We start from the raw sequence: 57,345 nt of genomic DNA, 5'->3' as shown, positions 1-57,345 counted from the left end.
CCGCCGGGCCGGGCTCCGGCACGGGTTCCAGGCCCCCGGCCCGCAGCAGGTAGCGGGCGTCGGGCAGGCCGGCCAGTCGGCCGGGGTCGTGGTCGACGAAGACCACCGTGCCCCCGGCGGCGGTGGTTTCGGCGACGGCGCGGTCCAGCTCCGCGCGGGCGGACGCGTCCAGGCCGGTCCAGGCTTCGTCGAGGACGAGCAGGCCGGGCCCGGCGAGCAGGGCCTGGGCGACGGCCACCTTCTGGCTGGTCCCCTTGGACAGTTCGGCCAGCGGGGTGCGGGCGAAGCGGGCGGCGCCGAACCGCTCCAGCCCGTCGGCCGCCCGCCGGGCCGCCTCGGCGCCGGTCAGCCCGTGCACCCGGCCGAGGTGGGTCAGGTAGGCCCCGGCCGTCAGCGGCAGCACGGCGGGGAAGCGCTCGGGCACGTACGCGACCCGGGACGCCCGGCCGGTGATCCGCCCCTCGGTCGGGGTGTCGATGCCCGCGAGGAGCCGCATCAGGGTGGACTTGCCGCCGCCGTTGCCGCCCTCGATCCGGACCAGGACGCCGGGCGGCAGCTCCATCGCGACCCCGCGCAGCACCCAGGGCCGCCGCGTGCGGTAGCGGCGGCCCACTCCGGTGAGCCTCAGTGCGCCGCCGCCGACTCGGTGAGCTCGCTGGGCCGGACGATGACGAAGCCCTCGCCGCGCAGCATCAGCTGGATCGCCTCGCCGGAGCCGCCGCGGATCATCGAGCCGACGGACTGGGAGCGGTGCAGCCCGGTCTCCAGCTGGGCGCTCCAGCCGACGACCGCGTCCGTGTCCACGTACACCGGGGACTGCGCGGTGACCGGGATGACGATCGGGTTGCCGTCGCAGACGACGGCGAGCTTGCCGGTGCCGGTGAAGAGGCTGTTGAAGAGGCCGCCGCCGGTCATCCCGGCGCCCTTGACCATCTTGATCTCGTACGACAGCGTCGCGTCGAAGCACAGCACGTTGCGCCCGTTGATGGTGAGGGCGTCGCCGGGTTCGAAGTCGATGATGAAGCAGTTGCCGGCCTGGTGCGCGAACCAGGCCTCGCCCTGCCCGCGTACGGACATCAGCGCGAGGCCCTCGCCCGTGACGGCGCGCTTGAGCATGCCGCCGATGCCCTGGCCCTTGCGCTCGAACTGGAGGTTGCCGCGGAAGGCGACCATCGAGCCCTGCCGGGCCAGCATCTCGCCGTTGACGGCGTACTTGACGGACTTGGCGTTCTGCAGGGACATCCCGGGCGCGGCGGCGGGCTGGGCCAGGTTCTCGCTCGCGAAAAGGTCACTCTTCATGGACATGATCCTCGCCCGGGCCGGCCACCCGGGACATCCTCCTCAAGACGGAGCCTGGCATCCTTGGCGGGATGAGCAGCGAGCACACGAACCAGACCTCAGAGGTACCCGCGGTGGGGGCCGACAGCCCCTTCCGGAAGGAGCACGCACTGCGCGACGAGGCCCCGCAGTTCGTCCTGCCGCTGGTCGTACGCATCGAGAAGGACGGGCCGCCGGCCCGGACGGACGCGCTGGAGACGGCGGCCCGGGCGGTGCTGGTCCTCCTCACGGACGAGCGCGCGCACGGCGAGGGCGAGTGGGCGCGGGCGGTCCGCGACTGGCAGGACGCCCGGATCCGCAAGGTGGTCCGCCGGGCGCGCGGCGCGGAGTGGCGCAAGGCCGCCTCCCTGCCGGGCGTCACGGTCCAGGGCGCCGCGTCCGAGGTACGGGTCTTCCCGCCGGTGCCCCTGGACGGCTGGCCCAAGGAGCTGGCCAAGCTCCAGGTCTCGGGCACGGACCTGGACGACCCGGAGCCGGCGCCCGCCCCGGAGCCGGGGGTGCCGGTGCTGTGGCTGAACCCGGAGCTGGACATGTCGGCGGGCAAGGCGATGGCCCAGGCCGGGCACGCGGCGCAGCTGGCCTGGTGGGAGCTGACGGCGGCGGAACGCGCCCTGTGGCAGGCCTCGGGCTTCCACCTGGCCGTCCGCACCGCCCCGCGCGAACGCTGGGCGGAACTGAGCACGAGCGGCCTCCCGGTGGTCCGCGACGCGGGCTTCACGGAGATCGCCCCCGGCAGCTGCACGGTCGTCTCGGACCACCCGGCCCTGCGGGCCCGGCTGTGAACTGGCGGGAGCTGGTCCTGGGGCTGCTGCCGGAGGCGGAGCTCGCCGGGGCGGCGGGCGAGGCGGACCTCGCCGAGGTGGAGCGGGTCCTCGGGCAGGCCCTGCCCGCCGAGCTCCGCGCGCTGCTGCGGGTCTGCGACGGGGTCGTCGGACGGCACGGCACCGACGTGGTGTGGAGCGCCCGGCGGATCGCCCGGGAGAACGCGCAGCTGCGCGGTACGCCCGCCTTCGCCTCGCTGTACATGCCGTTCGAGCCGCTGATGTTCTTCGGGGACAACGGCGGAGGGGACCTCTTCGGCGTCGTGCGGGTGCCGGAGCGGTCCGACGTCTTCGTCTGGGACCACGAGTCCGACGGGCGTTCCTGGGCGGCCGGCGGGGTGGAGGACTACCTGCGACGGGCCCTGCCGGCGCGGGGGGACTGGTACCGGTACTGAGGGGGCCGGCCGGTGGTGGTGGCCGGGAACCTCAAATGTTGCTCTGAACGTCCCCTCACGGTGGTTGGCCCGTTCGCGTCGGGGCCATGACATCGGCACGGAGTCCTTGAGAGGGGGCGAGGGGGACATGAAGCCCATGGCACGCCTGGGGGTGGGCATCGGCTGGAGGCCGGAGATCGCCGAGGCGGTCGAACGGCTGGAGGGGCTGGACTGGGTCGAGGTGGTGGCCGAGAACGTGTGTCCGGGCCACCTGCCCGAGTCCCTGCTGCGGCTGCGCGAGCGGGGCGTGCGGGTCGTGCCGCACGGGGTCTCGCTGGGGATCGGCGGCGCCGACCGGCCCGACGCCGGGAAGCTGGCCGCGCTCGGGGAGCGGGCCGTGGCGCTGGGGGCGCCGCTGGTCACCGAGCACATCGCCTTCGTGCGCACCTCCTCGCCCGCGCTGGAGGCCGGCCACCTGCTGCCCGTGCCGCGGACCCGCGACGCGCTGGACGTGCTGTGCGAAAACGTGCGGATCGCCCAGGACGCGCTGCCGGTTCCGCTGGCGCTGGAGAACATCGCCGCGCTGGTGTCCTGGCCCGGGGAGGAGCTGACGGAGGGGCAGTTCCTGACCGAGCTGGTCGAACGCACGGGCGTACGGCTGCTCGTCGACGTGGCGAACCTGCACACCAACCGGGTCAACCGGGGTGAGGACCCGGCCGCCGTGCTGGACTCGATCCCGCTGGAGGCGCTGGCGTACGTGCACGTGGCGGGTGGTGTGGAGCGCGACGGCGTCTGGCACGACACGCACGCGCACCCGGTGCCGCCGGTGGTGCTCGACGTGCTGACGGGGCTGCGGGAACGGGTGGACCCGCCGGGCGTGCTGCTGGAGCGGGACGACGACTTCCCCGAGGAGGAGGAACTCGCCGGGGAGCTGGAGCGGATCCGCGCGGTGGTGGCGGGCGCGGCCGGTCCGGTGCGTCCGGGTGCGCCGGTCACCGTCGCCGTACGGGCACAGGCGCCGGGTCCGGTCGCCGAGGCCGTGCGGACCCGGGTGGGGCTCGGTCAGGCCGCGCTGCTGTCGGCGCTGGTCGCCGGGACGCCCGTGCCCGAGGGGTTCGACCGGCAGCGGGTGCGGATCCAGTCGCGGGCGCTGGCCGCCAAGCGGGCGTCGGTGGTGGAGAGGCTCGCGCCCGAGCTGCCCGGGATCCTGGGCGGTCCGGAGGCCTACCGCACGGCGTTCCTGGCGTACGCGCGGCGGCGCCCGATGACGGGCGGGTACCGGCGTGACGCGCTGGACTTCGCGGAGCACCTGCTGATCCGGGACCTGCCCGAGGACCCGGCCGCGCGGCGCCGGCTCACCGCCTGGTGGCGGGAGCGGGCCGGGGCGCGGCCGCCCCGGCGGATCGTGCGCTGGGCCCGTGCGCTGGCGGGGCGGGGTGGCCGGTGAACGAGCTGGCGGTGGCGGTGTGGGCCGCCGTGCTCCTGTCGAGCCTCGGGCTGCTGCTCGGGCCGCGCCGGGTGCGGGTGTCCGGGACTCCCGAGGTGCACGACCTGTCCGAGGCGGCGTTCCTGGCGGGCGGGCCGGGGGCGGTGGTCGACGCGGCGCTGGTCGCGCTGCTCGGGGACGGCCGGCTGGTGGCGGGCGGCCCGGGCATCGTCCACGAGGGGCGTGGGGTGCCGGGCGCGGACCCGGCCGAGCGGGCCGTGGTGTCGGCGCTGCGGGCGGCGCCGTCCGGGTGGCTGTACCAGGTGCGGTACGCCGCCATGGTGGACCCGGCCGTGCAGGAGGTGGGCGACGCCCTCGCCGCGCGCGGGATGATCGCCGCTCCCGGGGCGGGGCGGGGGCGGCGGCGCTGGGGGCTGGTGCAGACCGTGGTGTGCGCGGCGCTGATCCCGGTGTCGCTGCCGGTGACGTTCGTGGCGATGGCGCTGAGTCAGGAGGCCCAGCTGCCGTTCGTGCTCAAGGTGCTGCCGGTGCTGGTGGCCGGGATCGTGGCGGGCGCGTTCGGCGCGCGGCGGGCGCGGCGGCGGGTGACCCCGGCGGGCCGGGCCGCGCTGCGGCGGGCCCGGGCGCGGCACGCCGCCGAGACGGCCCCGGCGGTACGGACCGCCCTGTACGGGCTGAAGGGGCTGCGGGATCCGGGGCTGCGGGCGCAGCTGGTGCCCGCGGCGCGCGGTACCCGGCTGGCCGCGGCCCAGGCGCGGGCCCGGGCGCGGGGGCGGTCGTCCGGCGGGGGCTCCTCGCACTCCTCGCACGCGTGCGGTTCCTCGTCCGACTCCGTCGACCTGGTCCCCGTGGTGTGGTGCGCCTCCGGTGACGGCGGGTCCTCGGGGTCCGGCGGCTGCGGGGGCGGTTCCGGCTGCGGGAGTTCCGGTTCGAGCTGCGGCGGGTCCTCCGGCTGTTCGAGCGGGAGCAGTTGTTCGAGCGGGTCGAGCTGCTCCAGCGGGTCCAGTTGCAGCAGCGGGTCCAGTTGCTCCAGCGGGTCCAGTTGCAGCAGCAGTAGTTCGAGCTGCTCCAGCAGCACCTGACGCCGGGTCCCGGGGGGGGAGCCGTACCACCCACTGAAATGTGTCATTCAAGATCTTGATGTTTGTACATCCCCATGCCAGATTCGGCGCAGCACCACCTGGGTCGACGGCGGAGCTCATCCCGGCTGCGCCGCAACTGCTGCGGGGAGAGGCCACCACCATGCCGGAACGACAAGCGCCCGGGGACCGCCTCGCGGTCGAGAGACGGACCATCGAGGCGGTCCCGGACACCGAACGGCACGGTACGCCGCGCAGCCAGTTCACCCTCTGGTTCGGCGCCAACATGCAGATCACCGCCATCGTCGACGGCGCGCTGTCGGTGGTCTTCGGCGCCGACGCGCTCTGGGCGATACCCGCGCTGCTCCTCGGCAACCTGCTCGGCGGCATCGTCATGGCGCTGCACTCCGCGCAGGGGCCGCGACTGGGCGTACCGCAGATGATCTCCAGCCGGGCCCAGTTCGGGGTGTACGGGGCGGTCCTGCCACTGCTGCTGGTGATCCTGATGTACCTCGGCTTCGCCGCGACCGGCAGCGTGCTGGCCGGGCAGGCGATGTCCGCGATGCTGCACATCGGGACGGAGGCCGGGATCCTGCTCTTCGGAGCGCTGACCGCCCTCGTGGCGGTGACCGGCTACCGCCTCATCCACATCGCGGGCCGCATCGCCACCGTCGTCGGGGCGCTCGGCCTCGGCTACCTGATGGTGCGCCTGTTCACCCAGTACGACGTCGGGGCGCACGTCGGTACCAAGGGGTTCGAGGCGGCGACCTTCCTGCTCTCCGTGGGACTCGGGGCCGGCTGGCAGCTCACCTTCGGCCCCTACGTCGCCGACTACTCCCGCTACCTGCCCCGCGACACCAGCACCCGGGCGACGTTCTGGTCCACCTTCGCCGGCTCCGTCATCGGATCCCAGTGGGCCATGACGCTGGGCGCGCTCACCGCGGCCGTCGCGGGCAAGGCCTTCCTGCCCGACCAGGTGGGCTTCCTCGGCGGGCTGGCGGGCCCGGCGTTCCTCGCGTTCCTCGTCTACCTGGTCATCGTGGTCGGCAAGCTGACCGTCAACTGCCTGAACGCCTACGGCGGCTTCATGTCGATCCTGACGACCGTCACCGCCTTCGACCGCCGCTCACGCGTCTCGCCGCCGGTGCGCGCCGCCTACATCCTCGGCTTCATCGCCGTGTCCATGGTCATCGCGCTCGCCGCCAGCGACGACTTCCTGACCAACTTCAAGAACTTCGTCCTGCTGCTCCTGACCGTGTTCACGCCGTGGAGCGCGATCAACCTGGTCGACTACTACCTGGTCTCCCGCGAACGCGTGGACATCCCGGCCCTCTACGACCCGGCCGGCCGCTACGGCCGCTGGAACGCCGCAGCGCTGGCCTGCTACCTCCTCGGCATCGCCGTGCAGGTCCCGTTCCTCGCCACCAAGCTGTACACCGGGGCGATCACCGAGCGGCTCGGCGGCGCCGACATCTCGTGGATCGTGGGGCTGGTGGTCACCTCGGCCCTGTACTGGCTCTGGGCGCGGCGCACCGCCAACCCGCCCGCCGAGACCGTCCACCCCGCGCCTTAGCTCAACCGGGCGTACCCCGGTCCGGTGTCCGGCGGTGCGCCTGTACAGCGGCGGGTTCCTGACATCTCATCAGACAGGACGATGAGACGAAGGGGTCGCCATGCGGACGACGCTCGCGCGGTACGGAGTCGCCCCGGCGGCCCTGTGCCTCACCCTGTGCGCCCCGGCCGTCCCGGCCCGGGCGAGCGGCCCGGAACCCGCGGCGCAGCGGCTCGCCGCCGAGGACGCCGGGGCCGAGCTGGTGGCCCGGCGGGCCGCCGCCGCTGCCGCCCTGCGGCCGGTCACCGGCGCGGCCGGGGCCCCGGCCCAGGGCGCCCGGCCGGCGGCCGGGTCCCGCCCCACGCAGAACAGCCGCCCCGTGACCCGCCCCGTGCCCCGGCCGCCGGGGGCCGGGGGCGGCGGGCCGCTGGAGTTCGGGCCGTGCCCCGCCGACGAGGAACTGCCCGAGCCCGTCCGCTGCGCCGTCCTGCGGGTCCCGCTCGACTACGCCCGCCCCGACGGCCCGCAGATCTCCCTCACCGTCACCCGGCTCCCCGCCTCCGGCCGCGGCGGCGCCGTCCGCCAGGGCGCGCTCGTGTTCAACCCCGGCGGGCCCGGGGCCTCCGGGACGTACTTCCCGCTCCTGGCCGGACGGCCCGCCTGGAGCCGGATCGCCGCCGCCTACGACCTGGTCGGCTACGCCCCCCGCGGCGTCGGCCGGTCCGGCCCGCTGACCTGCCAGGACCCCGCCGAGCTGCCGCAGGGGCCGACGCAGGTCCCGGCCGAGCCCTCCCCCGCGTACCGGCGGGAGCGGCTGGCGGCCGCCCGGGCCTACGCGGAGGGCTGCGCCCGGCACGCCGGACCCGCCCTGGCGCAGTACACCACCCTGAACAACGCGCGCGACCTCGACGTGCTGCGGGCCGCCCTCGGGGAACGGCGGCTGAGCTTCTTCGGGGCCTCCTACGGCACCTACCTCGGCGCGGTGTACGCCACCCGGCACCCGGACCGGGTCCGGCGCATGGTGTTCGACTCGGCGGTCGACCCCGACCCGCGCCGCGTCTGGTACCTCGACAACCTCGGCCAGGCCCCGGGGTTCGAACGCCGCTGGGCCGACTTCCGCGCCTGGACCGCCCGCCACCACGACGTGTACGGGCTGGGCACCACCGCCCGGGCGGTGCGGGAGAGCTACGAGAAGGTCCGCGCGGCGGTGGCCCGCACCCCGGCGGGCGGACTCGTCGGTACGGGCGAACTCCAGGCGGCCTACCTGCGGGCGGCGTACTACGACGACGTGTGGCCGGAGCGCGCCGCGGCCCTCTCCGCGTACCTGCGCGGGAACCCGGCCCCGCTCGTCCGCCAGGCGGCCCGCGACCCGGAGCAGGCGGCGCGGGCGGCCAACGCGACGGCCGTCTACACGGCGGTGCTGTGCAACGACGCCCCCTGGCCGGCCGACTGGGAGACCTGGGAGCGGGACAACACCGAACTGGCCCGCCGGGCCCCCTTCGAGACCTGGGCCAACGCCTTCCTCAACCTGCCCTGCGCCGCCTGGCCGGTGCGCGAGCGGCAGCGGCCGGTCGCGGTCGGGGCCCCGCCGACGGCCCTGCGGCTGCCCGGCACGCTGATCGTGGCGGCGGAGCGGGACGGCGCGACACCGTACGCGGGCGCGCGGGAACTCCAGCGGCGCCTCGGCGCCGGGGCCGCGCTGGTGACGGAGCGGGCGGCGGGCTCCCACGGCGTGGCCGGCGGACGCAACGCGTGCGTGGACCGGCATGTGGAGCGGTATCTGCTGACGGGGACCACCCCGGGGTGGCGCGTGAGCTGTGCGCCGCATCCGGAGCCCGCACCGGTGACACTGGACGAGGGGGCGGGCAGCGCTCCCAGGGCGCTGCTGCCGCCGCTCGTCTGAACTTCCGGGCGGGATCTCCGGCTGCGTCGTTTCGGGGGCAGGGCCTCCCGATCCACCGGAGGGCGCTCATGTCGCGAGAGCGCGGTCGTCCTCCGGTCCTTCCCCCCAGGGGAGGTATCAGGCGAGCCCGGCCACCAGATCGGCGACGGACTTGCGGCGCCCGGTGTAGAAGGGCACCTCTTCACGCACGTGCATCCGGGCCTCGGAGGCACGCAGGTGACGCATGAGGTCGACGATGCGGTAGAGCTCGTCGGCCTCGAAGGCCAGCAGCCATTCGTAGTCGCCCAGGGAGAAGGAGGCGACGGTGTTGGCGCGGACGTCCGGGTAGCCGCGGGCCATCTTGCCGTGGTCGGCGAGCATGCGGCGGCGGTCCTCGTCGGGCAGCAGGTACCAGTCGTACGAGCGCACGAACGGGTAGACGCTGACGTAGTCGCGGGCGACCTCGTCGGCCAGGAAGGCCGGGATGTGCGACTTGTTGAACTCGGCGGGGCGGTGCAGGGCCATGTTCGACCACACCGGCTCCAGCGCGCGGCCCAGCTTGGTGCGGCGGAACAGGTTGTAGGCGGTCTGCAGCTCGTCCGAGGTCTCGGCGTGCCACCAGATCATGATGTCCGCGTCGGCGCGCAGGCCGGAGACGTCGTAGGTGCCGCGGACGGTGATGTCCTTGGCTGCGAGCTGGTCGAACAGCTCCTGGACCTCGTCGGCGTAGCCGCTGCGGTCCTCCGGCAGAACGTCCTTCAGCTTGAAGACGGACCACAGGGTGTAGCGGATGACCTCGTTGAGGTCCTTCGCCTTCTTCCCCGCGTTGGGAATCTTCTCTGGTGCAGTCATGTGTCCATTGTCCCGTGTGCTGATCAGTGCTCGGTGCCAGGGGTGGCCATGGAGGCGGTGACCGCCTCCGCGGCCTTCCCGGCGCTCGCGATGCAGGCCGGGATCCCTACCCCGTCGTAGAGGGCGCCGCAGACCGCGAGGCCGGGCAGGGCCGCCACGGCGGCCCGGATCCGCTCGGCGCGGGCGAGGTGACCGACCGGGTACTGGGGCAGGCCGCCGTCCCAGCGGGTGACGGTGGAGGCCACCGGCCGGGCGGCCAGGCCGACGGCCTCGCCGAGGTCGGCGAGGGAGACGTCGACGAGCTCGGAGTCCTCCCGCCCCAGGTCGCCCTCGTCGCCGTGGCGGCCGACGGAGGTGCGCAGCAGGAAGAGTTCCGGGTCGGCGCCGGCCCAGGCCCACTTGTTGCTGGAGAAGGTGGACGCCTTGATCGTGCAGCCGTCCACGGGCGGTACGAGGAAGCCGCTGGCGGTGCCGTCGGCGACGGCCGGGGGCAGGTCGCGGCGGCGGAAGGCCATCGTGACCAGGGCCATGGAGGCGTACTCCACCTGGCGCAGCTCCGCGGCGGCCGCGGGGACGAGGGCGTCGAGCAGCCGTGCTGCCGGGGCCGCCGGGACGGCGAGGACGACGCCGTCGGCGTCGATGGCCTCGCCGTCGGTGGTGATCCGCCAGCCCTGGGGCGTACGGGCGATGCCGCGCGCCGGGGTGCCGGTCAGGATGCGGGCTCCGGCGGCCCGGCAGGCTTCGGCGACGGCGAGCGGGAGGCGGCCGATGCCGCCGGAGATCCCGGCGAAGAAGGCCCCCGACGCGGCCGCGCCGGTGACGGTGGTCCGCTCGGCGGCCGCGCGGGCGGCGGCGCCCTCCTGGAGGGCGCGGACGGCGCCGGTCAGGGTGGGGTGGGTGCGGGCGGCGTCGAAGAGGGCCGGGACGGCGGCGCGCAGCGAGATGCGGTAGGCGTCGCCGGCGTAGACCCCGCCGAGCAGCGGTTCGACGAGCCGGTCCACGACCTCGCGGCCCATCCGCGCGGCCACGTACTCCCCGACGGCGACGTCCTCGCCGACCTCGGTGGGCGGCAGCTCGGTGTCGGCGGCGATCCGGGCGAGGCCCTCGGCGGAGAGCACGCCGGAGGCGGCGAGGGCGGCCGGGTCGCCCGGGACGCCCATGACGTGGCCGCGGGGCATGTCGCGCAGGGCGCCGCGGGTCCAGAGCCGGGCGGTGGCGGTGGCCGGGGGCTGGAGGTCGTCGCCGAGGCCGACGGCGCGGGCCAGCTCCAGGGCCTCGGGGCGGCGGGCGAGGACGGACTCGGCGCCCAGGTCGACGGGGGCTCCTTCGAGCTCGCCGGCGTACAGCTTGCCGCCGAGGCGCCCGCCGGCCTCCAGGAGGGTGACGCGCAGGCCGTCGGCGAGGAGCCGGTGGGCGGCCGCGAGGCCCGCGATGCCGCCGCCGATGACGACGACATGGCGGGACGGCCCCGGCCGTCCCGCCCCGTTCGTACGCGTGTCCGCTTCGTGCATGGACCCATCGTCTCAGACCCTCCGCCGAGGCCCGAACGTGACCGCATCGGAACCGGGTCGGGATCCGCGGGGCGAAACCCGGGGCGGCCGTGCGCACGTCGAAGCGGTGACATCTGCCGAACCCCCGGGGGTACTTGACGATGCACACGCTCAGCAGACAGCACCGCGCGGCGGCCGCCCTGGCCGGCCTGTCCCTGGCCGGGGGCCTCGTGCTCACCGGCTGCAGCGCCGGCGGGGGGACGGCCCCGTCCGGCGACCGCGCGGCCGCGGCGGCCCCCGGGGAAGGCGCGCAGGGCAAGCCGGGGGCCGGTTCGGCCGCCGCCCCGGCCGCGCCGGACGCCAAGGGCCAGGCGCAGGCCCCGGTCCGGCCGAACGTCATCCGTACGGGGAAGCTGGGCATCGAGACGGCCGAACCCCAGAAGGTCATCGCGGCGGCCCGGACGGCGGCCGAGGGCGCGGGCGGTTACGTGGGCGCCGAGACCACCGACCGCGGCGGCGACGGGCGGATCACCTCCTCGCTGACCCTGCGGGTGCCCGGGGACCGGTTCGACGCGGTGATCGCCTCCCTGGAGGGGAGCGGGAAGCTGCTGAACCGGAAGGTGGAGGCCCAGGACGTCACCGAGAAGGTCGCCGACGTCGACAGCCGGGTGAAGTCGCAGCAGGCCAGCGTGGCGCGGGTGCGGGAGATGATGGAGAAGGCCTCCGCACTCAGTGACGTGGTCATGCTGGAGAGCGAGCTGAGCCGGCGCCAGTCCGACCTGGAGTCCCTGCTGGCCCAGCAGAACGCGCTGAAGGACCAGACCTCGATGGGCACGATCACGGTGTCGGTCTCGGAGCCCGCTCCGGCCCCGGTAGAGAAGGAGAAGAAGGAGCACGAGCCCGGCATGGGCGACGCCCTGGCCGGCGGCTGGAAGGTGTTCGCGCGCCTCGTCGGCTACCTCGGGCTCGCGCTCGCCGCGGTGCTGCCCTTCGCCCTCGCCGCGGCGCTGGTGGCCTTCGGGTTCCGGCTATACCGCAGGCTGCGTCCGGCGAAGCCGAAGACGGGCCTGCGGCGCACCCTGGTGCCCCGGCAGGCCGCCGCCCCGGCCCAGGACCCGGCGGGCGGTGCGCACGAGGACGGGGTCTGACGGGCCGTCCGCCCGTAGCGTGTCCCCGTAACGGAGGCGACGGCGCACGGCGCGGAGGGCGGGCAGGGCGATGGCGGCGGAACGACTGGTGGTGGTCGGCGGGGACGCGGCGGGGATGTCCGCCGCGTCCCAGGCACGGCGGCTCAGGGGGCCCGGGGAGCTGGAGATCACCGCCTTCGAGCGGGGGCACTTCACCTCGTACTCGGCGTGCGGGATCCCGTACTGGGTGGGCGGCCAGGTCGCCGGTCGGGACGAGCTGATCGCCCGCACCCCCGAGGAGCACCGCGCCCGGGGCATCGACCTGCGCACCCGCACGGAGGTCCTGGAGCTGGACCTGCCGGGCCGGCGGGTGCGTGCCCGGGACCTGGACAGCGGGGAGGAGTCCTGGACGGGGTGGGACAAGCTGGTCCTGGCGACCGGCGCCCGCCCCGTCCGGCCGAAGCTGCCGGGGATCGGCGCGCACGGGGTGTACGGCGTCCAGTCGCTGGACGACGGCCAGCGGCTGATGGACGGCCTGGAACGCACGGAGGGCCGCCGGGCGGTGGTGGTCGGCGCGGGCTACATCGGCGTGGAGATGGCCGAGGCGCTGGTCAACCGGGGCTACGAGGTGACGGTCCTGCACCGGGGCGCGCAGCCGATGGCGACCCTGGACCCGGACATGGGCGGCCTGGTCCACTCGGCGATGAACGCCATGGGCATCGTGACGGTCTCCGGTGCCGAGGTGGTGGAGGTCCTCGAGGACGAGGAGGGCCGCGCCCGGGCGGTGGCCACGGCCTCGGGCGAGGAGTACCCGGCGGACGTGGTGGTGCTCGGCATCGGCGTGGAGCCCCGTACGGCCCTGGCGCGGGCGGCGGGGCTGCCGCTCGGGGAGTCGGGGGGCCTGCTGACGGACCTGTCGATGCGGGTCCGGGGCCACGAGGACGTGTGGGCGGGCGGTGACTGCGTGGAGGTCCTGGACCTGGTGGCGGGCCGCGGGCGGCACATCCCGCTGGGCACCCACGCCAACAAGCACGGCCAGGTCATCGGCACGAACGCGGGCGGCGGCTACGCGACGTTCCCCGGTGTGGTCGGCACGGCGGTGAGCAAGGTCTGCGACCTGGAGATCGCCCGGACGGGCCTGCGCGAGAAGGACGCCCTGGCGGCGGGACTGCGCTTCGTGACGGCCACGATCCGCTCGACGAACACGGCGGGGTACTACCCCGGCGCGGCGGAGATGACGGTGAAGATGCTGGCGGAGCGGCGCACCGGGCGGCTGCTGGGCGTCCAGATCGTCGGCGGCGCCGGTTCCGCGAAGCGGGTGGACGTCGCGGCGGTGGCCCTGACGGCGGGCATGACGGTCGAACAGGTCGTCTCGCTGGACCTGGGCTACGCGCCGCCGTTCTCTCCCGTGTGGGACCCGGTCCTGGTGGCGGCCCGCAAGGCCGTCTCCGCGGTGCGGTCCGCCGGGGTGTAGCCCTGCGGGGCCGGTCCCCTACCCACCCTTCGCCCGTTCCCTGGGGCTCCGCCCCAGACCCGTTGCGCTCAGGTCTGGGGCGGAGCCCCCAGGAAACGGCGAGAGGGCGGGGCGGGGAGCTGCGCCGCAGGCACCCGCCCCCGGGCTAGCGCCGCGTCTTCGTGTGGACGTAGTCCACCAGGCGGGTGAGCGCTTCGGGGTCCGTCGTCGGGAGGACGCCGTGGCCGAGGTTGAAGACGTGGCCCTCCAGGCCCGCCGCGGCGGCGAGGACCTCGTCCGTCTTGGCCTCGACCGCCTCCGTGGTGGAGAACAGGACCGCGGGGTCCAGGTTGCCCTGGAGCGCCTTGCCGGGGCCGACGCGGCGGGCGGCCTCGTCCAGGGAGACGCGGTAGTCGACGCCCACGACGTCCGCGCCGGCCTCGCCCATCAGGCCGAGCAGCTCGCCCGTGCCCACGCCGAAGTGGATGCGCGGGACCCCGTACGAGGCGACGGACTCGAGGACCTTCGCCGACGCCGGCATGACCGAGCGGCGGTAGTCCGCCGGGGGCAGGGCGCCGACCCAGGAGTCGAACAGCTGGACCGCGGAGGCGCCGGCCTCGATCTGGACCTTCAGGAAGGCGGAGGTGATGTCCGCGAGACGGTCGACGAGGGCCGCCCAGAGCTCCGGGTCCCCGTACATCAGGGCCTTGGTGTGCTCGTGGTTCTTGGACGGGCCGCCCTCGACGAGGTAGCTCGCGAGGGTGAAAGGCGCGCCGGCGAAGCCGATCAACGGCGTGCCGCCGAGTTCACCCGTGAGCATGCCGATCGCCTCGGTGACGTACGGGACGTCCTCCGGGGTGAGGTCGCGCAGCTGTGCGAGGTCCTCGCGGCGGCGGATGGGCTGGGCGACGACCGGGCCGATGCCCGGCTTGATGTCGAGGTCGACGCCGATGGCCTTGAGCGGCACGACGATGTCGGAGAAGAAGATCGCCGCGTCCACGCCGTGCCGGCGCACCGGCTGCAGGGTGATCTCGGTGACCAGGTCGGGGCGCATGCAGGACTCGAGCATGCCGGTGCCCTCGCGGACCTTGCGGTACTCGGGCAGTGAGCGGCCGGCCTGCCTCATGAACCACACCGGGGTGTGCGGTACCGGCTCGCGCCGGCAGGCCTTCAGGAAGGCGGAATCGTACGTCTGACTCGGCTGGCCCTGGGGGCGGTCGTTGGCGCTCACGACCCGAATCTTCGCACGTATGAAGAAGTGCCCGGCCCGGCGCGGGTGTCCCTGCGCCGTACGGGCGCCCGTTCCGCCTAGTCTTCCCGGCATGGCTGCGGCTCAGGGACGATTTTCAGATGGCGCTGACGGCGTGGACGGCGCGAAGGAGAGTTCGGTCCCGCTCCCGTTCCGACGGGCGGTCGACGGCTTGCGCAAGGCGCGGCTGCGGTCCGGGATCGAGATCGACCCCGTGAAACCGCCGCAGCGGCTGGCCCCGTACGCGTACGCGCTGGAGGCGGCCGTCGTGGACGGGGAGGAGGACCTGGCCGACGGCCGGCTGATCCTGCTCCACGACCCGTCCGGGCACGACGCCTGGCAGGGCGCCTTCCGGCTGGTGACGCTGGTGCGGGCGGAGCTGGAGCCGGAGATGGCGGCGGATCCGCTGCTGCCGGAGGTGTGCTGGTCCTGGCTGACCGGGGCGCTGGAGGCGCGCGGGCTGGCGTACGGGGAGCCGAGCGGGACCGTGACCATGGCGAGCTCGCACTACTTCGGCGGGCTCGGCGAGCGGCGGCCGGCGACGCAGATCGAGATCAGGGCCTCGTGGACCCCCAGGGAGGGGGTCGGCGGGGTGCCGGACACCTCGGCGCACCTGGCGGCCTGGTGCGAGCTGCTGTGCCAGATCGCGGGGCTGCCCCCGCTGGGGCCGGCCGAGGGGGCCCCGGGCGTGGTGTCCCTGCCACAGCGGCGCGGTCCGCACCACCCGTAGCGGGCGGCCCCCGGAGGCCGTCCGGAGGGGGTCGGGGGCGGCCGGACGGGGGTCCGGCCGGGGCGGGGGTGATCGTTCGGATGCGTGACGGAGCGTCAAAGCCGTGCGGTCATGGCGGGCTTCTGATCATCCCTTGATCGATCGTGCGTCCGAATTGCCCGAATTGTTACTCACCAAATCGTGATCATTCCCTAAAGCCGGGCGGGTGACGTGCCGAAGGAGTCAGTGACCATCCGCACGGTGCGCACCGGCTTCCTTCCCCGAGCCGGCCCGTCCCGCCACTCCCCCAGGAGGCCTAGGTGTCCGTTCTTCTCGAGCAGCCCGCAAGCCTGGTCGCCTACCGCCCGAACAAGCCGACGGCCATGGTCGTCGTGGCCGACCCGCGCGTCCGCTCCACGGTGACCCGCCATCTGTGGGCCCTCGGAGTCCGTGACGTGATCGAGGCGTCGTCCATCGCGGAGGCCCGCCCCCGCGTCGGCAGCCCGCGCGACATCTGCGTGGCCGACGTCCACCTGCCCGACGGCTCCGGTCTCACCCTGCTCTCCGAGACCCGCGCCGCCGGCTGGCCGAACGGCCTGGCCCTGTCCGCCGCCGATGACATCGGAGCCGTGCGCAACGCCCTCGCGGGCGGTGTGAAGGGCTACGTGGTCACCGGTACCCGCACCAACATCGGACTCCCCACCCGGCCCGGCGCCGCCCCCATCGGTGCCGCCGCCGCCCGTATGCACCGCCGCCCCCCGGGTGCCCCGAGCCACCCGGGCGGCTACCGGGAGCTGTCCGGCCGCGAGGTCGAGGTCCTGCGCCTCGTCGCGGAGGGGCAGTCCAACAAGGCCATCGGCGTCTCGATGGGCCTGTCCGCCCTGACCGTCAAGTCCCACCTCGCCCGGATCGCCCGCAAGCTCGGCACCGGCGACCGGGCCGGGATGGTCGCCGTCGCACTGCGGACGGGGATCATCCACTGACCGCCCCCTGAGCCCCCGGGCCGCCGCCGGGAAGCCCCGGCAGGGCCCGTACCTCCCCCTTCGCGCCCGTCGACGGAACGTTCCGGCGACGGGCGCGTCACATACACGGATACCCTTGACCGGTGACCGACGCCCAAGAGACCGCAGCACACCTGCGCACCACCACCGGGGGCGGCCCCCCGGACGAAGAGGTTTCGTCCGATGGGCTGCCGATTCCCTTGCTGGAGCCCCGCGAGGGCATCCCGCCCGTCGTGGCCGACGCCGAGGCGCTCGCCGGGGTCGTGGCGGCCTTCGCGGCGGGCACCGGCCCCGTCGCCGTCGACGCCGAGCGCGCCTCCGGGTACCGCTACGGCCAGCGCGCCTACCTGGTGCAGCTGCGCCGCGAGGGCGCGGGCTCCGCGCTGATCGACCCGGTCGGCTGCCCGGACCTCTCCGCCCTGGGCGAGGCCCTGTCCGGCACGGAGTGGATCCTGCACGCCGCCACGCAGGACCTGCCCTGCCTGCGGGAAATAGGCATGGCCCCCACCACCCTGTTCGACACCGAGCTCGCGGGCCGGCTGGCCGGCTTCCCCCGGGTCGGGCTGGGGGCGATGGTCGAGAGCGTGCTCGGCTACCAGCTGGAGAAGGGGCACTCCGCCGTCGACTGGTCCACCCGCCCGCTGCCCGAGCCCTGGCTGCGCTACGCCGCGCTGGACGTGGAGCTGCTGGTGGACCTGCGGGACGCCCTGGAGAAGGAGCTCGACCGGCAGGGCAAGCTGGAGTGGGCCCGCCAGGAGTTCGACGCCATCGCCTCCGCCCCGCCCGCCCCGCCGCGCAAGGACCCGTGGCGCCGTACCTCCGGCATGCACAAGGTGCGCCGGCGCCGGCAGATGGCGGTCGTGCGCGAGCTGTGGGAGGCCCGCGACCGGATCGCGCAGCGCCGTGACGTCTCCCCCGGCAAGGTGCTGGGCGACGCGGCGATCGTGGAGGCGGCCCTGGCCGTCCCCGCGAACGTGCACGCGCTGTCGGCCCTGCCCGGGTACGGGCAGCGGATGGGCCGGCGGCAGCTGGACCAGTGGATGGCCGCCGTGGACCGGGCGAAGGCCCTGCCCGAGAGCGAGCTGCCGCAGCCCGGAGCGGCCCCCTCGGGCCCGCCGCCGCCGCGCGCCTGGGCGGACAAGGACCCGGCCGCCGCGGCCCGGCTCTCCGCGGCCCGTGCGGCCGTCTCGGAGCTGGCCGAGGGGCTGAACCTGCCCCAGGAGAACCTGATCACCCCGGACACCGTGCGCCGCCTGTGCTGGGAGCCGCCGCGGAACGCCGACGCGGACTCGGTCGCCGAGGCCCTGTCCGGCTACGGCGCCCGCCCGTGGCAGGTCGAACAGGTCACCCCGGCCCTGGTGACGGCCCTGCGGTCGGCCGCCTCCTGACCCGCCCCCCGAGAGCCCCCGGCCACCCGGCCGGGGGCTCTCGGCGTCCAGCGGCGCCGGGCCCTACACGGGCAGGGGCGAGTGGTTGTCGGCGTCGTCCACGTAGTAGCTGCCGGACGTCAGCCCGAACACGGCGGTGTTCTTGAGCCACTGCTTCGCCATGAGGTGCAGCATCTTCCGCCGGGGCTCCCACACCATCTGGTGGCTGGCGCAGGACAGCTGGAACATCAGCTTCTTCTCGCCCGCGATGGCCTTGTAGAGCTCGACGACCGACAGGCCGGCGGTGGTCACGGTCTTGTCGAGCTCCCCGTAGACGATGAGCACGGGGACGGTGCCGCCGAGCACGCCGTGCAGGGGAGCGGTCTGCTTGTTCCAGCCCCACCAGAAGGTCTGGCGCTGGCGGCTGACCCCTTCCGGCTGACCGCCCGGCAGCAGCTTCCCCCAGGTGCGGCCCTTGTCGTCGCTGTCCATGATCTCCTTCCAGACGAGGTCGACGATGCCCGGCGCCTGCTGGGCGGGGCAGCCGGGGTCGGTCTCGAGGTCCCATGCCTGCTGCACCCCGGATTTGAGGCCGAGGTTCATCGGGTACGGCGGGGTGGACAGGGGCAGCGGAAACGGCGCGCCGAACTCCGTGTTCGGTGCGCTGGGCTGGCCGTCGGGCTTGAAGACCGGCGCCTGGAACATCAGGCTCCGCACGTTGGCCGGGTACTGGATGGCGTACGGTCCCAGCGCGTAGGCCGCGGCGGAGTTGCCGATCAGGTCCACCTTGCTCACGCCGTGGAGCTTCTTGATGTACTCGACGACCGTGTGCACCTCGTCCCAGTCGCTCTGCGAATTGCCCAGTTGGTGCGGGTAGGACGGGGAGCAGTTGCTCGTCAGCGGCAGGTTGGGGGCCAGTACCCGGATGTGGTGGGCCGGGTTGGCATTGCACGGGTCGCCCATCTCCGGGCGGGGTGAGCGGCCCATGCCCTGGAGGTCCATGACGAACACGTCGCAGTGGTCGCCGGCCAGCTCCCGGGCCCAGCTGTAGTCGCCGGTACCGACGTCGAAGGTCGCCAGGGCGGGCACGGTCCTGCCGTGCAGCATCAGGACGGCCCGCCGTTTGGCGGGCGGGGTATTGGGCTGCGTCCCGTCGTATTCGCGCACGAAGAGGTCCACCACCTGCCCCGCGTTGGCGGGGACGGTCGACTTGTGCGGGACGGCGTGGTCGGTGGGCGTGATGATCATGTGGACCTTCCGTTCCTCCTGGGATCCGGAAGCCCGCGCCCCCGGCGGGGCCAGCCTCCGCCCGGGCCCGGCCGGCGGCCCGGCGCCGGGCCGCCGGAGACCGGTATCCGACCCGATCGAGTCCGCCGGCCGCTGCGATCGGCCGGGCGCGCGGCAGAGCGCGGGAGGGGCGCACGGGTCGTGTGCCGGTGTGACCTTCGCCGCTGTTCGGGGAGGGGGTGTGCACATGAGTTACCCGCAAGTAGCATGGGCCGGGTGAGCGGGCGCTCAGTCCAGAAGGAGCGCTCCGCCGCGCAGCAGTGCACACCCGCACCTGGAGGAGAGCCAACGTGCCTCGTACCGTCAGGGACGTCGTCTTCGTCGACGGCGTCCGCACCCCGTTCGGCAAGGCGGGCCCGAAGGGCATCTACCACGAGACCCGCGCCGACGACCTCGTCGTGAAGGCGATCCGGGAGCTGCTGCGCCGCAACCCGGACCTGGACCCCAAGAAGATCGACGAGGTCGCCATCGCCGCGACCACGCAGATCGGCGACCAGGGCCTGACGCTGGGCCGCACGGCCGGCATCCTCGCGGGTCTGCCGCAGTCGGTCCCGGGCTACTCCATCGACCGCATGTGCGCCGGCGCGCTGACCGCCGTGACCGCCGTCGCGGGCGGTGTGGCCTTCGGTGCCTACGACGTCGCCCTCGCCGGCGGTGTCGAGCACATGGGCCGCCACCCCATGGGCGAGGGCGTCGACCCGAACCCGCGCTTCGTCTCCGAGAAGCTGGTCGACGAGTCCGCCCTGTTCATGGGCATGACCGCCGAGAACCTGCACGACCGGTACCCGACGATCACCAAGCTCCGCGCCGACGAGTACGCCGTGCGCTCGCAGGAGAAGGCCGCCAAGGCGTACGCCGACGGCAAGATCCAGCAGGACCTGGTCCCGATCTCGGTGCGCAACACCAACGAGGCGGTCGGTGAGACGGGCTGGGGCCTGGTCACCTCCGACGAGCCGATGCGCCCGGGCACCACGCTGGAGAACCTGGCCGGCCTGAAGACCCCGTTCCGTACGCACGGCCGGGTCACCGCGGGCAACGCCGCCGGTCTCAACGACGGTGCCACCGCCGCGATCATCGCGTCCGAGGACTTCGCCCGCGAGAACAACCTCCCGGTCAAGATGCGCCTCGTCTCGTACTCCTTCGCGGGTGTCGAGCCGGAGGTCATGGGCTACGGCCCGATCCCGGCGACCGAGAAGGCCCTGGCCCAGGCCGGCCTGACGATCGACGACATCGGTCTCTTCGAGATCAACGAGGCCTTCGCGGTCCAGGTCCTGGCGTTCCTGGAGCACTACGGCATCGCCGACGACGACGCCCGCGTGAACCAGTACGGCGGCGCCATCGCCTTCGGTCACCCGCTGGCCTCCTCCGGCGTCCGCCTGATGACGCAGCTGGCCCGCCAGTTCGAGGAGCAGCCGCACGTCCGCTACGGCCTGACCACCATGTGCGTCGGCTTCGGCATGGGCGCCACGGTCATCTGGGAGAACCCGCACTTCAACGCCGAGGGAGACTCCAAGTGAGCACCACCGCTGAGCTCCTGAAGGGCGCGGCCGAGCTGTTCCCGGACGAGGTCGTCACGTCCGCGCACGTCCGCCACCTGGACCTGCCGTTCGGCGCCGGGCGCTTCGCGCTCATCACGCTGGACAACGGCTTCGACCACACCAAGCCGACCACCTTCGGCCCGCAGTCGCTGGCCAACCTGAACGCGGCGATCGACCAGGTCGAGCAGGAGGCCCTCGCGGGCTCCGTCGTCGGCGTGGGCATCACCGGCAAGCCGTTCATCTTCGCCGTCGGCGCCGACCTCAAGGGCGTCGAGCTGCTGAAGAAGCACGACGAGGCGCTCGCCATCGGCAAGGGCGGCCACGACGTGTTCAAGCGCCTCGCCGCGCTGGCCGTCCCCACCTTCGCCTACTACAACGGCGCGGCGATGGGCGGCGGCGTCGAGGTCGGCCTGCACTGCTCGTACCGCACCGTCTCGAAGGCCATCCCGGCCTTCTCGCTGCCCGAGGTCTTCCTCGGCCTGGTTCCGGGCTGGGGCGGCTGCGCCATCCTCCCGAACCTGATCGGTGCGGAGCGCGCGGTCTCGGTCATCATCGAGAACTCGCTGAACCAGAACCGCCAGCTCAAGGGCAAGCAGGTCTTCGAGCTCGGCATCGCCGACGCGATCTTCGAGGGCGCCGACTTCCTGGAGCAGTCCCTGATCTGGACGGCGAACGTCCTGAAGGGCGAGACCGAGGTCGTCCGCGCGGAGATCGACCGCGGCGAGGCCTGGGACGCGGCCGTCGCCAAGGGCCGTGCCATCGCGGACTCCAAGGTGCACGGCGCCGCTCCGGCCGCCTACCGCGCGCTGGACATCATCGCCGCGGCCAAGGACGGCGACCTCCAGGCCGGCTTCGACGCCGAGGACAAGGCCCTGGCCGACCTCATCATGGGCGGCGAGCTGCGCTCGGGCATCTACGCCTTCAACCTGGTCCAGAAGCGCGGCAAGCGCCCGGCCGGCGCCCCGGACAAGTCCCTGGCCCGTCCGGTCACCAAGGTCGGCGTGGTCGGCGCGGGCCTGATGGCCTCGCAGCTGGCGCTGCTGTTCCTGCGCCGCCTGGAGGTGCCGGTGGTCCTCACCGACATCGACCAGGAGCGCGTGGACAAGGGCGTGGGCTACGTCCACGCCGAGATCCAGAAGCTGCTCGGCAAGGGCCGCATCAACCAGGACAAGGCCAACCGCCTGACCGCCCTGGTGACCGGTGTCCTGGACAAGGCCGAGGGCTTCGCGGACGCGGACTTCATCATCGAGGCCGTGTTCGAGGAGATGTCCGTCAAGCAGAAGGTGTTCGCGGAGGTCGAGGCGGTCGCCCCGGCGCACGCGATCCTCGCCACCAACACCTCCTCGCTGTCGGTCTCGGAGATGGCCTCGAAGCTGCAGCACCCGGAGCGCGTGGTCGGCTTCCACTTCTTCAACCCGGTCGCGATCCTCCCGCTGCTGGAGATCGTCCGCGGTGAGCAGACGGACGACGCCTCGCTGGCCACGGCCTTCGGTGTCGCCAAGAAGCTGAAGAAGACGGCCGTGCTGACGAAGGACGCCCCGGCGTTCGTCGTGAACCGCATCCTGACCCGCTTCATGGGCGAGATCCAGAACGTCATCGACGAGGGCACCCCGGTGGCCACGGCGGAGAAGGCCATCGAGCCGCTCGGCCTGCCGATGTCCCCGCTGGTGCTGCTGGAGCTCGTCGGCCCGGCGATCGGCCTGCACGTCTCCGAGACGCTGAACCGTTCCTTCCCGGAGCGCTTCACCGTCTCCCCGAACCTCAAGCGGGTCGTCGAGGCCGGCAAGCGCGGGTTCTACGTCTACTCCGCCGAGAACGGCTTCAAGCCGGAGCTGGACCCCGAGGTCGCCGCCCTCCTGGTGCAGGGCGACTCCGTCCTGACGGAGGAGCAGGTCCGCGACCGCGTCCTGGACGCGGTGGCGCAGGAGATCGGCCTGATGCTGGAGGAGGGTGTCGTGGCCGAGGCCCAGGACATCGACCTCTGCCTCATCACCGGTGCGGGCTGGCCCTTCCACCTGGGCGGCATCACCCCGTACCTGGACCGTGAGGGCGTCTCGGAGCGGGTGAACGGCAAGAAGTTCCTCGCCCCCGGCGTCGCCAGCGTCCCGGCGTAACGCACGCGCAGCAAGGCGAAGGGCCCCGTCCGCACCTGGTGCGGACGGGGCCCTTCCCGTCGTCCCCGGTTCAGCGGCGGCCGAGCCGGCCGCTCTTGACCAGGCGCTGGGCGGCCGGCGAGGCCGGGTTGAGGGTCAGGGCCCGCCGGGCGGCGTCGCGGCGCAGGTCGTCGCCGTGCTTGCCGAGCTTGGCCGCGGTCTCGGCGATCCGCAGCCAGACCAGGGCGCGGCCGCTGTCCGCCGAGATCTGCGCGGCCCGCTCGATGCGCCGCCTGGCCTGGTCGGTCTCCTTGCGGCGGATGTGGGCCTGGGCCATGCCGATGAGCAGGTCCAGGTTCTCCTGCTCGGTGAGCAGCCGGGCGCCGACCTCCAGGATGCCGTCGTCGTCCTTGGCCTCGACCAGCGAGGCGAACCCGCCGAGGGTGATGTCGGTGACGGGCAGCTCGTCCGGCCCGGTGCGCTCCCCGGCGCCGCGCAGGGTCCAGCCCAGGCCGCGCCGCCACTTCCAGGTGCGCGGGCCGGGCAGTTCCAGGCGGCTGCGGGTGCGCTCGTTGAAGTGCATGGACAGCTCGGGGCGGCCCTCCCACCCGTCGACGGCCGCCGCGACGTACTCCTCGGCGACCGGGCGCAGGAAGGCGTACCGCTTGGGCTGCATGCAGTAGCCGACGGCCTGGACGTAGGGGGTGACCTCGGTGCGGACGTGCTCGGCGTCCAGGATCCGGTCGGCGGGGGCGGCGGTCGGCGCGTCCAGGTCGGGGACCAGGGCGTGGGTGAGGGTGGCGGGGATGCGGTTGCTGTTGGCGTAGGGCCGCATGCGCCGGATGACTTCGAGGGCGCCGATCTGGGCGACGGGGATCCCGTACAGGGCGCGGGCGGTGAACAGGCCGGTGGAGAAGCAGCCGATCACCCGGCTGGGCCGCAGGTACGCGAAGACGGTCTCGGCGAGGACGGGGACGTCCAGGACGAGGAAGGGGACGCCGGCCTCCCGGGCTGCCCCGGCGAGGGTGTCGGCGAGGCTGGAGGGGGCGCTGGGGTGCGGTTTGAAGACGACGGCGGTGTGGCCGAGCCGTACCGCGTGCTCGAACATGCGCCGGTGCAGCTCCTCTTCCTCCTCCTCGGTGAGGATGCCGAGGGGGGAGAGGTACTGGCCGAGCAGGAGCGCGGTCCCGGGGCCGCTCCGGGACAGCTGTGGCGGGATCACCCGGTCGAGGAGGGGGCGGCACTCCTCGGTGAGCTCCGCCATCAGCGCGAGGACGGCCTCGGTGCGGACGGGCTCGGAGGGGATCCCGTACTCGGTGAGGAGCATGGGGAGCAGGGTGGGGACCAGGTCGAGGTAGAGGACCTTCCCGATCCGGCCGTGGATGGGGCGGGGCAGGTCGTTGCGGGTGGGTCCGTAGCTCATGACCCCGTCGGCGTACACGGCGAGGGTGGCGTCGGAGAAGATCTTGCACAGCGTCTGGGCGGGCTTGACCTGGATGGACTCGACGACGAGGTCCAGGGGGCCGGGCCGGATGCCCATCTTCTCCCCCATGACGGTGCGCCAGAGGGGGGCGTCCTCGTCGCGGGGGCCCCACAGCGACGGGTGGAAGGGGTAGATGAGGTCGTTCCAGTAGACGACGCGGTGGAAGCGCGCGAGGACGGCGGCGGAGCCCGGCATGCGGTGCAGCGGGGTGGCGACCTCGGGGATGTCGACGTTGTTGCAGACGAGCAGGATGCGCTCGCGGTCGTCGCGGCCGAACTGGCCGGCGTCGACGGCGGCGGCCACCGTCATGGCGCCGTAGAGGGTGGAGGCGGCGAATATCCGGGTCATCGGGCGGCGGCGCCCTGGTGCTGGGACATCAGTGCCCTGAGCTTGTTCACGCGTGCGGAGTCCATTCCTGCCAGGGTCCCCTCCAGGATGTCCTGGGGAAGGTCGAAGAGGGTCCGCGCGCTGCGTTCCAGGAGCAGGGCGCGGGTGGGTTCGTCGTAGTCCTGGGCGCGGTCCATGTGAATGACGACGAGCGCACACAGAGTTCGCATGGCCTTGAACGAAAGTTCATATCCGCGCGGATGACCGGCGAGCTCGTCGAAAACGAGCCGGAAGGCGGGAAGGAAGTCGAGCTGGCGTTCGTCCGGGATCCTGGTGAGTGAAGTGGACACATCGCGGCGGTAGAAGACGCCGTGGAGGTCGACCACTCCGAAGGAGCGCATCCGCAGGTGCAGCTGGTAGAACCAGTGCCGGTCCTCGGCGGTCCGCAGCCTCTCCTCGAAGAACAGCGCTCCCGCCGCCCGCAGCCGCTCACGGTCGTAGATCCCGGCCCAGACCGACGGGTAGTCGATGAAGGTGGAGGCGTCCACCGGGCCCATGTAGTCCAGCGGATCGAGGGGAAGGGCCCGCGGGGCGAGCGGGGGCATGACGATCTTGCGCTTCTTCCCGTAGACCCGGACATGGCCGGTGCGCAGGAAATCGACGCCCGACTGACTCATCCAGCCGACCAGTTGCGCGAGATATCCGGGGGCGTACCAGTCGTCCCCGTCGAGGAAGGTGAAAAAACGTCCACGGGCCGCGGCGAGGCCGATGTTCCGGGTCGCCGATATTCCCATGTTCCGCTCGTTGCGGATGAGTACGGCTCCGGGAATCCCGGGTACCATCTCCCGCAGGATCCCTGATGTCCCGTCAACGGACGCGTCGTCCACCACGATGAACTCGAAGTCCTCCCGGGCATTCAGGGCCAGGGACTTCAGCGTGGTCCGGCAGAAGTCGCGGACGTCACACATCGCGACGATTACCGAAAGCGTCACCATCGTCGGCACTCACCTTCTCCCCATTCACCGACACCGGGCCATCATGTCAGAGCCCGCGGGAGAGCCCGAACGGCGCTCGGTGTGTGACGTACAACTCCCCCGGCGGTCGAGGCCTATTCGTGACACATAAGGCTCAGGTGAGGATGTAAGGTCTAACGGGCCGCGCGGCCAGCCCGCCCGAGCCCGCGTCCAGCTGCGGGCCCGCCGACAGCAGTTGGGCTCCGCCGACCGACCGGGAATCCACCAGTGCGCATCCACGTGCTCGCAGACTCCGACACCCGCTGGAAATGGGGTGCGGGGCTGGCGGTGGGCCTGGCGCCGGGCAGCGAGGTCCACGCGCACATGCTGCGGGGCCGGAGCACGCCGACCGCGCGCCAGCTGGCGGAGGTCGGCATCACCCCCTCCTCGATCACCGAGGCCACGCTCGCCGAGTTCGCGGCGGCCCCCGTCCTCGACACGGCGGACGTGATCATCCTGGGCACCGTCGGCGGCGCGACCCACGCGGCCCTGCACGCGCTGGCCCGCCGCTTCGCCGGGGCCCCGCGGCGGCCGATCCTGATGACCGGCTACGTCGGCGTGGTCTACGAGAAGATGGCCGACGGCCTCCTCCTGCGGGCCGGCGCCGATATCGTCCTCGCCAACAGCCCTTTCGACCGGCGCCGTTTCACCGAGGTGTACGAACCCCTCGGAATTCCGGCGTCCAGCATCGTCCAGACGGCCCTCCCCTTTCTCGACCAGCGCCCTTACGACCCGGCCCGGACTTTCGCCGAACACCCTTATACGGTGTGCTTCGCCGTCCAGCCCTCGGTACCCGCCGACCGCAATGGACGGCTGTACATGCTGCGCCGTGCGATATCCCACGCCCGGCTGCGCCCCGGGCGCGACGTGCTCGTGAAACTCCGCAGCAGACCGGGTGAGGCGACCACGCACGTGGAGGCGTTCCACTACCAGGTCCTCGCGGAACAGCTGGACGAACCGCTGCCGCCCAATCTGCATTTCGTGTACGGCAACATGTCACAGACCCTCGACCGTACCGATCTCCTGGTGACCGTCAGTTCCACGGCCGCCCTCGAATCGATGCACCGGGGAATGCCGACGGCCATCCTGAGCGATCTCGGGGTACGGGAGATCCACGGGAACCACTATTTCACCGGCTCCGGCTGCGTCACCGACTGGACCGCGATAGACGAGGGCGCGGCCCCCCTCGCACACGAATCGTGGACGGTCGACCAGGGAATCCGCTCCTTCGATCCCTTCGGTGAACTCCGCAACCGGATCCTCGAATTGCGCGGGAGCCGGCTCCCCGAGATCACCCCGTACTACACGGCCGCGAGCGCGCCCGAATACGTCGGTACGCTGCTGCGCCGCCGGGGCCTGAATCCCGACGGCTCCCCCGGCCCGGGCGCCACCGCGGCCCGCTCCCGCGGCCCGATGAAGCGCACCTCGCGGCGCGTGCTCAAGGTCGCCTACCAGTTCGGGGTCCAGCGCGTGGCCCCGAAGATCCAGCAGTGGGGCGGCGTATGACCGCCCCCTCCCCCCTCCAGGAGAGCAGCCCCGTGAACGTCACCGCCGTCATACCCGCCCGGGGCGGCTCCAAGGGCATCCCCGGCAAGAACGTGGCCGAGGTCGGCGGGGTGCCGCTGGTGGCCCGCGCCGTGCGGGCCTGCCTGGGCGCCGCCCACGTGACCCGGGTCGCCGTGTCCACCGACGACGCGGCGATCGCCGATGCCGCCCGGGAGGCCGGCGCCGAGGTGGTGGAGCGGCCGGCCGAGCTCGGGTCGGACCGGGCGTCCAGCGAGTCGGCGCTGCTGCACGCGCTGGACGCGCTGGAGGAACGTCACTGCGAGGCCGTGGACGTGCTGGTCTTCGTCCAGTGCACCAGCCCGTTCATCACCTCCGAGGAGGTGGACGAGGCCGTCCTGGCCATCGTCCGCGACGGCGCCGACTCCGCCTTCACCGCCGTGCCCTTCCACGGCTTCCTGTGGACCGCCGACCCCGGCCACGGGCCCGGCCACCGGGCGCGGGGCGTCAACCACGACAGCGCGGTGCGGCTGCGCCGCCAGGACCGTACGCCGGAGTACCTGGAGTCGGGCGCCGTGTACGCGATGCGCGCCGACGGTTTCCGCCGCAGCGGCCACCGCTTCTTCGGCCGGACCCAGCTCGTCCCCACGGCCCCCGAGCGGGCCATCGAGCTCGACGAACCCGGCGACCTCGACCGGGCCCGGGCCCTGGCCCCGCTCCTGGACCCCCCGCAGACTTCGGCGACCCCGTCGCCGCAACCCGAGCAGTACCCCGGAAAGGAACTCTGAACAGTGGTGCACAGCAACCGGATCCGCCTGATCGGAAACAGGGAGGTCGGCGCCGGCCGGCCCACCTACGTGATCGGCGAGATCGGGATCAACCACAACGGTGAGCTGGCCAACGCCCTCGCGCTCGTCGACGCGGCGGCCGACGCGGGCTGTGACGCGGTGAAGTTCCAGAAGCGCACCCCCGAGATATGCACCCCGCGCGACCAGTGGGACATCGAACGGGACACCCCCTGGGGCCGGATGACGTACATCGACTACCGCCACCGCGTGGAGTTCGGCGAGGACGAGTACCGGGCCATCGACGAGCACTGCGCCAAGCGCGGCATCGACTGGTTCGCCTCCCCCTGGGACACCGAGGCCGTCACCTTCCTGGAGAAGTTCGGCGTGCCCGCGCACAAGGTGGCCTCCGCCTCCCTCACCGACGACGAGCTGCTCCTGGCCCTGCGCGCCACCGGCAAGACGGTGATCCTGTCCACCGGCATGTCCACCCCGCAGCAGATCCGGCACGCGGTGGAGGTCCTCGGCAGCGAGAACATCGTCCTGCTGCACGCCACCTCCACCTACCCGGCCAAGGCCGAGGAGCTCAACCTGCGGGTGATCAACAGCCTGGAGGCCGCCTACCCCAACGTGCCGATCGGCTACTCGGGCCACGAGACGGGCCTGCAGACCACCGTGGCCGCCGTCGCCATGGGCGCCTGCGCCGTCGAGCGGCACATCACCCTCGACCGCGCCATGTGGGGCTCCGACCAGGCCGCCTCCGTCGAGCCCGGCGGCCTGGCCCGCCTCGTGCGCGACATCCGCACCATCGAGACCGCCCTCGGCGACGGCGTGAAGAAGGTCTACGACTCCGAACTCGCCCCCATGAAGAAGCTCCGCCGCGTCCAGGGCTCCCCCGCCTCCGAGGGCGTGACGGCCTCGGCATGAGCGAGACCCTCGCCCTGGTGGAGAGCCCGGCTCAACTACTGAATGTCCTGGAGTGGGCCCACGCCCACCCGGGCGAGGCAGCCTCCCTCACCATCGCCGTGCTCCAGCCGGTGGACCCGCGCTCGCGCGCGCAGGTCCGCCGGCTGTGCCGGTACGCCTCCCAGGCCAAGGTGGTCTGGCGGCGCTACGAGGTCCGCGCGGGCTACCTGGGGCGGGCCGGCGAACTGGTCCGGCTGGGCCGGGCGGTGGCGGCGGCCCGGCGGCTGGTGATCGGGGACCTGTTCTCCCGCACCATCCAGCTGCTGCTGCCGCGCTCGCGCGCCCGCGAGGTGGTCGTCGTCGACGACGGCACCGCCACCACCGAGCTGGTAGCACTGCTGACGAGCGGACAGCAGCTGACCCGCTGGCACCAGGGGGACGCCAAGTCCGCCAAGGGCGGCCCGGTGAACCGGTGGCTGGCCCGGGAGGAGCTGGAGCGGGCCGTGTTCTTCACCTGCATGCCGGTGGCCGTCCCGCCGGGCGCCGAGCTGCGGCCCAACGAGTACGCCTGGAGCCGGGCCACTTTCGGCCCGGCCCGGCCCCGGCCCGGGGCGGACCTGGCGGGCAGCTCCCTGGTGGAGACCGGGGTGGTCGACGAGGACCGGTACATCGAGGCGGTCGGCTGGATCGCCCGTACCCGGGCGGCAGGCCGCTACCTGGCGCACCGCCGGGAGAGCGCGCAGAAGCTGGACCGGATCTCCGCCCTGACGGGCATGGAGATCGTCCACCCCGAGCTGCCGCTGGAGCTGACCGCGCTGACCGAGCCCATCGGGCTGTCCCTGCTGACCTTCGCGTCCACCATCGCCTACACCCTGCCGATCGTGCTGCGCGGTGCGCCGGTACGGGTCGAGCTGTGCGAGATCGACGACGCCTGGATCACCCCGGACACGGCGGCCCGTTCGGTGGAATTCCTGCGGCGCATCTCCAGCCTGGCCATCGCCCGGCACGGGCTGGCCAGCATCCCGCCGCAGGGCCGGCGGCGCACGGGCGAGCGGTCAGAAGCGCTGCCAGCGGCCCAGTGAGAGGCCCGAGCTGTCCTTCTGCCGGTTGACCAGCAGTTCACCGCGGGCGCTGATCGAGGCGATGACGACCAGACCGCGGGCGTCGACGGCGAGGGCCGGGGAGTCGGGGCACTCCTCGCCGATCCCGGTCCACCAGAGCCCGGCCGCCTCGTTCTCCGTCGGGTACGCGGCCAGTGCGGTACGGCCGTCGAGGGCGCGGTGGGCCAGCACCGTGCAGTCGTAGCCGTCGACCAGGGCGCGCGCGGCGGCCACCGCCCCGTGCCCGGGACCGCCGCCCAGGGACATCACCCCGGCGCCCTCGCGGTGGGCGAACACCCCGCTGCCGTCGGCCGCGTGCCAGAACCGGGTGACCCGGCCGGGGGCCGTCTCCAGGGTGGTGAGCGATCCGTCGCGGGCGAGGTAGGGGACCACCTCGGCCATCTTCAGGGGGCCGCCGGGCGCGGCCTGCGCCCAGAAGGTGAGCCCCTTCTCGCCGGGGGCGGCGAAGGCGGTGAGCCCGTCGGCGGTGGAGGAGGCGCAGCCCGCCTCGAAGGTCATGCTGCCCTTGAGGTCCTCCCACCTCCCCCAGTCGCCCTTCTTGTCCTGGCGCTTCATGTGGATGCCCCGCCCGTTGTTGCGGACGAAGACGTGGGCCGCGCCCTGGCCGTCCACCGCCACGGCCGGCGGTCCGCCGCGCAGGGACATCTCGACGTTGTGGTAGAGGGTGCCGAGGGATTCCCAGGGGCCGATCGGGCGGCCGCTCTGGTACTGCACGGCGTGGTGGTAGGTGAGGGTCTCGGTGTCGCCGTTCGGGGCGCGGCGCCGGCCGGTGAAGTGCGCGTACCCGTCGGGGCCCTGACCCACCGACAGGTCGGTCAGGCCGTCGGCGGGGAAGAAGTCGGGGCCGTTCCAGCCGGGGCCCGCGGGGGTCTGCTCGGTCCAGCGCAGCAGGCCGCCGGCGGTGCGGGCGTAGGCGCTCAGCCGGCCGTCCTTGCCCGCGAGGACCCAGCGTCCGCCCAGGGGGCCCAGGGCCGCGGGGCCGCCCTCACGGGCGGAGGGCGGTGCCGGGCGGTGCCGGGGGGATTTGTTCGGACTGCGTCTGGATCGCGTCGCCATGGGACCGCAAGCAACCCTTCCCCTTCACGATTCGAACAGAATCAGGATACCCCGGGGGTCCTCCGGCGGGCCCCTGCGTCTATGTTGCGGGCATGACCTCAGACGCCACCGCCACCTCCACCACCACGCCCGAACCGGAGCCCGAGCCCGGGGCGGCGTCGGAGCCCCAGCGGGCCAGGTCGCGCGCGAGCCGGATCCGCCGGGGGCTGGCCTGGACGGCGGCCGTCCTCGTCCTCGGCTCGGCCGGGGCCGGCTGGTGGGTCTACAGCCACCTCGAGGGGAACATCGACAGCGTCGACCTGGACCGGGCGATCGGTACGGACAACCGCCCGCCGAAGGTGGTGGAGAAGGCCCAGAACGTCCTGGTGCTGGGATCCGACTCGCGCGCCGGGGCCAACGCCGAGCTCGACCACGGCAACGTCAGCGGGGCCCGCTCCGACACGGCGATGCTGGTCCACATACCCGAGGGCCGGTCCCGGGCCACCGCGGTGAGCATCCCGCGCGACACCCTGATCACCCGGCCCGAGTGCAAGGACCAGGACGGCGGGACCGTCCCCGGCGCGAACCGGGTCATGTTCAACTCCGTCTACTCGGTGGCCGGTCCGGCCTGTGTGGTCAAGACGGTCGAGCAGCTGTCGGGGATCCGCGTGGACCACTTCGTGGAGGTGGACTTCGCCGGTTTCAAGGGCCTCGTGGACGCCCTCGGCGGGGTCACCGTCACCCTCGACCAGCCGATGACGGGTGCGAAGGGCGGCCTGAAGCTCGACGCGGGCACGCACCGGCTGAACGGCACGGACTCGCTGAAGTTCGTCCGCACCCGCTACGGCTACGGGGACGGCAGCGACCTCGGACGCATAGGCCTCCAGCAGCAGTTCATGCTCGCCCTGCTCGCCGAGGTCAAGAAGCAGGACGCCCTCGGCAACCCCGCCCGGCTCTACAAGCTCGCGGACGCCGGCACCAAGTCCCTGACCACCGACTCCGACCTGGCCTCGCTCACCGCGCTCGCCGACTTCGCACAGAGCATGAAGGGCGTGGACCCGTCCACGATGGAGACCATCATGCTGCCGGTGGCGTACGACAAGGTGGACCCGAACCGGGTGGTCGTCGCGCAGGAGCAGGCCTCCCAGCTGTGGGAGGCCCTGCGCAACGACCGGAAGGTGCCCGCCTCGGCGAAGGACTCCCCCGCCAAGGGCGGCGGCGGCAAGGGCGCCAAGCCGTCCAAGTCCCCGGCGCCCGAGCCGTCCCCGTCGGCCTAGTCAGTACTCGGCGTCCCGCCCCCTCCTGCCCAGACGGCTGTGGCTGCGGCCGTACAGGAAGTAGACGACGAAGCCGATCACCATCCAGATCCCGAACCGGGCCCAGGTCTCGGCCGGCAGGTTCAGCATCAGCCAGAGCGAGGCCGCAATGGACAGGATCGGGATCACCGGCACCCACGGGGTGCGGAAGGACCGGTGCAGGTCGGGGCGGGTCCGGCGGAGGATGATCACGCCGAGCGCCACGATCACGAAGGCGAACAGGGTGCCGATGTTGACCAGTTCGGCGAGCTTCTCCAGGCTGGTGAAGCCCGCGACGATCGCGATGATCCCGCCGAGGAGCATGGTGGCCCGGTAGGGGGTGCGGTACTTGGGGTGGGTGACGGAGAAGGTGCGCGGCAGCAGTCCGTCACGGCTCATCGCGAAGAACACCCGGGTCTGGCCCAGCAGCAGGATCATGCTCACCGTGATCAGGCCCACGGCCGCCCCGAGGCTGATCGCGCCGGAGAAGAAGGGCTGGTTCACGGACTTGAAGGCTTCGGCGAGCGGGGCGGTCGGCGACATCTGCGCGTAGTACTGCATGCCGGTGACCACGATGGTCACGGCGACGTAGAGCAGCGTGCAGATGAGCAGCGAGCCGAGGATGCCGCGGGGCATGTCCCGCTGGGGGTTCTTGGTCTCCTCGGCCGCGGTGGCCACGACGTCGAAGCCGATGAAGGCGAAGAAGACCAGGGACGCGGCGGTGAAGATGCCCATGACGCCGAAGTTGGTGGGCTGGAAGCCGAACATCAGCTGGACCAGCGGCGCCGTCCAGCCGCTCCCTCCGGGCTGTGGCTGCGCGGGAGGGATGAACGGCGAGTAGTTGTCCGCCTTGATGAAGAAGGCGCCCGCGATGATGACCAGCAGGACCACGGTCACCTTGATGGCGACGACGACCGCGGTGATCCGGGCCGACAGCTTCGTCCCGACGACGAGGATCGCCGTCAGCGCCAGGACCAGCAGGAAGGCCAGCAGGTCGAAGTGGCCTCCCGCGTCGGGCCCGGACAGTGCGACGGGCATGTCCCAGCCGAGGTTCGTGTGCATGAGGTGGCGTACGTACCCGGACCAGCCGACGGCCACGACGGCGGTGCCGAGGGCGAATTCGAGGACCAGGTCCCAGCCGATGATCCAGGCGGGCAGTTCCCCGATGGAGGCGTACGCGAAGGTGTAGGCCGAGCCGGCCACCGGGACGGTGGACGCGAACTCGGCGTAGCAGAGGGCCGCGAGGGCACAGACGACGCCCGATACCACGAAGGAGAGGGCGGTGGCGGGGCCGGCGTTGTTACGGGCGGCGATGCCCGTGAGGACGAAGATGCCGGTACCGATGATGACGCCGACACCGAAGACGGTCAGGTCCCAGGCGGAGAGCGATTTGCGGAGCGCGTGCTCCGGCTCCTCCGTGTCACGGATGGACTGTTCCACCGTCTTGGTACGGAACGGGCTGTTGAGGTCCGAGCTCACCGACGCACCTCCCAAGAAGTACGCGAACGGGCCGGGAGGCCCACCCTTCAAGGGTGATCTCCCGGCCCGTGTGGTGCAACCGCGCGATCCGGCCGACGTGCGGCTAGTCGACGGTGGCGGCGGTCTCGCTCTCGAAACGGCCGTCCAGCTTGGCCACCAGGCCGGTGACCTGGCGGGCGATGTCCGGGGCGGTCAGGCCGATCTCGGCCATGATCTCCTTGCGCAGCGCGTGGTCGAGGAAGCGCTGCGGGATGCCGAAGTCGCGCAGCGGCACGTCCACGCCCGCGTCCCGCAGGGCCTGCGAGACGGCGGCGCCGACACCGCCGGTGCGGCCGTTGTCCTCGACGGTGACGACGACCCGGTGCCGGTCGGCGAGCGGGGCCATGGCCTCGTCCACCGGCTTGACCCAGCGGGGGTCGACGACGGTCGAGGAGATGCCCTGCTTGTCGAGCAGGTCGGCGATCTCCAGGCACATCGGGGCGAGCGCGCCGACGGAGACGATCAGTACGTCCGTGGGGGCACCTCCCAGGCCCGAAGGGCCGAGGGGGAGGGTGACCTCGGGGGCGGGCAGGCGCAGCACGTCCATGCCGCCGACCTTCCCGACCGCCGGGACGGCCGGGCCGACGACGCCCTTGGAGTAGCGCACGACGGTCGGGGCGTCCTTGACCTCGACGGCCTCGCGGAGCTGGGCGCGCAGCTGCTCGGCGTCGCGGGGGGCGGACAGGCGCAGGCCGGGGACGACCTGGAGGATGGACATGTCCCACATGCCGTTGTGGGAGGCGCCGTCGTCGCCGGTGACGCCCGCGCGGTCCAGGACGAAGGTGACCCCGCACTTGTGCAGGGCGACGTCCATGAGGACCTGGTCGAAGGCGCGGTTGAGGAAGGTCGCGTAGACCGCGAAGACCGGGTGGACGCCGCCGGTGGCCAGGCCGGCGGCCGAGGTGGCGCCGTGCTGCTCGGCGATACCGACGTCGTAGACCCGGTCCGGGAAGGCCTCGGCGAACTTGTTGAGGCCCACCGGGTGGAGCATGGCCGCGGTGATGCCGACGATGTCCGGGCGCTCGTGGCCGAGCTTGACCATCTCGTCGGCGAAGACGGAGGTCCAGCTGGCGGCGGCGGTCGCGACCGGCAGGCCGGTGTCCGGGTGGATCACGCCGACCGCGTGGAAGCGGTCCGCCTCGTGCTCCAGGGCAGGGGTGTAGCCGCGGCCCTTCTGGGTGAGGCAGTGCACGATGACCGGGCCGCTGAAGCGCTTGGCGCGCGTCAGGGCGGACTCCAGGGCCTCGATGTCGTGGCCGTCGATGGGGCCGATGTACTTCAGGCCCAGGTCCTCGAACATGCCCTGCGGGGCGATGAAGTCCTTGAGGCCCTTCTTGGCGCCGTGCAGGGTCTCGAAGAGGGGCTTCCCGACGACGGGGGTGCGCTCCAGGATCTCCTTGCCGCGGGCCAGGAAGCGCTCGTAGCCGTCCGTGGTGCGCAGGGTGGCGAGGTGGTTCGCGAGACCGCCGATGGTGGGGCCGTACGAGCGCTCGTTGTCGTTGACGACGATGACCAGCGGGCGGTCCTTGGCGGCGGCGATGTTGTTCAGCGCCTCCCAGGCCATGCCGCCGGTGAGGGCGCCGTCGCCGATGACCGCGGCGACGTGGTGGTCCTCGCGGCCGAGGACCTCGTTGGCCTTGGCGAGGCCGTCGGCCCAGCCGAGGACGGTCGAGGCGTGCGAGTTCTCGATCACGTCGTGGTCGGACTCGGCGCGCGAGGGGTAGCCGGAGAGGCCGCCCTTGGAGCGCAGGCCGGCGAAGTCCTGGCGGCCGGTGAGCAGCTTGTGGACGTAGGCCTGGTGCCCCGTGTCGAAGAGGACCTTGTCCTTCGGCGATTCGAAGACCCGGTGCAGGGCGATCGTCAGTTCGACCACGCCGAGGTTGGGGCCGAGGTGCCCGCCGGTCTTGGAGACGGCATCGACCAGGAAGGACCTGATCTCGGCGGCGAGCTGGATCAGCTCCTCCTGGCTGAGCCGGTCCAGATCGCGCGGTCCCTTGATGCGGGTCAGCAGCACCCGTGCCTCCTTGCAGTTGCTGGCTGGTCTGTCGAGTCTAATGTTCCGCTCGCGGGCGGAATCATCGGGCGGTACCGGGAGGGGTACGCCCTTTGTCATACCTGTACACCCCGCGGGGGAATCACACCTCCCAAACGGACGTATGACCGCACAACCGTACGTACATATGTACGCACAGGTGCCCGGTGCCACACGGAGTGGCACCGGGCACTGTGACGGGTCTTACCGTCCGGGTGACGCCCCGGACGCGCGCTCAGGCGCGTCCGGCGGTCTTCTGGGTCTTGCGGGTGACCGAGTCGATGACCACGGTGGCGAGCAGTACCGCACCGGTGATCATGTACTGGATCGGAGTCGCGATCCCCTCCAGGGCCAGACCGTACTGGATGGAGGTGATGACCATGACGCCGAGGAGGGCGTTCCAGGTGCGGCCGCGGCCGCCGAAGAGGCTGGTGCCGCCGATGACGGCCGCCGCGATGACGTTCATCAGCAGGTCGCCGGCGCCGGCGCTCTGGTTGGCCGCCGCGATCTTGGAGGCCCAGAAGAGGCCGCCGATGGCGGCGAAGGTGCCGGCGATGGCGAAGACGGCGATGCGGATGCCGTTGACGTTGATGCCGGCCCGGCGGGAGGCCTCGACGCTGCCGCCGAGGGCGAAGACGTTGCGGCCGAAGGTGGTGCGGCGCAGCACGAAGTCCGTGCCGACCAGGGCCAGGACGAAGAGGACGACCGCGAGCGGCAGGCCCTTGTACTGGTTGAACACGACGGCGGGGCCGAAGGTGAACACGGCCAGGAGGCCCGTGCGCAGCAGGACCTCGCTCAGCGGCCGCGAGGGGACCCCGGCGGCCTCCCGGCGGCGGTTGTCGGTGTAGGAGGCGAGGAAGTACGCCACCACGGCGACCGCCGCGAGGCCGTAGCCGGCGGCCACGTCGGAGAAGTAGTACGTGGTGAGCTTGCCGACCACGCCGTCGGGGTCGAGGTTGATGGTGCCGTTGCTGCCGAGGATCTGCAGCATGGCGCCGGACCAGAACAGCAGGCCGGAGAGGGTGACCGCGAAGGCGGGGGCGCCGATCTTGGCGAAGAAGAAGCCGTGGAGGGCGCCGATCAGGGCGCCGCCGGCGACGGCGGCCAGGATCGCGAGCCATTCGTTGACGCCGTGGGTGACGGCGAGGACGGCGACGATCGCGCCCGAGACGCCGCTGACGGAGCCGACCGAGAGGTCGATCTCGCCGAGCAGCAGCACGAAGATGATGCCGACGGCCATCATGCCGGTGGCGACCATCGTGATGGCGATGTTGGAGAGGTTCTCCGGGGAGAGGAAGTTCGAGTTCAGGCCCTGGAAGATGCCCCAGATGATGATCAGGCCGAGGACGACCGGGATCGAGCCCAGGTCGCCGGCCTTCATCTTGCGGCCGAACTCGCTCAGGTAGCCGGACAGGCCCCGCTCGCGCACGAGGAGGCGGGGGTCCACCACGGGTATCGCGTCCGCCGGGGCGGCCGGGTTGGCCAGCTTGGCCACGTCCTCCGCCGCGGTGTGGTGTTCGGTGCTCACTTGCGGGCCTCCCCGGTGCGGGCCGCCCGGCGGGTCACGGCGTTGTCCGTGGCCCCGGTGATGGCGGAGATGATCTCTTCCTGCGAGGTGTCGGCGACGTCGAAGACGCCGTTGTTGCGGCCCAGCCGCAGCACGGCCACCTTGTCGGCCACGGCCTTCACGTCGGCCATGTTGTGGCTGATGAGGATGACGGCGTGGCCGCGCTCGCGCAGCCGTTCGACCAGGTCGAGGACCTGGGCGGTCTGCTCGACGCCGAGGGCGGCGGTGGGCTCGTCGAGGATGACGAGCTTGGGCTCGCCGAGCATCGAGCGGGCGATCGCCACGGTCTGGCGCTGGCCGCCCGAGAGGGAGGCGATGGGGATCCGGACGCTGGGGATCCGGATGGACAGGGTGGTCAGGAGCTCGCGGGCGCGGCGCTCCATCTCCACCTCGTCGAGCACGCCGTAGCGCTTGAGCTCGCGGCCCAGGAAGAGGTTGCCGACGACGTCGATGTTGTCGCACAGCGCGAGGTCCTGGTAGACGGTCGCGATGCCGAGGTTCTGGGCGTCGTGGGGCTTGCCGATGGAGACCGGACGGCCCTCCCACTCGATGACCCCGTCATCGATGGGGTGCACGCCGGCGATCGTCTTGACCAGCGTGGACTTGCCGGCGCCGTTGTCGCCGACCAGGGCGACCACCTCACCGGAGTGGATCTCGAGTTCTACGTCGGTCAGGGCCTGGACGGCACCGAACCGCTTCGAGACCCCTCGCAACGCCAGCACGGGCGCAGCGGACACATGAACCATCTCCTTCGCCGCCTGACCGGCGGGGATGTCGTGCAAAAGAGCAGGAGCGGGGTGGACGGGGATATGGGAAAACGTTTCTGCCCGGCGCCCCGCGGGTGGCGGGGGCATGAGGGGCGGGGCGCCGGGCAGGGCGGGGGGGCCGCTCCTCCCTCTGCGGGAGGCGGCGCGGGCCCTACTTGAGGCCGAGGGTGGCGCAGGCGGCCGCGTACTTGTCGGTGCAGATCTCGTCCACCGTGTAGACGCCGTCCTTGATGACGGTGTCCTTGATGTTGTTCTTGGTCAGCGAGACGACCGGGATCAGCACGGAGGGGACGCCCTTGGTGGTCGGGCTGTCGACCTTGTTGTTGATGATGTCGTCGGCCTTCTTGCCCTGGGCGAGGGCGACGGCCATCTCGGCGGCGGCCGAGGCCTCGGGGGCGTACGGCTTGTAGACGCTCATGAACTGCTCGCCCGCCACGATGCGCTGGACACCGGCGAGTTCGGCGTCCTGGCCGGTGACCGGGGGCAGGGGGTTCAGGCCGGCCGCCTTGAGGGCGGTGATGACGCCGCCGGCCATGCCGTCGTTGGCGGAGTAGACGCCGATCACCTTGTCCTTGCCGAGCGCGGAGAGGGCGCCCGCCATGTTGGTGTTGGCGTTCTCCGGCTTCCACTCCTTGGTGTCGTACTCCTTGCCGATGGTCACCTTGCCGTCGAGGACGGAGTGCGCGCCCTTCTTGAACAGGGCGGCGTTGGGGTCGGTGACGGAGCCGTTCATCATGACGATCTGGCCGTCCTTGGCCTTGTCGCCCAGGGCCTCCAGCAGGGCCTTGCCCTGCACCTTGCCGACCTCTTCGTTGTCGAAGGAGGTGTAGCCGTCGATCGGGCCCTCCGCCAGGCGGTCGTAGGCGACGACCGGGATGCCGGCGTCCTTGGCCTTCTTGACCGAGCCCGCGATGGCCTTGGCGTCCACGGCGTCGATGATCAGCACGTTCACCTTGTTGGTGATCATCGTGTCGACCTGGGAGTTCTGCGTGGTGGCGTCCTGCTTGGCGTTCGCGTAGACCACCTGGGCCTTGCCGTTGGTCAGATCGGAGATCTTCTTCTCGATCAGCGGCTTGTCGAACTTCTCGTAGCGCGCGGTCTGGTTCTCCGGCAGGAGCAGACCGACCTTGATCGCCTCGCCGGCGGCGGCGGGGCCCGAGGGCTTCTTCTCGCCCCCCGCTTCCTTGGCGCTGCCACAGGCGGCCAGCGAGACGGCCATGGCGCCGGCGGCGACGGCAACGGCGGCTCTACGCATACGCGTGTTCATGAAGTGAACCTCCCTGACGAGGCCGCATCACCGCGGCCGAGGTGGGTGTGAGTCAACCCCGGCCGCGATTTGCCGTCAAGGAGTGAATCCTTAACGAGATGACAACGGAGTCATCCGTTATCTAAATGAAGACACGGCAGCGGGGGCGCGCACTCCCATTCCATTTTCTGCCAAAAGCGTCGAATCGCCCATCTCACTGAGTACGAGGGCGAGTGCGCCGAGTACCTCCGCACGGCCGCCCAGGGAGCCGGTCAGCACGGACAGCTGCCGGGCCGCGCTGGGGATGGCGTACCGCCCCACGGACTCCCTGATCGGCGCCAGGACCAGCTCCCCGGCGTCGGCCAGGGAGCCGCCGAGCACGATCCGGGAGGGGTTCAGCAGGTTGCAGAGGCTGGCCACGCCGCTGCCGACGTGCCGGCCCACGTCGCCGATGACCCGGCGGCAGCCCGGGTCGCCCTCCCGGGCGAGTTCGACCACCTTCTCCATCGTCAGCTCCGGCCCGTGGCTGCCCTGGAGCAGGGGAAGCACGTAGCGGGCGGCGGCGAAGGTCTCCAGGCAGCCGCGGTTGCCGCAGCGGCAGACCGGGCCCGACTCGTCCAGGGTGATGTGCCCGATCTCCCCCGCGGTGCCGCCCGGGCCCCGGTAGATCTGGCCGTTGATCACCAGGCCGGCGCCCACACCGCTGGCGACCTTGATGTACGCCAGGTCCCGCACCCCGCGCCCGCTCCCCCAGACCAGCTCGCCCAGCGCGCCGAGGTTCGCGTCGTTGTCCACGTAGACGGGGACGCCCAGGCGCCGCGAGAGCTCCTGGCGCGGATTGATCCCCGCCCAGCCCGGCAGGATCGCGGTGGAGCCGAGGGTGCCGGACTCCACGTCGATGGGTCCGGGGACGCCGAGCCCGACGCCGATCACCTTGTCGCGGGCCACGCCGACCTGCTGCACCAGCCGTCCGACCAGCGCTTCCGCCCGGTCGAAGCCATCCACCCAGGAGGCGTCCACGTCCAGCGGCTCGGACTCCTCGGCCAGCACCTGGTGCGCGAGGTTGCCGACGGCCACCCGCAGGTGGGCGTGGCCGAAATCCACTCCGATCACGATGCCCGCGTCCCCGCTGAGCGAGACGCTGCGGGCCCGACGGCCACCCGCCGAGGTGTCGGTGACCTCGACGGTCCCTCCCTCCTTGAGCTCACGGACGATGTTGGAGACCGTGGCCGCCGACAGTCCGGTGGTGCGGGCGATCTCCGCCTGGGTCAGCGAACCCGCGAGGCGCACCGCCCGCACGACCCGTTCGAGATTCGCGCGATGCAGTGAGGACTGCGATCCGGGAGTCTGCACGACTCATCCACTCCTGCCCATAAGCGACGGCGATCCGTCGCCCCCCGGCCGGTCGTCAAGGCTGTCTGCTCCGAGACCCCGGCGTCTCTCCAACTTGTGAACCTTAAGTCGAGCGTTTGGCCCCTCTGACGTCAAGGGCCGGAGACAGCCTGAAACGGACACGGGCTGACCAAAAGGATGAACACCACCCTCCGGGATCGTGTTACGGTCGCTGAGGCGCCGGTCCTCTGCGGCCTCCAGGCCGGACCTGGCGCCGCGTACTGACGGCGCGACGCGAGGAGGTGTTCGGGATGAGTCCCGATCGAAGTCTTCGCCGCGCTCTCGTCGGCTGACCGTTCCGCTCAGGAACGCTCCGTTTCGTATCTTCCTTCTTTTCTTCCTTCTTTCCGCATGCCCTGACTCTCCTGTCAGGCATACGTCATCCATGCCCGCGGCGCACCCCGTGGCGGTTCCCGCCACCCCGCGCCGCCCCATGACCACTCCACGTGACCGCGCGGCCGCGCGCTGCCCGGACGCGGTGGAGGGAGGTATTCATCATGACCATGCTCACCCCCCGTACCCCGGCGAAGCTCGCACCGCCGGGCCGGACCCGCCGGCTGCGCAAGGCCGCCGAGCTGGAGTCCGCCACCCGCCTGGCCGGCGAGCGCCTCGCCGAGGTCAGCGCCCGCCCGGCCGTCCAGGTCCTCCAGGACGTGGACACCTCCCGCGGCGGCCTCACCCACGGCGAGGCCGTGCGCCGCCTGGGACTGCACGGAGCCAACGTCGTCGCCCAGGAGCGCGCGCCGCACTGGACGGCCCAGCTCGCGAAGGCGTTCTGGAACCCCTTCATCGGCGTGCTGGTGTTCCTGGCCGCCGTCATGTTCTGGCAGGACCCCGCGGACCCGGGCGTCCTCATCCTCTCCGTGATGGTGGCGGTCAGCGGGCTGCTGCGGTTCTGGCAGGAGTACCGCTCCGGACGCGCCGCCGACGCCCTGAAGAAGCTCGTCACCACCACCTGCGCGGTGCGGCGCCGGGCCGGCAGCGGCTCCGTCCCGACCACGCTGGAGATCCCGATGGACCAGGTGGTCCCGGGTGACCTGGTACGGCTGGCCGCCGGCGATCTGATCCCGGCCGACCTGCGGCTGATCACCTCCAAGGACCTGATGGTCAGCCAGGCGGCGCTGTCCGGCGAGTCGTTGCCGGTGGCCAAGGCCGACACGCGTACCGAGGACCTCGGCCAGCACGCGACGACCGACCCGGTGGAGGCCGACAACCTCTGCCTGATGGGCACCTCGGTCACCTCCGGCACCGCCACCGGCGTGGTCGTCGCGACCGGCTCCGGCACGTACTTCGGGTCGATGGCCGGCACCCTCGTCGGCGAGCGCCCGCAGACCAACTTCGACACCGGCGTGCGCAAGGTCAGCTTCCTGCTGATCCGCTTCATGCTGGTGATGGTCCCGGTCGTCTTCATGATCAACGGGCTGACCAAGGGCGACTGGGAAGAGGCCTTCCTCTTCGGTGTCGCCGTCGCGGTGGGCCTGACCCCCGAGATGCTGCCGATGGTCGTCTCCGCCAACCTGGCGCGCGGCGCGGTGGCCATGGCCAGGCGCAAGGTCGTCGTCAAGCGGCTGAACGCCATCCAGAACCTGGGCGCCATGGACGTCCTGTGCACGGACAAGACCGGCACCCTCACCGAGGACCGGATCGTCCTGGACCGCTACCTGGACGTGCACGGCGCCGAGGACGGCGAGGTCCTGGAGTACGGCTACCTGAACGCGCACTTCCAGACCGGCCTGCGCAACCTGCTGGACCAGGCGGTCATCGACCGGGTGAACGAGGCCGAGGAGGTTGTCGTCGACGCACGGTTCACGATGGTCGACGAGATCCCCTTCGACTTCGCCCGCCGGCGGATGTCCGTGGTCCTCAATCGCAACGCGATGACGGACGGCCCCGGCCGCGCCGAGCACGTGATGATCACCAAGGGCGCGGTCGAGGAGGTCCTGGAGCTCTGCACCCACATGACCGACCGCGGCGTGGCGGTCCCGCTGACCGAGGAGCTGCGCCGGCGGGCCACCTCCATCGCCGCCGACAACAACCGGGCCGGGCTGCGCGTCCTGGCCGTGGCCACCCGCCGGATCACCGCCCCGCGCGACACCTACACCGTCGCGGACGAGGAGCAGCTGACCCTGGTCGGCTTCCTCGCCTTCCTCGACCCGCCGAAGGCCTCGGCCGCCCGGGCCCTGCAGGGCCTGGCCGACAAGGGCATCGCGGTCAAGGTGGTCACCGGCGACAACGAACTCGTCGCGGCCCGGGTCTGCGCCGACGTCGGCATCGAGGTCGGCCGCGTGGTGCCCGGCTCCGAGGTGGACGCCCTCGACGACACCGAACTGCGCGCGCTGGCCGCCCGTACGACGGTCTTCGCCAAGGTCAACCCGGTCCAGAAGGCCCGGATCGTGCGCGCCCTGCAGGCGGACGGCCACACGGTCGGCTTCCTCGGGGACGGCATCAACGACGCGGCCGCGCTGCGGGACGCCGACGTCGGCATCTCCGTGGACACGGCCGTGGACATCGCCAAGGAGTCGGCGGACATCATCCTGCTGGAGAAGGACCTCACCGTCCTGGAGCAGGGCGTGCTCCAGGGCCGCACCACCTTCGGCAACACGATCAAGTACATCAAGATGACGGCCTCGTCGAACTTCGGCAACGTCTTCTCGGTGCTGGTGGCGAGCGCCTTCATCCCCTTCCAGCCGATGCTCGCGATCATGCTGCTGGTGCAGAACCTGGTCTACGACATCGCCCAGCTGGCCACGCCCTGGGACCGGATGGACGAGGAGTACCTGCGCAGGCCCCGGAACTGGGACGCCAAGGGCATCTTCCGCTTCATGGTGACGATCGGCCCGATCAGCTCGATCTTCGACATCACCATGTTCGTGGTCATGTGGAACGTGTTCGCCGCCAACACGGTGGGCGAGGCCTCGCTCTTCCAGACGGGCTGGTTCGTCGAGGGCCTGCTCTCGCAGACCCTCGTCGTCCACATGATCCGGACCCGCAAGATCCCCTTCCTCCGGTCCCGCGCCTCGTGGCCGGTGATGGTGATGACGGTCCTGGCGGTACTGACCGGCCTCTGGCTCCCCTTCTCGCCCCTGGCCCCCGCCCTGGGATTCACGGCCCTCCCGGCCGGCTACTTCCCCTGGCTGATCGGCGTGCTCCTCGCGTACTGCACGCTGACCCAGCTGGTGAAGACCTGGTACATCCGCCGCTTCGGCACCTGGCTGTAGGGGCGACGCCCTATTTGAGGGTGGCCGAGGTCAGGCCCGCCTGGATCTGGCGTTGGAAGGAGAGGTAGACCACCAGCATCGGGATCATCGCGATGGTCACGCCGGCGAAGAGGACCGGCAGGTCCGTCTGGTAGCCCATCTGGTACTGGAGCTGGATCAGGCCCTGGGTGAGCATGTAGCGCTCGGGGTCCGATCCGCTCTGGGGCTGCATCAGCACGGAGGGCAGGATGTACTGGTTCCACTGGCCCAGGACATTGAATATCCCCACGCTGATCAGGCCGGGCTTGGCCATCGGCAGCATCACCTGGAAGAAGATCCGGGTGTCGGAGGCCCCGTCGATGACCGCCGCCTCGTGCACCGCCGTGGGCAGGGTGCGGAAGAAGGAGTGCATGAAGAAGACGGTGAAGGGCATCGAGTAGGCGACGTAGACCAGGATCAGCCCCTGGTAGGTGTTCAGCATGTCCAGGCGCTTGACCATGAAGAACAGCGGTACCAGGGCCAGGAACACCGGGAACATGGCCCCGCTGACGAAGAAGTAGTAGATGATCCGGTTCCCCGGGAAGGGGTAGCGGGCCAGGACGTACGCGGCCATCGAGCCGAGCAGCATGGTCAGCGGGACGGAGAAGGCCAGGACGATCAGGGTGTGGCCGAAGTAGCCGCCGATGCCCTTGTCCCAGGCGCGGCCGAAGGCGTCGAAGTGCCAGTTGGTCGGCCAGCTCAGGGCGGAGGAGCCGATCTGGGAGTCGGTCTTGAAGGAACCGAGCGCCAGCCACACCAGCGGCAGGACGATCAGTATCGCCCAGACGGCCAGGAAGCCGTGGGAGAAGACGTTCAGCACCATGCCGTCGGAGCGGGTCCGGCCGGCGCCCTCGGGGCGGCCGCTCCCCCGGGAGCGCTCGGCGGCCGATTCGCCGGGTGCCTTGATCACTGTGGACTCTGCAGTCATCGGGGAACTCCGCTCAGAACTCGATGCGCTCGCGGCGGGTGGCGCGCAGCGTGACGACGGAGAGGATCATGGTCAGCAGCAGCATCACGACGCCCATGGCGCACGCGTAGCCGCTCTTGCCGAAGTAGAGGAAGTTGCGCATCAGCACGGTCGCCATGACCTCGCTGTGGTGGTCCGGGCCGCCGCCGAACTGGCCGGAGGTCATGGTGGACACCAGGACGAACATGTCCATGGCCGCGATGCCCAGGTACACCGCCGAGGTCTGCACGGAGTCCCACAGCAGGGGCAGCGTGACCCTGAGGAAGGTCTGGCCGCGGCCCGCGCCGTCGAGCAGGGCGGCCTCGTAGATGTCCCTGGGGACGGACTGCATGGCGGCCGAGAAGAGGACCAGGTAGAAGCCGACCCCGTGCCAGACCACCACGAGCAGCAGGCACCACAGGACGAGGTCCGGCTGGTTGAGCCATTCGACGGGGTGGGCCGGGTCGACCAGGCCCAGCTTGGCGAGGAACGCGTTCAGCAGGCCGCCCGTGTCGCTGCGGTACACCGCCCCGAAGAGGACGGCGAGGATGGCGAGGGACAGCACCTGCGGGAAGAAGTAGACGATCTTGTAGAAGGCCGACCCCCGGACGCCCCGCACCCCGCCGGCCCCGCTGCGCCCTCCCGCGTTCACCATGAAGGCGAAGAAGAGGGCGAGCAGGATGGTGATGACGGGGACGAACACCAGGAGCAGGAGGTTGTGCCACAGGGCGCTGCGGAAGACCTCGTCCTCCATCAGGGCCGCGTAGTTCTCCAGGCCGACGAAGTCGAACGTCGGGGACTGGCCGGACCAGTTGGTGAAGGAGTAGCCGAACGTCTGCACGTACGGCCAGATGACGAAGGTCAGGTACAGCGCGAGCGGCAGGACGAGGAAGCCGGCGATGAAGCCGGTCCGTCCCTTGCTCCGTGCTACGTGGCTCATGGTGTCCGTCCCTGGTGGGGCCGCCGGTGGACGTGGGGTCAGCTGCGGTGGTTGTTCTTGGCGTTGGGGTCCTTGGCGGCCTTGTCCACCGCGGCCTGGGCCCGCTTGATCCACTCCTTCGGCTGGATGCGCTGGGCCATCAGCTCGTTGGACGCGTTCTGGATGTCGGAGTCCATCTCGCTGTACCAGTCGGGGTAGAGGTAGTTGAAGGTGTCGGTCCCGGCGGCCTTGACCGCGGCGACGGCGGACTGGGTGCCCGGCCGGAGCTTGACGGACGGGTCGACGCCGTCCTTGACGACGGTGAGGGAGTTGGCCTGCTGGGCGAAGGTCGTCGACCATTCGCGGGAGAGCATGGTGCGCAGGAACTCCAGGCCGCCGGCCTTGTTGGCGGCCTTCTCCGGGACGACGAAGGCCTCGTTGGCGCCGGCGCGGATGGCGGCGAAGGGCAGCTTGCTGTCGGCGAGCACCGGCACCGGGAGGAACTTCATGTCGAAGTCGGCCGGGGTCTGCTTGAGCTGCTCGTTCTCCAGCCAGGAGCCGGAGGGGATGAAGGCCGCCTTGTACTGGTTCCAGGCGGTCTGCGCCTCCGTGTGGGTGAGGCCGTTGGTGCCGGGCATCAGGTAGCCCTTCTCGACCACCTCGTAGACGGCCTCGATGGCGGCCAGGGCGGCCGGGTTGCCCTCGAAGGCGTTCGGGGAGAGGTTGTCGATGGCCTTCATGGCCTCCAGACCGCCCTTCTTGGCGATCAGGTCCATGATCACGACGTTGATGTAGTACGGGTACTTGCCCTGGTGCGCCAGACCGCCGATGCCGGCCTCCTTGGCCTTGGCGCAGACGGCCAGGAACTCGTCCCAGGTCTTGGGCTCGGTCCAGCCCTTCTCCTTGAACAGCTTGCCGGAGTACCAGAACCCGAAGACGGTGTAGACGTAGTTGAGGGCGACGAACTTGCCCGCCTGGGTGCCCTGTTCGACGGTGCCCGCGATCAGGGTGTCGCGGACCTTCTTGTTCGGGTCGTCGATCGAGGGGGCCTCGAGGACGGCGGTCAGGTCGGCGAGCTGGCCGCCCTTGGCGAGCACGTCGATCTTGATCATCTGGGCGCCGGAGTCGTTGAGGACGTCCGGCGGGTTGCCCCCGTTGAAGCGGGGCTGGAGTTTGGCCGCGATCTCCTGGGTGCCCAGGTGGGAGCTGGTGGTGCCCCACTTCTTGTCGAACGCCGCCTCCCAGGCTTTGGCGTAGTCGTCGCCGAAGCCGCCCTTGAAGATGACCACGTCGAGCTTGCCGCCCTTGGCGAGGCCGAAGGGGTTCTCCTTGGACACGAGCCCCTTGTCCGGGCCCTTCGTGGAGGTGTCCCCGCCCCCGGAGGCGCAGGCGGACAGGAAGCTCATCGTCGGCACGGCGATCAGTCCGAGCGCCGCGGAGCGCTTGATCAGATCACGGCGGCCGAAGCCCTCACCGGTGGATCCCATGCTCGAGTCCTCGCCTTCGTCAGGATTGGGGCACAGGTATAGTCCACTTCCGCTCGGCTCAGCAAGATCGTGCACAAGGATCGTTCCCGGCTTTTCCGAGTTGAGACCTGTCCGTCATCTGATTCCGCCGCTCCGAAAAGCGGAAGGGCCGTACCCCCTTTTCGGGGGTACGGCCCTATGGTGCCGACTGCCGGCGGATCGCTCCGCCTGGCGCGCCCTTAGCCGCGGATCAGGTTGCGGAGGACGTACTGCATGATGCCGCCGTTGCGGTAGTAGTCCGCCTCACCCGGCGTGTCGATGCGCACGACCGCGTCGAAGGAGACACCGGTGTCGGTGGTGACCTTGACCGTGCGCGGGGTGGTGCCGTCGTTCAGCTCCTCCACACCGGTGAAGGAGAAGGTCTCCTCGCCGGTGAGGCCCAGGGAGGCCGCGGTGGCGCCCTCGGGGAACTGGAGCGGGAGGACGCCCATGCCGATCAGGTTGGAGCGGTGGATGCGCTCGTAGGACTCGGCGATGACGGCCTTGACGCCGAGCAGCGCGGTGCCCTTGGCGGCCCAGTCGCGGGACGAGCCCGAGCCGTACTCCTTGCCCGCCAGGATGACCAGCGGGATGCCGGCGGCCTGGTAGTTCTGCGAGGCGTCGTAGATGAAGGAGACCGGCGCGCCCTCGACGGTGAAGTCGCGGGTGAAGCCGCCCTCGGTGCCCGGCGCGATCTGGTTGCGCAGGCGGATGTTGGCGAAGGTACCGCGGATCATGACCTCGTGGTTGCCGCGGCGGGAGCCGTAGCTGTTGAAGTCGCGGCGCTCGACGCCGTGCTCCGTGAGGTACTTGCCGGCCGGGGTGTCGGCCTTGATCGCACCCGCCGGGGAGATGTGGTCGGTGGTGACCGAGTCGCCCAGCTTCGCCAGCACGCGGGCGCCGGCGATGTCGGAGACCGGGGTGGTCTCCATCGTCATGCCCTCGAAGTAGGGGGGCTTGCGGACGTAGGTGGACTCGGCGTCCCACTCGAAGGTGTTGCCGGTCGGGATCGGCAGCGCCTGCCACTGGGCGTCACCCGCGAAGACGTCCTGGTAGGACTTGTTGAACATGTCCTCGCCGATGGCGTTGGCCACGACGTCGTTGACCTCGGCCTCGGAGGGCCAGATGTCCTTGAGGAAGACCGGGTTGCCCTCGGTGTCGGTGCCGATGGCCTCCGACGTGATGTCCACCTTCATGGAGCCCGCGATGGCGTACGCGACGACCAGCGGCGGGGACGCCAGGTAGTTCATCTTGACGTCGGGGTTGATGCGGCCCTCGAAGTTGCGGTTGCCCGAGAGGACCGAGGTGACCGCGAGGTCGTGCTCGTTGATCGCCTTCGAGATCTCCTCGTCCAGCGGACCGGAGTTGCCGATGCAGGTGGTGCAGCCGTACCCGACGAGGTTGAAGCCCATCTTGTCGAGGTACGGGGTCAGGCCGGCCTTGTCGAAGTAGTCGGTGACGACCTTCGAGCCCGGGGCCAGGGTGGTCTTGACCCACGGCTTGCGGGTCAGGCCCTTCTCGACCGCCTTCTTGGCCACGAGCGCCGCGGCGACCATGACGTAGGGGTTCGAGGTGTTGGTGCAGGAGGTGATCGCGGCGACGGTGACGGCGCCGTGGTCGATCTCGAAGGAGGTGCCGTCGGCCAGGGTGACCTGGGTCGGGCGGCTCGGGACGCCGTTGGTGGCGGCCGGGGCGTCGGAGGCCGGGAAGGACTCCTTGCCCGCCTCGTCGGCGTCGTCCACGTAGTTCAGGACGTCCACGGCGAACTGCTGCGAGGCGTTGGCCAGGACGATGCGGTCCTGCGGGCGCTTCGGGCCGGCGATGGACGGGACGACCGTGGAGAGGTCCAGCTCGAGCTTCTCGGAGAAGTCGGGCTCGGCCTTCGGGTCCAGCCAGAGGCCCTGCTCCTTGGCGTACGCCTCGACCAGCGCGACCTGCTGGGCGTCGCGGCCCGTCAGGCGCAGGTACTTCAGCGTCTCGTCGTCGATCGGGAAGATCGCGGCGGTCGAGCCGAACTCCGGCGACATGTTGCCGATGGTGGCGCGGTTCGCGAGGGAGGTGGCGGCGACGCCCTCACCGTAGAACTCGACGAACTTGCCGACGACGCCGTGCTTGCGCAGCATCTCGGTGATCGTGAGCACCAGGTCGGTGGCGGTGGTGCCGGTCGGCAGCTCGCCGGTCAGCTTGAAGCCGACGACGCGCGGGATCAGCATGGAGACCGGCTGGCCGAGCATCGCGGCCTCGGCCTCGATGCCGCCGACGCCCCAGCCGAGCACGCCGAGGCCGTTGACCATGGTGGTGTGCGAGTCGGTGCCGACGAGGGTGTCGGGGTACGCCTGGCCGTTCCGGACCATGACCGTGCGGGCCAGGTGCTCGATGTTGACCTGGTGGACGATGCCGGTGCCCGGGGGGACGACCTTGAAGTCGTCGAAGGCGGTCTGGCCCCAGCGCAGGAACTGGTAGCGCTCCTTGTTGCGGCCGTACTCCAGCTCCACGTTCTGGGTGAACGCGTCCTTGGTGCCGAACTTGTCGGCGATGACCGAGTGGTCGATGACCAGCTCGGCCGGGGAGAGCGGGTTGACCTTGGACGGGTCGCCGCCGAGCTCCTTGACGGCCTCACGCATGGTGGCGAGGTCCACGACGCAGGGGACGCCGGTGAAGTCCTGCATGATCACGCGGGCCGGCGTGAACTGGATCTCCTGGCTGGGCTGCGCCTGGGAGTCCCAGCCGCCGAGCGCCCGGATGTGGTCGGCGGTGATGTTCGCGCCGTCCTCGGTGCGGAGCAGGTTCTCCAGCAGGACCTTCAGGCTGTAGGGAAGGCGCGCGGCGCCCTCGACCTTGTCCAGCCGGAAGATCTCGTACGACTCGTCGCCCACCTGCAGCGTGCTGCGGGCGTCGAAGCTGTTCGCCGACACGACAGTCTCCTTCATGCATGATTTCGCGCGTATTACCGCATCCTGCCGCCACGCCCTGTGGCCAATCCGCTAAGGTAAGGCTAAGTTAGGTAGCCCTTACTCGCGGGGGCGGCTGCGGTGCGCCTTCGGCAGATATCTCGATGTCGAGATAACTCTAGTACATGGCCGCACCTCGGGTCAGCACGCCTCCGCGTCCGTCTCGGCACGTCGCGCCGCCCCGCACTCACCGTCCACTGCTGCCGCACATCTCGTCACGCCGCCCTCAACGGCGGGACGAGGCCCGCTGGAGCAGGGTCGCCGGGGCGGTGAGCGCCCCGGGCGCCGCCGGGACGCCCGGCTCCAGCAGGGCGACCAGGGCCGCCACGGCCGTCTCGGCCAGCGCCTCCGGATGGAGGGTGACCGTGCTGACCGGAGGGTCGCAGTCCGCGTATCCCGGGTCCTCGCTCGCGCAGACCAGCAGCAGGTCCCGCGGTACGCGCAGGCCGTGCCGGGCCGCGGCCGCCAGGGCCTGGCGGCCGCCCGGGTCGTACAGGGAGTACACGGCGTCGGCCCCGCCCCCGTCCCGGCCCCCGGCGAAGACCCGGTCGAAGGCGTGGCCGGGGCCGTCGTGGGGGTCGAAGCGGACCGGCAGCGGGGTCCGGCCGCGCCGGGCGCACCAGTGCCCGTACGCCTCGGTGACGGCGCGGGTGTAGTGCTCGTCCCCGAAGCCGGTGTGCAGGGCGATGCGGCGGGCCCCGGCCGCGGCGAGGTGGTCGAGGACCTCGTGGGTGGCGGCGGCGTGGTCGTTGTCCACCCAGACGTCGCCCGGGCGGGGGTCGGCCGGGCGCCCGTCGAACACCAGGGGGATGCCCCGGGCCCGCAGGGCGCGCAGCACCGGGTCGTCGTGCGGGCTGTCGAGCAGCAGCATCCCGTCCACCGAGAGGTGGTGCCAGTCGGTCCCGGCGCCGCGGTCGGCGGGCAGGGTGGTCAGGGCGTAGCCGTGGGCGTGGGCGGCGGAGGTGGCGGCCGTCAGCCAGCGGGAGAAGTAGGCGACGGCCACGAAGTTCCAGGGGGCCCCGGCGAAGGTGGTCACGGCCAGGCCCAGGGTGCGGGTACGGGGCGCGCGCGGAGCGCCGTAGCCCAGGCCGGTGGCGATCTCGCGCACCCGGCGGCGGGTGCCCTCGCCGAGCCGTCCGGTGCCGTTGAGGGCGTGCGAGACCGTGGCGGTGGACACCTCCGCGGCGCGGGCGATGTCGGCGAGGGTCGGTCCGGGCGGCACGCGGGTCATCGTACGGATCCGGGCGGCTGCGGGGTACGGGCCGCCGTGCGGAATCCGTCGCCGGGGGCGGGTTCTGGTTAAGGGGTTAATCACCGAGTGTCCTGGCCACAGCCAACGGTTTGGAGTGGTCATGACGTCTTCTGTTTCCCGGCGCGGGCTCCTCGCGGCGGCCGGGGCCGCCGGAGCGGCGGGTCTGCTGGGCACCGGCGCCGGCAGCGCCTCGGCAGCCCCCTCGCGCGGCTCCGCCGCGCTGGTGGTGCACGGTGCGCGGGTCTTCACGGGCACCCCGGGCGGCGCGCCGGCCACGGCCGTGGCGGTCGGCCGCGACGGGCGGATCCTGGCGGTCGGCGCCGACGCGGAGGTGCGCCGGCTGGCGGGGCGGGACACCGAGGTGGTCGACGGGCGCGGCGCCACCCTGATGAGCGGGATCCACGACGGGCACGTCCACCCGCTGGGCGCGGGCGACCGGTCGCTGCGGCCCTCGCTGGAGGGCGCGGAGACCACCGCCGCCCAGCTGACGGAGATCCTCACGGGCTTCCTCACCGACACCGGCGGCGCCGGGGCGGAGCCCGACACCTGGCTGGTGGTGGAGGACTGGAACCCGGTCGGGCTGCTGCCCGTCGGCACCCTGCCGCACCACGCGCTGCTGGACGCGCTGCCGACCCGCCGGCCGGTGGTCCTGGTCGGCGGCGACGGGCACAACCTGTGGGCCAGTCAGCGGGCGCTGGACATCGCGGGCATCACCGCCGCCACGCCCGACCCGGCGGGCGGCAAGATCGTCAAGGGCGCGGACGGCCGGCCGACGGGGGTGCTGAAGGACGACGCCCAGGACCTGGTCAAGCGGCACGTCCCCGAGCCCACCCGGGCCGCGCTGGTCGAGGCCTGCGCCAAGGTGCTGGCCCAGGCGGCGGCCTCCGGGGTGACGACGATGATGGACGCCCTGGTCGGGCGGCACGAACTGGAGCTCTACCAGGCCCTCGCGGCCGCCGGGCGGCTCCCGCAGCGGATCGTGCCGGCCATCCGGCTGGACGTGGAGCAGACGAAGGACCCGGCGGCGTCGAAGGCCTACGCGCTGGGGCTGGAGCGGGAGTTCCGGGGCGTGGCCGGGCTGCGCTTCGGCACCGTGAAGGTGTTCCTGGACGGGGTCATCGAGTACCCGGCGCAGACGGCCGCGCTGCTGGAGCCGTACCTCGACGGACAGGGGCGGCCCACCGCCAACCGGGGCGAGCTGTACACCTCGGCCGCCGACTACGGGCGGCTGACCGCCGCGTTCAACGCCATCGGCTGGCAGATGCACGCGCACGGCCTGGGCGACCGGGCGGTCCGCACCGCGCTGGACGGGTACGAGGCCGCCCTGCGCACCACGGGCAGGCGCGACCTGCGCAACACGGTCGCGCACCTCCAGCTGGTGGACCCGGCCGACCTGCCGCGGTTCGCCCGGCTCGGGGTGGCCGCCTGCATGCAGCTCCAGTGGGCCACCGCCGACACCTGGACGATGGAGGCGCTGCTGCCGTACATCGGGCCCGAGCGGCACCGGCGGATGTACCCGGCGCGCAGCCTGGAGCGGGCCGGTGCCCGGCTGACGGGCGGTTCGGACTGGCCGGTGGACGCCCTCCAGGTGTGGAACCAGCTCCGTACGGCCATCGACCGCCAGGGCGCGTACGGCGCGGGCGCGCTGCACCCCGAGCTGGAGGCGCTGAGCCGGACCTCCACGCTGCGGATGCACACCCTGGGAACGGCCTGGCAGCTGCGCCAGGACGGGCTGACCGGGACCGTGGAGCGGGGCAAGGCGGCGGACCTGGTGCTGCTGGACCGGGATGTGACGCGCTGCCCGGTGGCCGACATCAGCGGGACGCAGGTACGGATGACCCTGGTCGGCGGACGCGTGGTGCACGACGCCGGCTCGGCGGCGGGCCGCGCGGCCGTGGCCGGTCTGGCCCGAGGGGCGGCGGCCCCGCGCCCGGCGGCGTACGCGGCGGTCCACGGCGGCCGCCACCGCGCCTGCGGCTGCACGAACCACTGAGCCGGCGGCGGGGGTGCGCCACACCCCCGCCCCGGGCCGGAACCTGACGGGCGGTAAGCCCGATATCTCCGACAACGCCCGCCTGTCACCCATCTGCACCACCCGATGCGATCACCATCTCATATCTGAGATACCGTGCACCCATGGCAGACGACTACCTCGTACGCATCGGCAAGCTCATCCGTGACGCCCGGCAGCACCGGGGCTGGACCCAGACCCAGCTCGCCGAGGCGCTCGGCACCAGCCAGAGCGCGGTGAACCGCATCGAGCGCGGCAACCAGAACATCAGCCTTGAGATGATCGCCCGTATCGGTGAAGCGCTCGACAGCGAAATCGTCTCCCTGGGCTACGCCGGCCCGATGCACCTGCGCGTCGTCGGCGGCCGCCGCCTGTCCGGCGCGATCGACGTCAAGACGAGCAAGAACGCCTGCGTCGCCCTGCTGTGCGCCTCCCTGCTCAACAAGGGCCGCACGGTGCTGCGCCGGGTGGCGCGCATCGAGGAGGTCTACCGGCTCCTCGAGGTCCTCAACTCCATCGGCGTGCGCACCCGCTGGATCAACGACGGCGTGGACCTGGAACTGATCCCCCCGGCCGTCCTGGACATGGACGCCATCGACGCGGAGGCGGCCGTCCGCACCCGCAGCATCATCATGTTCCTGGGCCCCCTGCTCCACCGGATGGACCACTTCCGCCTGCCCTACGCCGGCGGCTGCGACCTCGGCACCCGCACCATCGAGCCGCACATGATCGCCCTGCGCCGCTTCGGCCTGGACATCACCGCGACCGAGGGCATCTACCACGCCAAGGTCGAGCCGGGCGTCTCCCCCGGCCGCCCGATCGTCCTGACCGAGCGCGGGGACACCGTCACCGAGAACGCCCTGCTGGCCGCGGCCCGCCACGACGGCGTGACCGTCATCCGCAACGCCTCGTCCAACTACATGGTCCAGGACCTCTGCTTCTTCCTGGAGGCACTGGGCGTCAAGGTCGAGGGCATCGGCACCACCACCCTCACCGTCCACGGCATCCCGAACATCGACGTGGACGTGGACTACTCCCCTTCCGAGGACCCGGTCGAGGCCATGAGCCTGCTGGCCGCCGCGGTCGTCACCGAGTCCGAGCTCACCATCCGCCGGGTGCCGATCGAGTTCATGGAGATCGAGCTGGCCGTCCTGGAGGAGATGGGCCTGGACCACGACCGCTCCGCGGAGTACACCGCCGACAACGGCCGCACCCGCCTGGTCGACCTCACGGTCCGCCCGTCCAAGCTCGAAGCCCCGATCGACAAGATCCACCCGATGCCCTTCCCCGGGCTGAACATCGACAACGTCCCGTTCTTCGCCGCCATCGCGGCGACGGCCCAGGGTCAGACCCTGATCCACGACTGGGTGTACGACAACCGCGCCATCTACCTCACGGACCTCAACCGCCTGGGCGGCCGCCTCCAGCTCCTGGACCCCCACCGCGTCCTGGTCGAGGGCCCCACCCGCTGGCGCGCGGCCGAGATGATGTGCCCGCCGGCCCTGCGCCCGGCGGTGGTCGTCCTGCTGGCGATGATGGCGGCGGAGGGCACCTCGGTGCTGCGCAACGTCTACGTCATCAACCGCGGCTACGAGGAACTGGCGGAACGCCTCAACTCGGTGGGCGCCCAGATCGAGATCTTCCGCGACATCTAGGAAGCCGGACAAACAGGGATCAATCAGGGCATAGCTCGAAGCCTTGAAAACAGGCCCCTGACCTGCGGAAATAGCTTCCGTCGCCTGTCGACGTCTTCCATCATCTTCCATCGCCTTGTGCAAGAACTGTGCAGCGCGAGGGCGTTCGGTTGACGATCCGCCAGGTATGCAACGGCACGACTGAGGCCCCATCACTCTTCACAGAGGGTGATGGGGCCTCAGTGTTTTCATGCGCGTTTGTCCAGAAAAGCCCAGGCCAGAGCTGCTGTCTGCGATCTGACGAAGTGTTTGACGGTCACTCGTCGTGTGTCTTACGTTCGCGTCCGTAGCTGCGCGGGCGTCCCCCAAACGGGGCACCCGAGTTGCTGCGCGATACCTGCGCCTGCCCTCAGCCGGCCCGGTACCGAGCACGACCCCCACGACGCCCAAGGCCGCGACAACGCAAAAGGCCCGAGCATCCAGGGACGGTTGCACCCGTCCCGTTCCAAGAAGCTCGGACCTTGCGCAGTGGAGCGACCTCCACCCTGCTTCCTCCGCCCTTGCCGGGGCTCGGGAGGCTGCCACGGGAGACTCCGTGACCGCGCCTATTTTGGCATGCCCTGATGAGGCATGGCCACCCAGACCGCCCTTCGGGCACAAGGAATTCGCCACACTGGCGGACCCCTCCACCTACGAGACGCTGATGCCCCTTGCGTGGCTGGCACGCCTTCCGGGCGATGCCGTCCGGCTCGCGTCCAAGGTCATCGACTATGGCCACGGCGGCCAAGGCTGCTTCGCCTCGCGCAAGCGGCTGGCCCTCGAACTCGGCCTCCACCCCGTCACCATCAGCGGCTACATGGCGCTGCTCTCGCTCCTCGAAGACGGCCGCGCCATGACCACCGAGGTCACCGGCCGCGCGACCCCGACACGGCGCCTTCGGCCCCTTCGGCGCGACGAGAACGGGCGGCCGGCGGAACCGTTCATCCGGTTCTCCAACGACGCGCGTGACGCCCTGCGGGGCAACCGCCTCAAGGTCTACGTCTACGCCAGGTTCTGCGCGGACACGAAGACCGAGTTCCGCCGCTCCCAGGCCGCGAAGCTCTGCGGGATCACCGGCAAGGACACCCTCCGCCTCATCCTGCGCGAGCTGGAGGCCGATGGTTGGATCACCCGCACCGAGGAAGGCGGGGGGCTGCACGGCGCCCGTTACGACGTGCACGACAAGCCTGTGACCCACCCCGATCCGGCTACCCCCACCACCCCCGAAACGGCTACAGACCCCCACCCCAATCCGGCTACACAGAACACCTCTCTGGGAACACCACTCTCGGAACAAGCGCGCGAGGTCTCCCGTGGTTCCGCCGGTACGGCGTCACCTGTAGTAGCGCGAGGCCCTGTGGAAATCCCGGCCGACGAGACGTTTCCGCGGGCAGTGGACTCGGTCGAAACGGCTGCGCCGGAAGCACCCAAGAAGTCCCCCACCACGATCTCGGCGACGGCGTACCGCGTGCTGCGACTGCTGCAGCTGGACTTCACGCCCGGCCAGTACGCCCTCGCCGCTAAGGCGATCGAGCACGCGGTGGCCGACGTCCGGGGTGACGTCGAGCGCATCACCCACCGCGTCCACGGCCACCTCGCCGACGAGCGTCAGGCCGTGCGTGACCCCTACGGCTGGCTCATCACCCGGGGCCTGCGGAACTCCCCCTGCCCGGCGCCGCAGTGCGAGGAAGGCCGCACCTGGCCGACCGGAGCCGACTGCCCGACCTGCCGCGAGCGGTACGCCGACCGGCGTGGAACCTCGCTGATCTTCCGGGACCGGGCCACCGCGATCTACGAGGTGAGCTGGACGTGCTCCGGCTGCGAGTGCCCCGGCACCGGCGCACCCCCGGCCGATGGGACCTGCGACGACTGCCACCAGGCCGCCAGCGCGATCAAGGCCGCGCTCACCGAGTACCACCTGCCCACCGAGTTCGAGAACGGCCTGCGCCTGCCGGACCGCTGGCGCTGCGCCGAAGACGGCTGCCAGCAGATCACCGAGGGCGCCCGTCCTGAACACGGCTGCTGCTGGCGGTGCGCCCCGAAGCACAAGCGCCGCCAGCGCACCCACCGCCGCTGGCAGACCGGAGAGACGTCATGAGCGATATCCGCGGCGGCCGGCCCACCTTCGGCACCTGTGAAAACTGCGGGCTGCCGGTAGAAGGTCGCCGGGCTATCGACGAGGACCAGGTGCTCCTCCAGCCCG

General features: G+C 71.8%; 43 protein-coding genes (1 of these 43 running past the window's edge). 23 read left to right on the top strand and 20 right to left on the bottom strand.

All coding sequences use genetic code 11. The features are described from left to right. Together ACFVXK_RS02290 and ACFVXK_RS02285 are read right to left on the bottom strand one after the other, a co-directional pair. On the bottom strand, positions 1 to 628 hold a 628-nt coding region (locus ACFVXK_RS02290; protein ID WP_389609557.1), incomplete at its 3' end, for an ATP-binding cassette domain-containing protein. Next, positions 625 to 1,299 carry an AIM24 family protein gene (locus tag ACFVXK_RS02285; protein ID WP_389609552.1) on the bottom strand — a complete coding sequence of 225 codons (675 nt, stop codon included), beginning with the start codon at positions 1,297 to 1,299 and terminating at the stop codon, positions 625 to 627. The genes ACFVXK_RS02290 and ACFVXK_RS02285, both read right to left, overlap by 4 nt. 71 nt (positions 1,300 to 1,370) lie before the next feature. Here ACFVXK_RS02285 and ACFVXK_RS02280 point away from each other — a divergent pair, with 71 nt between their 5' ends. The 6 genes from ACFVXK_RS02280 to ACFVXK_RS02255 all read left to right on the top strand — a co-directional run bounded on the left by ACFVXK_RS02280 (position 1,371) and on the right by ACFVXK_RS02255 (position 8,514). Further along, positions 1,371 to 2,120 (top strand): aminoacyl-tRNA hydrolase, encoded by a 750-nt coding sequence (locus ACFVXK_RS02280; protein WP_389609551.1) that lies wholly within the window; start codon positions 1,371 to 1,373, stop codon positions 2,118 to 2,120. Beyond that, positions 2,117 to 2,554 (top strand): SMI1/KNR4 family protein, encoded by a 438-nt coding sequence (locus tag ACFVXK_RS02275; RefSeq protein WP_389609549.1) that lies wholly within the window; start codon positions 2,117 to 2,119, stop codon positions 2,552 to 2,554. Before ACFVXK_RS02280 ends, ACFVXK_RS02275 begins: the two co-directional genes overlap by 4 nt. 127 nt (positions 2,555 to 2,681) lie before the next feature. Further along, a complete protein-coding gene (locus ACFVXK_RS02270) occupies positions 2,682 to 3,980 on the top strand; it encodes a DUF692 domain-containing protein (protein ID WP_389609547.1) in 1,299 nt (432 codons plus the stop codon). Next, positions 3,977 to 5,062, top strand: a complete 1,086-nt coding sequence (locus tag ACFVXK_RS02265; protein WP_389609546.1) for a TIGR04222 domain-containing membrane protein — start codon at positions 3,977 to 3,979, stop codon at positions 5,060 to 5,062. The genes ACFVXK_RS02270 and ACFVXK_RS02265 overlap by 4 nt, the downstream gene beginning before the upstream one ends. 160 nt (positions 5,063 to 5,222) lie before the next feature. Continuing rightward, on the top strand, positions 5,223 to 6,632 hold the full coding sequence (locus ACFVXK_RS02260) for a purine-cytosine permease family protein (RefSeq protein ID WP_389609544.1): 1,410 nt from the start codon (positions 5,223 to 5,225) through the stop codon (positions 6,630 to 6,632). 100 nt (positions 6,633 to 6,732) lie between these two features. Then, positions 6,733 to 8,514, top strand: coding sequence for an alpha/beta hydrolase (locus ACFVXK_RS02255; RefSeq protein WP_389609543.1), 1,782 nt, complete (start codon positions 6,733 to 6,735; stop codon positions 8,512 to 8,514). Between the two features lie 117 nt (positions 8,515 to 8,631). Here ACFVXK_RS02255 and hemQ read toward each other — a convergent pair whose 3' ends face one another. Further along, the gene (gene hemQ, locus ACFVXK_RS02250; RefSeq protein WP_042813891.1) at positions 8,632 to 9,345 is read right to left on the bottom strand and encodes a hydrogen peroxide-dependent heme synthase; all 714 of its coding nucleotides are present in this window, start codon (positions 9,343 to 9,345) and stop codon (positions 8,632 to 8,634) included. Between the two features lie 23 nt (positions 9,346 to 9,368). Next, entirely contained in the window at positions 9,369 to 10,856 is a 1,488-nt protein-coding gene (gene hemG / locus ACFVXK_RS02245; protein WP_389609541.1) for a protoporphyrinogen oxidase, read from the bottom strand. Between the two features lie 140 nt (positions 10,857 to 10,996). Between hemG and ACFVXK_RS02240 the strand changes: the two genes are divergently transcribed. Together ACFVXK_RS02240 and ACFVXK_RS02235 are read left to right on the top strand one after the other, a co-directional pair. Next, complete coding sequence (locus ACFVXK_RS02240; protein WP_389609539.1) at positions 10,997 to 11,983, top strand: DUF4349 domain-containing protein; 987 nt, start codon at positions 10,997 to 10,999, stop codon at positions 11,981 to 11,983. Between the two features lie 70 nt (positions 11,984 to 12,053). Continuing rightward, complete coding sequence (locus ACFVXK_RS02235) at positions 12,054 to 13,436, top strand: FAD-dependent oxidoreductase (RefSeq protein WP_389609538.1); 1,383 nt, start codon at positions 12,054 to 12,056, stop codon at positions 13,434 to 13,436. 145 nt (positions 13,437 to 13,581) lie between these two features. On the opposite strand, the gene hemE is transcribed toward ACFVXK_RS02235, so the two are convergent. Then, complete coding sequence (hemE, locus tag ACFVXK_RS02230; RefSeq protein ID WP_389609536.1) at positions 13,582 to 14,646, bottom strand: uroporphyrinogen decarboxylase; 1,065 nt, start codon at positions 14,644 to 14,646, stop codon at positions 13,582 to 13,584. 91 nt (positions 14,647 to 14,737) lie between these two features. On the opposite strand from hemE, the gene ACFVXK_RS02225 reads away from it, so the two are divergent. The 3 genes from ACFVXK_RS02225 to ACFVXK_RS02215 all read left to right on the top strand — a co-directional run bounded on the left by ACFVXK_RS02225 (position 14,738) and on the right by ACFVXK_RS02215 (position 17,762). After that, positions 14,738 to 15,394 (top strand): DUF3000 domain-containing protein, encoded by a 657-nt coding sequence (locus ACFVXK_RS02225; protein ID WP_389609535.1) that lies wholly within the window; start codon positions 14,738 to 14,740, stop codon positions 15,392 to 15,394. A gap of 299 nt (positions 15,395 to 15,693) precedes the next feature. Next, complete coding sequence (locus ACFVXK_RS02220; RefSeq protein WP_007267191.1) at positions 15,694 to 16,356, top strand: response regulator transcription factor; 663 nt, start codon at positions 15,694 to 15,696, stop codon at positions 16,354 to 16,356. A gap of 122 nt (positions 16,357 to 16,478) precedes the next feature. Then, on the top strand, positions 16,479 to 17,762 hold the full coding sequence (locus ACFVXK_RS02215; protein ID WP_389609532.1) for an HRDC domain-containing protein: 1,284 nt from the start codon (positions 16,479 to 16,481) through the stop codon (positions 17,760 to 17,762). Positions 17,763 to 17,825: 63 nt separating this feature from the next. Here the strand turns inward: ACFVXK_RS02215 and ACFVXK_RS02210 are convergent, their stop codons facing one another. Beyond that, positions 17,826 to 18,989, bottom strand: a complete 1,164-nt coding sequence (locus ACFVXK_RS02210) for an alpha/beta hydrolase (protein ID WP_389609530.1) — start codon at positions 18,987 to 18,989, stop codon at positions 17,826 to 17,828. Between the two features lie 329 nt (positions 18,990 to 19,318). Between ACFVXK_RS02210 and ACFVXK_RS02205 the strand changes: the two genes are divergently transcribed. Next, a complete protein-coding gene (locus ACFVXK_RS02205) occupies positions 19,319 to 20,545 on the top strand; it encodes a thiolase family protein (RefSeq protein WP_389609528.1) in 1,227 nt (408 codons plus the stop codon). After that, complete coding sequence (locus ACFVXK_RS02200) at positions 20,542 to 22,680, top strand: 3-hydroxyacyl-CoA dehydrogenase NAD-binding domain-containing protein (RefSeq protein WP_389609526.1); 2,139 nt, start codon at positions 20,542 to 20,544, stop codon at positions 22,678 to 22,680. The genes ACFVXK_RS02205 and ACFVXK_RS02200 overlap by 4 nt, the downstream gene beginning before the upstream one ends. A gap of 70 nt (positions 22,681 to 22,750) precedes the next feature. On the opposite strand, the gene ACFVXK_RS02195 is transcribed toward ACFVXK_RS02200, so the two are convergent. Both ACFVXK_RS02195 and ACFVXK_RS02190 read right to left on the bottom strand, forming a co-directional pair. Further along, entirely contained in the window at positions 22,751 to 24,490 is a 1,740-nt protein-coding gene (locus ACFVXK_RS02195) for a polysialyltransferase family glycosyltransferase (RefSeq protein ID WP_389609525.1), read from the bottom strand. Next, positions 24,487 to 25,464 (bottom strand): glycosyltransferase family 2 protein, encoded by a 978-nt coding sequence (locus ACFVXK_RS02190; protein ID WP_389609523.1) that lies wholly within the window; start codon positions 25,462 to 25,464, stop codon positions 24,487 to 24,489. Before ACFVXK_RS02190 ends, ACFVXK_RS02195 begins: the two co-directional genes overlap by 4 nt. Before the next feature lie 246 nt (positions 25,465 to 25,710). On the opposite strand from ACFVXK_RS02190, the gene ACFVXK_RS02185 reads away from it, so the two are divergent. Genes ACFVXK_RS02185 through ACFVXK_RS02170 form a run of 4 tightly spaced genes read left to right on the top strand, consistent with a single transcriptional unit; the run spans position 25,711 to position 29,758 of the window. Beyond that, entirely contained in the window at positions 25,711 to 26,988 is a 1,278-nt protein-coding gene (locus tag ACFVXK_RS02185) for a DUF6716 putative glycosyltransferase (RefSeq protein WP_389609522.1), read from the top strand. Beyond that, the gene (locus ACFVXK_RS02180) at positions 26,985 to 27,773 is read left to right on the top strand and encodes a cytidylyltransferase domain-containing protein (RefSeq protein WP_389609520.1); all 789 of its coding nucleotides are present in this window, start codon (positions 26,985 to 26,987) and stop codon (positions 27,771 to 27,773) included. Before ACFVXK_RS02185 ends, ACFVXK_RS02180 begins: the two co-directional genes overlap by 4 nt. A 3-nt stretch (positions 27,774 to 27,776) precedes the next feature. Further along, positions 27,777 to 28,697 (top strand): N-acetylneuraminate synthase family protein, encoded by a 921-nt coding sequence (locus ACFVXK_RS02175; RefSeq protein ID WP_389609519.1) that lies wholly within the window; start codon positions 27,777 to 27,779, stop codon positions 28,695 to 28,697. Continuing rightward, entirely contained in the window at positions 28,694 to 29,758 is a 1,065-nt protein-coding gene (locus tag ACFVXK_RS02170) for a hypothetical protein (protein ID WP_389609518.1), read from the top strand. The genes ACFVXK_RS02175 and ACFVXK_RS02170 overlap by 4 nt, the downstream gene beginning before the upstream one ends. Here ACFVXK_RS02170 and ACFVXK_RS02165 read toward each other — a convergent pair. After that, positions 29,732 to 30,853, bottom strand: a complete 1,122-nt coding sequence (locus ACFVXK_RS02165; protein ID WP_389609516.1) for a hypothetical protein — start codon at positions 30,851 to 30,853, stop codon at positions 29,732 to 29,734. The genes ACFVXK_RS02170 and ACFVXK_RS02165 overlap by 27 nt on opposite strands. Positions 30,854 to 30,945: 92 nt before the next feature. Between ACFVXK_RS02165 and ACFVXK_RS02160 the strand changes: the two genes are divergently transcribed. Beyond that, on the top strand, positions 30,946 to 32,109 hold the full coding sequence (locus ACFVXK_RS02160; protein WP_389609514.1) for an LCP family protein: 1,164 nt from the start codon (positions 30,946 to 30,948) through the stop codon (positions 32,107 to 32,109). On the opposite strand, the gene ACFVXK_RS02155 is transcribed toward ACFVXK_RS02160, so the two are convergent. The 6 genes from ACFVXK_RS02155 to ACFVXK_RS02130 all read right to left on the bottom strand — a co-directional run bounded on the left by ACFVXK_RS02155 (position 32,110) and on the right by ACFVXK_RS02130 (position 40,610). Then, positions 32,110 to 33,606: an amino acid permease gene (locus ACFVXK_RS02155; protein WP_389609513.1), complete on the bottom strand. Its 1,497-nt coding sequence runs from the start codon at positions 33,604 to 33,606 to the stop codon at positions 32,110 to 32,112. A 103-nt stretch (positions 33,607 to 33,709) separates the two neighbouring features. Then, positions 33,710 to 35,659: a 1-deoxy-D-xylulose-5-phosphate synthase gene (gene dxs, locus ACFVXK_RS02150; protein WP_389609511.1), complete on the bottom strand. Its 1,950-nt coding sequence runs from the start codon at positions 35,657 to 35,659 to the stop codon at positions 33,710 to 33,712. Positions 35,660 to 35,912: 253 nt separating this feature from the next. Then, complete coding sequence (locus ACFVXK_RS02145) at positions 35,913 to 37,172, bottom strand: sugar ABC transporter permease (protein ID WP_389609555.1); 1,260 nt, start codon at positions 37,170 to 37,172, stop codon at positions 35,913 to 35,915. 29 nt (positions 37,173 to 37,201) lie between these two features. Beyond that, positions 37,202 to 37,990 carry an ATP-binding cassette domain-containing protein gene (locus ACFVXK_RS02140; protein ID WP_351891807.1) on the bottom strand — a complete coding sequence of 263 codons (789 nt, stop codon included), beginning with the start codon at positions 37,988 to 37,990 and terminating at the stop codon, positions 37,202 to 37,204. Between the two features lie 172 nt (positions 37,991 to 38,162). Next, entirely contained in the window at positions 38,163 to 39,278 is a 1,116-nt protein-coding gene (locus ACFVXK_RS02135; RefSeq protein ID WP_389609509.1) for a substrate-binding domain-containing protein, read from the bottom strand. 117 nt (positions 39,279 to 39,395) lie between these two features. After that, the gene (locus ACFVXK_RS02130; RefSeq protein WP_389609507.1) at positions 39,396 to 40,610 is read right to left on the bottom strand and encodes an ROK family protein; all 1,215 of its coding nucleotides are present in this window, start codon (positions 40,608 to 40,610) and stop codon (positions 39,396 to 39,398) included. 536 nt (positions 40,611 to 41,146) lie between these two features. Here ACFVXK_RS02130 and mgtA point away from each other — a divergent pair. Beyond that, positions 41,147 to 43,867 (top strand): magnesium-translocating P-type ATPase, encoded by a 2,721-nt coding sequence (gene mgtA / locus ACFVXK_RS02125; protein ID WP_389609505.1) that lies wholly within the window; start codon positions 41,147 to 41,149, stop codon positions 43,865 to 43,867. A 10-nt stretch (positions 43,868 to 43,877) separates the two neighbouring features. Here the strand turns inward: mgtA and ACFVXK_RS02120 are convergent, their stop codons facing one another. From ACFVXK_RS02120 to ACFVXK_RS02100, 5 genes are all read right to left on the bottom strand, one after another. Beyond that, a complete protein-coding gene (locus ACFVXK_RS02120; RefSeq protein WP_389609503.1) occupies positions 43,878 to 44,813 on the bottom strand; it encodes a carbohydrate ABC transporter permease in 936 nt (311 codons plus the stop codon). Between the two features lie 13 nt (positions 44,814 to 44,826). Continuing rightward, positions 44,827 to 45,771 (bottom strand): carbohydrate ABC transporter permease, encoded by a 945-nt coding sequence (locus ACFVXK_RS02115; protein WP_389609502.1) that lies wholly within the window; start codon positions 45,769 to 45,771, stop codon positions 44,827 to 44,829. A gap of 38 nt (positions 45,772 to 45,809) precedes the next feature. Beyond that, positions 45,810 to 47,237 (bottom strand): N-acetylglucosamine/diacetylchitobiose ABC transporter substrate-binding protein, encoded by a 1,428-nt coding sequence (gene ngcE / locus ACFVXK_RS02110; RefSeq protein ID WP_389609500.1) that lies wholly within the window; start codon positions 47,235 to 47,237, stop codon positions 45,810 to 45,812. A 218-nt stretch (positions 47,238 to 47,455) separates the two neighbouring features. Beyond that, positions 47,456 to 50,170 carry an aconitate hydratase AcnA gene (acnA, locus tag ACFVXK_RS02105; RefSeq protein ID WP_389609498.1) on the bottom strand — a complete coding sequence of 905 codons (2,715 nt, stop codon included), beginning with the start codon at positions 50,168 to 50,170 and terminating at the stop codon, positions 47,456 to 47,458. A gap of 262 nt (positions 50,171 to 50,432) precedes the next feature. Then, positions 50,433 to 51,437, bottom strand: a complete 1,005-nt coding sequence (locus ACFVXK_RS02100; protein ID WP_389609496.1) for a LacI family DNA-binding transcriptional regulator — start codon at positions 51,435 to 51,437, stop codon at positions 50,433 to 50,435. 121 nt (positions 51,438 to 51,558) lie between these two features. On the opposite strand from ACFVXK_RS02100, the gene ACFVXK_RS02095 reads away from it, so the two are divergent. From ACFVXK_RS02095 to ACFVXK_RS02080, 4 genes are all read left to right on the top strand, one after another. Next, a complete protein-coding gene (locus tag ACFVXK_RS02095; RefSeq protein ID WP_389609494.1) occupies positions 51,559 to 53,451 on the top strand; it encodes an amidohydrolase in 1,893 nt (630 codons plus the stop codon). A gap of 143 nt (positions 53,452 to 53,594) precedes the next feature. After that, complete coding sequence (locus ACFVXK_RS02090) at positions 53,595 to 55,124, top strand: helix-turn-helix domain-containing protein (protein WP_389609492.1); 1,530 nt, start codon at positions 53,595 to 53,597, stop codon at positions 55,122 to 55,124. A 682-nt stretch (positions 55,125 to 55,806) separates the two neighbouring features. Then, complete coding sequence (locus ACFVXK_RS02085; RefSeq protein ID WP_389609490.1) at positions 55,807 to 57,240, top strand: hypothetical protein; 1,434 nt, start codon at positions 55,807 to 55,809, stop codon at positions 57,238 to 57,240. Continuing rightward, positions 57,237 to 57,345, top strand: partial view of a DUF6083 domain-containing protein gene (locus ACFVXK_RS02080; RefSeq protein WP_389609488.1) — the start only. It continues 209 nt past the right edge of the window; the window shows 109 of its 318 coding nt (coding positions 1-109); it begins with the start codon at positions 57,237 to 57,239; its stop codon lies off the right edge, out of view. The genes ACFVXK_RS02085 and ACFVXK_RS02080 overlap by 4 nt, the downstream gene beginning before the upstream one ends.

The sequence above is a fragment of the Streptomyces sp. NPDC058157 genome, from assembly GCF_042884105.1.
Classification (GTDB): domain Bacteria; phylum Actinomycetota; class Actinomycetes; order Streptomycetales; family Streptomycetaceae; genus Streptomyces.
Note: the sequence above shows the minus strand (reverse complement) of the source record. Positions and strands in the feature narration are given on the sequence as shown.

Bases quoted from the DNA above. Each gene is read 5' to 3' on its own strand.
- ACFVXK_RS02140 (WP_351891807.1), bottom strand. From the start codon at position 37,990: ATGGTTCATGTGTCCGCTGCGCCCGTGCTGGCGTTGCGAGGGGTCTCG.
- ACFVXK_RS02270 (WP_389609547.1), top strand. From the start codon at position 2,682: ATGAAGCCCATGGCACGCCTGGGGGTGGGCATCGGCTGGAGGCCGGAG.
- ACFVXK_RS02120 (WP_389609503.1), bottom strand. From the start codon at position 44,813: ATGACTGCAGAGTCCACAGTGATCAAGGCACCCGGCGAATCGGCCGCC.
- ACFVXK_RS02090 (WP_389609492.1), top strand. From the start codon at position 53,595: ATGGCAGACGACTACCTCGTACGCATCGGCAAGCTCATCCGTGACGCC.
- ngcE (WP_389609500.1), bottom strand. From the start codon at position 47,237: ATGGGATCCACCGGTGAGGGCTTCGGCCGCCGTGATCTGATCAAGCGC.
- ACFVXK_RS02260 (WP_389609544.1), top strand. From the start codon at position 5,223: ATGCCGGAACGACAAGCGCCCGGGGACCGCCTCGCGGTCGAGAGACGG.
- ACFVXK_RS02225 (WP_389609535.1), top strand. From the start codon at position 14,738: ATGGCTGCGGCTCAGGGACGATTTTCAGATGGCGCTGACGGCGTGGAC.
- ACFVXK_RS02100 (WP_389609496.1), bottom strand. From the start codon at position 51,437: ATGACCCGCGTGCCGCCCGGACCGACCCTCGCCGACATCGCCCGCGCC.
- ACFVXK_RS02240 (WP_389609539.1), top strand. From the start codon at position 10,997: ATGCACACGCTCAGCAGACAGCACCGCGCGGCGGCCGCCCTGGCCGGC.
- ACFVXK_RS02115 (WP_389609502.1), bottom strand. From the start codon at position 45,771: ATGAGCCACGTAGCACGGAGCAAGGGACGGACCGGCTTCATCGCCGGC.
- ACFVXK_RS02195 (WP_389609525.1), bottom strand. From the start codon at position 24,490: ATGACCCGGATATTCGCCGCCTCCACCCTCTACGGCGCCATGACGGTG.
- hemG (WP_389609541.1), bottom strand. From the start codon at position 10,856: ATGCACGAAGCGGACACGCGTACGAACGGGGCGGGACGGCCGGGGCCG.
- mgtA (WP_389609505.1), top strand. From the start codon at position 41,147: ATGACCATGCTCACCCCCCGTACCCCGGCGAAGCTCGCACCGCCGGGC.
- ACFVXK_RS02095 (WP_389609494.1), top strand. From the start codon at position 51,559: ATGACGTCTTCTGTTTCCCGGCGCGGGCTCCTCGCGGCGGCCGGGGCC.
- ACFVXK_RS02135 (WP_389609509.1), bottom strand. From the start codon at position 39,278: ATGAACACGCGTATGCGTAGAGCCGCCGTTGCCGTCGCCGCCGGCGCC.
- ACFVXK_RS02170 (WP_389609518.1), top strand. From the start codon at position 28,694: ATGAGCGAGACCCTCGCCCTGGTGGAGAGCCCGGCTCAACTACTGAAT.
- ACFVXK_RS02255 (WP_389609543.1), top strand. From the start codon at position 6,733: ATGCGGACGACGCTCGCGCGGTACGGAGTCGCCCCGGCGGCCCTGTGC.
- ACFVXK_RS02180 (WP_389609520.1), top strand. From the start codon at position 26,985: ATGACCGCCCCCTCCCCCCTCCAGGAGAGCAGCCCCGTGAACGTCACC.
- ACFVXK_RS02165 (WP_389609516.1), bottom strand. From the start codon at position 30,853: ATGGCGACGCGATCCAGACGCAGTCCGAACAAATCCCCCCGGCACCGC.
- ACFVXK_RS02285 (WP_389609552.1), bottom strand. From the start codon at position 1,299: ATGAAGAGTGACCTTTTCGCGAGCGAGAACCTGGCCCAGCCCGCCGCC.
- hemQ (WP_042813891.1), bottom strand. From the start codon at position 9,345: ATGACTGCACCAGAGAAGATTCCCAACGCGGGGAAGAAGGCGAAGGAC.
- ACFVXK_RS02235 (WP_389609538.1), top strand. From the start codon at position 12,054: ATGGCGGCGGAACGACTGGTGGTGGTCGGCGGGGACGCGGCGGGGATG.
- ACFVXK_RS02160 (WP_389609514.1), top strand. From the start codon at position 30,946: ATGACCTCAGACGCCACCGCCACCTCCACCACCACGCCCGAACCGGAG.
- ACFVXK_RS02085 (WP_389609490.1), top strand. From the start codon at position 55,807: ATGCCCCTTGCGTGGCTGGCACGCCTTCCGGGCGATGCCGTCCGGCTC.
- ACFVXK_RS02280 (WP_389609551.1), top strand. From the start codon at position 1,371: ATGAGCAGCGAGCACACGAACCAGACCTCAGAGGTACCCGCGGTGGGG.
- ACFVXK_RS02210 (WP_389609530.1), bottom strand. From the start codon at position 18,989: ATGATCATCACGCCCACCGACCACGCCGTCCCGCACAAGTCGACCGTC.
- ACFVXK_RS02190 (WP_389609523.1), bottom strand. From the start codon at position 25,464: ATGGTGACGCTTTCGGTAATCGTCGCGATGTGTGACGTCCGCGACTTC.